We start from the raw sequence: 45105 nt of genomic DNA, 5'->3' as shown, positions 1-45105 counted from the left end.
CCCCGTGCCGCCGCCCGAGACGAGCCCCACCTTCCCCGCGACGGGCGCGTCCCGCCGTACCACCACGCGGTTCTCCACGTCGACCGACAACTCGGGGTGCGCCACGGCCATTCCGCGGAGCGCGTCGGGGACGACCTTCTCGGGGACGTTGATCAGCATCTTCATGGGAACCTCCGAGTGGCTGGGAACAGCCGCCGCTGGTCGGGACGGTGCTGGACGGTATGACGGGTTCGGGTGCCTCGACGGCCCCCGCTCCGGGCCTCTCCTGCCCGGGAGAGGCCGGAGCAGGCGGGGCAGCCCTGCGATGGAGCAGTGTGCCTCAGACGGAACTGCCCTTCAGGGTAGGTACCGGAGCGGTATCCGGCTCCTCTTCGGGGGCATGCGTGCGGCAGGCGACCGCCGCCTCCCGCGCCTCTCACGGGCCACCGGCGAGCGGGCCCCGCGTCCGGGCGGCTGCGGGCCGGGCCGTGTGCGCCAGTACGGCTGTGCACCCGCGCCCTCCCCGCCCGGTGAGGCGGCGCCTGCCTCCCCCGCCGTCCCCGGGCCGGGACGCCGAGCCACAGCGCGCGAGTGCGCACCCCGAGCGCCTCACCTGGCCGATGGCCCATGGGGCAGCCGGCGCTCGGCGACGTCGCGGCAGGTCCGCACGCACAGCCCCTCCAGTGATACGTGCCGCAATTGTTCGGCGGCGACGTGCCCGGGGCCGGGGTGCGGTGGGCACGGCTGCGCTGCCGGCGCGACCAACAGTTCCTCGGCGACCGGGACTTGCGGCCCCGGCTCCCGGTCGGCCCTGGGCGTGGTGCCGCAGGCCGCCGCGGAGGAGCAGCGTTCCAACGGGCCCGATCCGCCGCCGCGTTGGCGGAACCGCCCCCGAACCCTCGCCGCTCCGGAGGCGGTTCCGCGCCTCGCCACGTCGGCCGGCTGCGCGGCCGCTCCCTGCCTGGCCAGACCAGATGCATCAATGATCTAATTGCACATTGATTGCATCAAAGGAGGGTGGCACAGTGGCGACAGCCTCTTTCGTACGGAGCCGCCGGTCGGTGCTGTCGCTCGCCGGAGGAGCGGCGCTGCTCACCGCTTGCGGTGCTTCCGCGGACTCGTCGTCGAAGCCCAGCAAGGGCGGGACGATACGCGCCGTCTTCCCCGGGTTCGGTGCCAAGGAGACCCTGGACCCGCACGTCGGACGGCAGTTCGTCGACATGGCGCGGTTCAAGGCGGTCTTCGACAAGCTCGTCGACTTCGACGCGAAGCTCCGTCCCGTGCCGCGCCTCGCGGAGCGCTGGGAGGCCGACGAGGACCTCACCGTCTGGCGCTTCACCCTGCGGAAGGCGCAGTTCCACGACGGCCGGCCCCTCGAAGCCGAGGACGTGCTCTTCACCCTCTCCCGCATCCTCGACCCGGACAGCTCCGAGCGGCTGGCGAAGAACTCGCTCTCGCTGATCGACCTGAAACGCTCGCGCGCCGCGGGCAGCCGCACCGTCGAACTCCGGCTCACCCGGCCGGAGGCCGACCTCCCCTCGCTGCTCGCGTTCACCGGCACCTACGTCGTCAGCCGGCGCTACCGCGACCCGGCGAAACCGGTGGGGACCGGCCCGTTCCGCTTCGTCTCCTTCACACCGGGACGCTCCTTCGTCGGCCGCCGCTTCGACGACTACTGGGACGGCGCCGCGCACGCAGACGAACTCCGCATCCTCTCCGCCGAACCGGAGGCCCGCGCCAACGCTGTCCGCGCGGGCGAAGCCGAGTACGCGCACGAGGTGAGCGCCACCTTCGCGCGCACCGTCGAGTCGCACCCGGACGTGCGGATCGTCTCGACACCGCGCAGCGGCGTCGAGGGCATCCTCCTCAAGACCGACCGGCCGCCCTTCGACGACCCGGACGCGGCGATGGCCCTGAAGCTGGCCGCCGACCGCGAACGGCTGGTGGAGGTGGTGCTCGGCGGGCGCGGAGCCGTCGGCAACGACATGTACGGCAAGGGCTTCGCCTACTACCCGGAGGACGTGCCGCAGCGCGAACGCGACGTCGCCGAGGCGCGCCGGCTCGCCCGCCGCTCCGGCATCCACGGCAAGAAGCTGGTCTTCTACACCTCCACGGCCGCCGACTCCTTCGTCGACGCCGCCCAACTCTTCGCCCGCCAGGCCGCGGAGGCGGGTCTGCGGATCGAGGTCGAGACGGGCCCGCCGGAGAGCTACTTCACCGACATCATCGACACCGGCGCCATCACCAGCCACCGCAGCGGCGCGATGCCGATACCCACCTACCTCTCCGAGCGACTCCTCTCCAAAGCACCCCAGAACGTCACCCGTTGGCGCCACCCCGACTTCGACGCGGACTTCGCCGAAGCGCGCGCCACCCGCGACGAGGCCCGCCGCTCCCGGCGCTACCAGAAACTCCAACGCACCCTGCGCGACGAGGGCGGCCAACTCCTCTGGGGCCACCCCGACTGGATGAACGCCGTCTCCTCCCGCCTCCACGGCGTACGCAAGGCACCGCCGAACACACGGGACTGGGCGCGCTTCGACACCGTCTGGCTCGACTGAGCGGCCCGCCCCACATGATCCGCTACCTGCTGCGCCGCCTGGGACTCGCGGCGGTCCAACTCGGCGTGCTCGCCGTGCTGGTCTTCGCGCTGACCTCGCTGCTCCCCGGCGACGCCGCCGCCGTCCGCTTCAACGAGCAGGCGGGGCTGGGCCAGATCACCGAGCTGCGCGCCCAACTCGGCCTCGACCGGCCGCTGCTCGAGCGCTTCGCCGACTGGGCGGGCGGACTCCTCACGGGCGACCTCGGCACCTCCCTGATGAGCGGCGATCCCGTCACCGGGGTCATCACGGGATCGCTGGGAGCCACGGCGGTCCTCGCGGGCGCCACCCTCGTCCTCGTCCTGCCGCTCTCCCTCGTTTTGGGGCTCGCCGCGGGTCTGCGCGAGGGCACGCGCCTCGACCGCGCGGTCTCCGCCGTGGTCCTCGTCCTCAACGGCATCCCCGACTTCGTCCTCGCCCTGGCGCTCGTCGCCCTCTTCGGGCTCCAGCTGGGCTGGCTCCCCGCCACCTGGGTCGGCACCGACGGCACCGATCTCCTGCTCCGGCCCGCCCTGCTCGTGCTGCCCGTCACCGTGCTGCTGGCGCGCACCGTGTGCCTGCTGGCGCGTCAGGTGCGCGCCGGGACCGTGGCCGCGCTGCACGCCGGATACGTCGTCCAGGCGCGCAGGCTCGGCGTGCCGCGCAGGACCGTCGTCCTCAGGCACGCGCTGCCCAACGCCGCGCTGCCCGGCGTCCAGGAACTCGCCCGGACCGGCGACCACTTGCTCGGCGGCGTCCTGATCGTGGAGGCCGTCTTCGCCGTCCCCGGCACGGCGACCGTGATGATCGACGCGGTGCGGGGACGCGACGTGCCCGTCATCCAGTCGGTCATCCTGCTGCTCGCCGCCGTCGCGCTCGCCCTCAACCTCGCCGCCGACCTGCTCTGCCACCGCCTCGCCCCGCGCTCGGAGGCGGCACGGTGAGCGCCGCGACGACCGCAGCCGCCAGGCGTCCGCGCCGCACCTTCCCCGCCGCCGGCGGTCTCCTGCTGCTCGGGGTCCCGGTCCTCATCGCCGTGTTCGGGCCGCTCCTCGCACCGGCGCTCACCGGTCCTGAGGGCGCGCCCTACGTCCTCGGCGACGGGCATCCGCTGGGCACGGACGGCATGGGACGCGACGTCCTGGGGCTGCTGCTCCGCGGCGGACGCAGCGCCCTAGGCGTCGCGACCGGCGCCGTGCTGCTCGCGTACGTGCTCGGCGGCCTGCTGGGGCTCGTCGCGGCGACGACGCGGCACCGGTGGCTCGAAGAGGTGCTGCTGCGCCCCGTCGAGGTGCTGCTGCCGCTGCCGTCGCTGCTGGTGATCAGCGTGGTCGCGGTGTGGTGGCGCGGCAGTCCGCTGGCCGTGGCGCTTGCCGTCTCCGTCGTCAACGTGCCTGCCGTGGCCCGTCTCGTGCGGGCGGCGGCGCTCAGCGCGGCAGACAGCCCGGTGGCGGAGGCGATGCGGTTGCAGGGGGAGTCCCGTCTCCGGATCACGGGCGGTTACGTCGGGCGGGCGGTGCTCCCCGCCGCGGCGGCGGACGCCGGGAACCGCGTCACCACGGCCGTCTTCACCGTCGCCGCGGCGAACTTCCTCGGCCTCGGCATGGAGCCGACCGCGCCCGACTGGGCCGTCACCGTCGCCGGCAGCCGGGAGGGGCTGCTGGTGCAGCCGCTGGCCGTGTGCGCGCCCGCGGCGATGCTCGTGATGTTCACCGTCGGTCTGAACCTCTCGGCCGACGCCTGGCTGCGCCGTACGGGTCTGTCCGGACGGGACGCCGCCGGGCCGCCGGCCGATTCCGTGCGGAAGGGGGCGTGATGAGCGGGGAAGTGGTGGTACGCGCGCGGGAGTTGACGGCACGTGCCGGGGACGCCGTGCTCGTGGACGGGGTGGACCTCGATGTTGCGGCCGGCGCGGTGACCGCGCTCGTCGGCCCGTCCGGCAGCGGCAAGACGACCACGGCGCTCGCCCTCCTCGGCGAGTCCGAGCCCGGTGTACGGCTCGCCGGCTCCGTCCTCGTCGCGGGGCACGAGGTCGTCGCCGGCGGAGGCGACGCGCACGTGCTGGGCGGGACCGTCGCCTACATGCCGCAGCACCCCGCCGCCACCCTCAACCCCGCCCGCAGGGTCGGCGCTGTGCTCACCGAACTCGCCCGGCTGCACGCCCCGGAGGACGGCGCCGACCGCTCCGCCGCACGGCGCCAGGCCCGCGCGACGGCGGCCCGCGCCCTGCGCCGCGCCCAACTGCCCGACGACCGCGGCACATTGCGCCGCTTCCCGCACCAGTTCTCCGGCGGTCAGCGTCAACGACTCGCGCTCGCACAGGTGTTGGCCTGCCGACCGCGCGCCGTCGTCCTCGACGAGCCGGGCACCGGGCTCGACCCGGCCACCCGCCTCGCCGTCGCCTCGGAGCTCACCGCGCTCGCCGACGACGGCATCGCCGTGCTGCTGCTCAGCCACGACCACGCCCTCGTCAGGCGACTCGCGCAGCACGTGGTCAGGCTGGAGGAGGGCCGCGTCACGGCGCAGGGCCTTCCCGGCGAAGTCCTGCCGGACCGCCGCTCGTTCGCCGTCGGCCCGACCCTTCCGCAGCCCCGGCCGGTCGACGCACGGCCACCGGAGGCCCGTCCCGCGGTACTGGAGACGCAGGGCCTGACGGCGTGGCTGCGCCCGGGCCGGCGCGACGCCGTCCTGCACGACGTGGCGTTGCGGCTGGACCCGGCCGAGTGCCTCGGTGTGGCGGGGCGCTCCGGCAGCGGAAAGACCACGCTGGCGCGGTGCGTGGCCGGGCTCCACGAGCGCCGGGACGGCCGGCTCCTGCTCGACGGCCGCCCGCTGCCGCTGCTGCGCGACCGCTCGACGGAGCAGCGGCGCCGCGTGCAGTACGTCTGGCAGGAGGTGCGCGGCTCCTTCGACGAGCGCCGCACCGTGCTCGACCAAGTGGCCCGCACCGCCGTCCGGTTGCGCGGCCTCGACCGCGACCGCGCGACCGAGGAGGCCGCGGCGCTCCTCGCTCGCCTGGACGTCGCCGAGGAGACGGCGGCCCGACCGCCGGCCTCCCTCTCCGGCGGCCAGTTGCAGCGCGCTGCGCTGGCGCGCGCCCTGCTCGCGGAACCGGACGTCCTGCTCTGCGACGAGATCACCAGTGCGCTCGACGAGCACGCGACCGGCCTGGTCACGGGTGAACTGGCCCGCGCCCGCGAGGAGCGCGGGACCGCCGTCGTGTGGATCGGGCACGACATCCCGCTGCTGGGCGCCGTGGCCGACCGCGTCGTCGTGCTGGAGGCGGGACGCGTCGCCGAGCACGGCGAGGCGGGCGAGGTGCTCGCCTCGCCGCGCACCGGGGCGACCCGGCAGTTGCTCGGCGCCGACCCCGCGACGCAGCAGGTCCTGACAGCAACCGACACCTGAGGAGAGAGATGACCGACACAGCCGCCGAGGCCGACTGGACCGCCTGGCAGGGCAGTTGGGACCGGCAGCAGGAGTGGTACATGCCCGACCGCGAGGAGCGGTTCCGGGTCATGCTCGACGCCGTCGAGGCGACCGCCGGGCGCGAACCGGTCGTCCTCGACCTCGCCTGCGGCACCGGGACGATCACCGACCGGCTGCTGCGCCGCCTTCCCGGAGCGACCGCCACCGGCGTCGACCTGGACCCGGCGCTCCTCACCATCGCCGAGGGCCACTTCGCGGACGACCGGCGCGTCCGCTTCGTCACCGCCGACCTCACGGAACCGCGGTGGACGGACGCCCTTCCGCACCGCGGTTACGACGCCGTGGTCACCGCCACCGCGCTCCACTGGCTCGACGCCGACCAACTGCGCGTGCTCTACGCCCAGTTGCCCGGGCTGCTGCGGGACGGCGGGGTCTTCCTCAACGCCGACCACATGCGGGACGAGTCCGCGCCCCGGCTCAACGCCGCGCTCGACGCCTTCGACGAGCAGCGCAAGGAGCGCGCGCGGTCCGCCGGCGCGCAGGACTGGGCGGCCTGGTGGAGCGCCGTCGCGGAAGACCCTGCCCTCGCCGACGCCGCGCACCGCCGCTTCGCCCTCTTCGACGACCCGCGCGCCCCCTCCACGGGACGCGCCCACGCCGACCGCCCCACCGCGACGGGCTGGCACCTCGACGCCCTCCGCGACGCCGGGTTCTCCGAGGCACGCCAACTCTGGTGCGGGGCTCGGGACGCCCTCGTCGCCGCGGTGCGCTGAACCGGGGCGGGGCTCGGCACCGACGGTGCTGGCCCCGCCCCTCGCGCGTCCGCGAGGGTGCGTCGCGGCCCGGACCGTGCGCCGACGGGCCCTGGCCGCAGGAGGGTTGCGACTCCGCCCCGCCTCGGTCCGGTCGGCTGCCAGGACGGCCGGGACGAGGGCCCGGCTGCCGCGGCGAGGCGAATGTCGTGGGACACGCCCCAAGTGTCGGGTCGCTCCCGGTAGTTGGCGGGAACGTCGCCGGCGGCCCGCCCCTGGTCTCGTCGTTGGTCGGGACGTTTCCGAACCGCGTGGTGAGGAGGGAGGCGCCCGACGGCGGCCGTCGCGAACCCGGCAGCGGCACGGAGGCGCCGTCCCTTTCCCCCGGTCGGACCCGGTAGGCCAGGTGGACGTCGAGGGGACGTCGTCGAAGGTCGGTGCCTCCACGGCCGAGCCGTAGAAGAATGCTCCGGCCGGCAGTCCTGTCGACACGAGCGCGACCGTCGCGGCGATGCGCGCGTGGGCGCTCCGACGCGCGGTCACGGCCGTGCGCCTCTCCCGTCGAACGGGTGCCTTCCGTCGGCCCGCGGGGGAGCGGTGGCCGGCCGCGGCAGGGTGGGCGACGGCGTCCAGCGCGTCGGACACCGGCGACTCGAGGAACCGCCCTGCGGACGGAACCTGCGGAAGCGCCCAGCGTCCTCGGCGTCCGCCGCTCGCAGGTCTGCGACGGTCGAGGCCGCCGTGTCCCCGAACGCCGCCTCGGTGCCGTCCGGTTCGGAAGGAGGCAGCGGACGCTCGAAGAGGCGGAGCCCGCTGGGAGCGGTAGGAACCAGGAGACGACGCGACCCCGCCCGCCCGCGGACCGTATGACGGCCGGGGAGGCCGAGGCCGCCCGCAGCGACCCGCGGCTGCCGCGCCCGGAGCCGTAGGAACCCGCTCACACCGCAACGGCAGCCGCCCGCGCCCGCGTCGGGCCCCGCGCGAGCCGGTTCAGCTCTCCGCCCGCTGCCCGTCCGCCTCCGCCTCCGGTCCGAGCGTCGGCGTCTGCTCGTACGGGCGGCCCCTGCGGTACAGCACGACGGAGACGAGGAACCCGGCGACGAAGAAGCAGGCGGCCGTGGTGTAGGCGGTCTGGTAGCTGTGCAGATTGGCGCGGACCGCGAGGTTCGGCTCGCCCGCGTGCGCCTTGGCGAAGCGGGAGGCCGAGGTGGTCGCCATCGTGTTGAAGAACGCGGTGCCGATCGACCCGCCGACCTGCTGCATGGTGTTGACGGTCGCCGAGGCCACGCCCTGGTCGCGGGCGGCGACGCCGAGCGTCGCGAGGCTCATCGCCGGCGGCATCACCAGGCCGATCCCGAACCCTAGGACGAGCAGGGGCGCCAGGACGTGCGGCACGTAGCTGCTGTGCGCGTCGAGCATCGTCAGCAGGACCATGCCGCCGGTGGCGAGACCCATGCCGGTCGGCACCGTGGCCTTCGGTCCGACGTAGGGGACGAGGACGTTGGTGGAGAGCTGTGCGGTCGCCATCAGCGTGCCGACCATCGGCAGGAAGGCGAGCCCGGTGCGGACCGGGCTGTACTCCATGACCGTCTGCAGGTAATAGGTGAGGAAGAGGAAGACGCCGAACATGCCGGCCCCGGCGATGAAGACGCTGAGGAAGGAGCCGGTGCGGTTGCGGTCGGCGACGACGCGCGGCGGGAGGAGCGGATGGGGCGCGCCCCGCTCCCAGAGGCCGAAGGCGCAGAGCAGCACGCCGGCCGCGATGAGGAAGGCCCAGCACGTCCAGTTGCTCCAGCCGTGCGTCTCGGCGTTGGAGAACCCGTAGACGACGCAGAAGAGCCCGACGCCGACGAGCGCCGCCCCCGGCAGGTCGAGACGGGGCCGCTCGGCGGGCGCGCGGCTGCGGAGGAAGGCCAGCGCGCCGACGACGGCGAGCACGGCGATGACGTCGTTGACGTACAGCGTCCAGCGCCAGCTCAGGTGCTCGGTGAGGAGGCCGCCGAGGAGCAGCCCGATGGCGCCCCCCGAGCCCGCGATGGCGCCGAAGACCCCGAAGGCCCTGGCGCGTTGGACGGGCTCCGTGAAGGTCGTGGTCAGCAGCGAGAGGGCCGAGGGCGCGAGGACGGCGCCGAACATCCCCTGGAGGGCGCGCGCGCCGATGAGCATCGTGAAGCTGTGCGCGGTACCGCCGATGGCGGAGGCGCACGCGAAGCCGATGAGGCCGACGATGAACGTACGCCGCCGTCCGAAGAGGTCGGCGAGGCGTCCGCCGAGCAGCAGCAGGCTCCCGAAGGCGAGCGAGTAGGCGGTGATCACCCACTGCCGCCCGTCGTTGCCGAAGCCGAGCGAGCGCTGCGCCGAGGGCAGCGCGATGTTCACGATCGTCGCGTCGAGGACGACCATCAGCTGCGCCAGTCCGATCACGGCCAGCGCCCACCACCGGTGCGGAACGTTCCCTTCGGGTGCGGACTGCTGCTGCGGGCGGCCTCCGCCGCGCGGAGCGGCGTGACGAGGCGTCATCCGGACCTCCTCGCGTGCGGCGCCCGCACCGCAGAGCGCGGAACCGGCACGGCGCTACGGGGCTACCTGCGGACCCGGGACGGCGGGACGTCCGCCGGGCGGACGCCCCGTTGTGCCCGGTATGTCCGATGACGGTAGTTCGGCGCACGCCCGCCCGCGACCGCAGCGGGCCGCACGGTGCGGCGTCAGGCCGGACGGCGCAGGAGGAGCTGGTAGTAGTCGAGGTGGTCCCGGCAGTACGCGCGGAACGGTGCGATCAGTTCCGCCGTGTCCTCGACGGCCTCGGCGCCGTAGAGCTCCGCCATCTCCTGCCTGCGGTCCTGGAAGACGGCGTGCATCAGCTCGCCCGCGAGCGCGACGTTGCTCGTCCGGTTCCACACCCGCACCAGCTCGAGACCGGACTCCCGGACGTCGGCGAGGAGCGCGTCGAAGGCGGTCGGTGCCGGGCTGCTCCACAGCCGCCGGTACGCGTCCACCAGCTCGGGCGGCGGGGTGCTGCGGTCGGTGAAGTCCGTGGCGAGCAGCCGGCCGCCGGGGCGCAGCACGCGGGCCGCCTCGCGCAGCGCCGCGGCGCGGTCCGTGAGATGGGGGAAGCAGTCGATCGACCAGGCCGCGTCGAAGGAACCGTCGGGCAGCGCCAGGTCCATGGCGTTGCCGTGCGCGAACCTGACCCGCCCTGCGACGTCCGCGTCCTGCGCCCGCTCCTCGCACCGCGCCAACTGCTCGGTGCTGACCGTGACTCCGGTGACCCGCGCTCCGCTGCGCAGCGCCAACTCCACGGCGGGGCCGCCCGTCCCGCAGCCGATGTCGAGGAGGTGGTCGCGGGGGCCGAGCGACAGGATCTCGATGAGCGAGGCGGTCTGGCGGTCCTGCGCGGCGTCGGAGAGCGCGACCAGATCGGTGACGGGCGCCGGGGCCTCGTCCGGCACGTACATGCCTATGTGCACGGCGCTGCCCCCGAGGAGCATGGAGAGCATCTCCCCGTGCGTGTCGTACATCGCGCCGACCTCTTCCGGGGTCGGTCCTTCCCGCCGTGGTCGCACCGCCATGGGTCCCCCTCCGCGCGCGGACAGCGCTCCTTCGACGCTAACGGGCCGCGGCGCCCGCCGAAAGGCCGCCGTCCGTCCCCGGATCGGGCGGCCGTACCCAGTGGACGCGCGTCGCGCCATACTGTGGGCGGGGAGGGCATTCGGCCGACGACGGGGGCGACAGCTGCATATGGGGGAGAGCGCGCTGATCCAGGGCCGGTACCGGCTGCTCGATCTGATCGGCCGCGGCGGCATGGGCGAGGTGTGGCGGGCGCGGGACGAGTCGCTGGGGCGGCACGTCGCAGTCAAGTGCCTCAAGCCGCTCTCCGCGCCGGGCGAGGGGGCGGACGGCGGCCCGTTCATGCCGGTGCTGAGGGAGCGGTTCCGCCGCGAGGCGCGGGTCGCCGCGGGGCTCCAGCACCGCGGGGTGACGGTCGTCCACGACTTCGGGGAGCACGATGGTCTGCTCTACCTCGTCATGGAGCTGCTCGACGGCGCCGACCTGGGGCGACTCCTCGCCGACTCCGGCGCCGCGCTGCCCGTCGACGAGGTGCTGCGGGTCGCCGAGCAGGTCGCCGACGCGCTCGCCTACACGCACGAGCAGGGCGTCGTGCACCGCGACCTGAAGCCGGCGAACGTCGTCAGGACCTCCGACGGCACCGTGAAGATCTGCGACTTCGGCATCGCGCGGATCGGCCACGAGATCGGCCTGACCGGCAAGCTGACCGGCTCGCGCATGGCGATGGGCACCCCGCACTACATGTCTCCCGAGCAGATCGCGGGGCACCCCGTCGACCGCCGCAGCGACCTGTACTCCTTCGGGTGCGTGCTCTACGAAGTCGCCACGGGCCGGCCCCCGTTCGACTACGAGGACGCCTGGTCGGTGCTGGTCGGCCACCGCGACACGGCCCCCCGCGCGCCCCGCGAGGTGCGACCCGAACTCCCCGAACCGCTGGCGGAGGCGATCCTCGCCCTCCTCGCCAAGGACCCGGCGCACCGCCCCTCCGACGCCGCCCACCTCGCCGCTCCTCTCGCGCGGGCGCGCACCAGGGGCGCGCCCCAGGCGCCGCCCGCCTGGTCGCACGGCATCCGCGCCGGTTCGCCCGCCGGCCGCGGTGCCGACCACCCCGCGACACCGCCGCACGTCGCCGCCCTCACCGGTCGATGGACGGGCCTCACCGGCCCGTTCGAGCCGGCCCCGGCACCGCAGCCACCGCCGGCCGACGATCCGGCGACGCCCGTGCTGCTGCGCAGCCGTCACAGCGCCGCCGTCCGCCTCGGGCGCGAAGGGCGCTGGCCCGAGGCGCTCCAGGCGCACCGCGCCGTCGCGGCCGCGCGGGAGCAGGCGCTCGGCCCGAGCCATCCCGAGACGCTCGGCAGCCGGTACGAGGCCGCGTTCGCCCTCAACCGCCTCGGCCGCCACCCGGAAGCCCTCCGCGAGTACGAACTCGTCGCCGCCGCACGCACGGCGCAGCTCGGTGCCGGGCATCCGGACACCCTCGCCGCACAGCAGGAGGCGGCGTACGTGCTCGGCCGCCTCGGCCGCCACGAGGCCGCGCACCAGATCTACGCCCAGGTGCTCGCCGTACGCCGCGCGACGGCGGGCGAGGACCACCCCGACACCCTGCGCTGCCGCCACAACCTCGCCTTCACCCTCGGCCGCCTCGACCGGAGGGAAGAGGCGTACCGCGAGGCCGCCGCGGTGGCCGAGGCCCGCGCCGAGGTGCTCGGCGCCACGCACCCGGACACCCTCACCAGCCGCTACGAAGTCGGTTACACGCTCGGCAGGTTGGGACGCTGGGAGGAGGCGCTCGGCGTCTACCGCGCGCTCACCGCGGCACGGGCCCGCGTCCTCGGCCCCGAACACCCCGACACCCTCGACGCGCGTTACGAGACCGGCATCAGCCTCGGCCGGCTCGGGCGCGCCGAGGAGGCGCTCGACCTCTTCCGCGCGCTCGCCGAAGCGCGCGGGCGCACGCAGGGCCCGGAGGATTCCGAGACGCTCCGCGCCCGGCACGGCTACGGCGTCAACCTCGGCCGGCTCGGCCGCTGGGACGAGGCCCTCGGCGAGGCGCGCGACGTCGGCGCCGTCCGTGAGCGGGTGCTCGGGCCCGAGCACCCGGACGCGCTCGCGAGCCGCCGCGAAGTGGCCGTCGGACTCGGCTGGTTGGGCCGCTGGCAGGAGGCCCTCGAGGTGTACGAGCAGGTCGCGGCGGCGCGGCAGCGGACCCTCGGCGCCGCACACCCGGAGACGCTCACCAGCCGCAGCGACCTCGCCCACTGCCTCGCGCGGTTGGGCCGCACCGCCGAGGCGGCGGAGGCGCTCCGCCGCCCCACCGGCAGCGCTGCGTACGGTGCCGCCCGCTGACTCCACGGCTTGGCGCGCGGGGAGTACGGTCGCGCCATGACGGACACGTCGAACGCACCGACAACGACGAACTCCGAGACCCGCACCGTCCAGGCGGGACGCGTGCAACTCGCGTACCGCACCTGGGGCGGAGGCGAGGGCGTCCCCGTCGTCCTCCTCCACGCGCTCGGGGAGGACGGAGAGGACTGGCGCGGGCCGCTCCTCTCCCACCTCTCCGCCGAACACCGCCTGTACGCCCCCGACTTGACAGGGCACGGGGCGAGCGACTGGCCGGGCGCGTACGGCCTGGAGCAGCAGCGCGACGACCTCGCGGCCTTCCTCGACGCGCTCGCGCTCGACCGCGTCGCCCTCGTCGGCCACTCCTACGGCGCGATCCTCGCCTACCTGCTCGCACAGGAACAGCCGTCCCGCGTCGCGCGGTTGGTCCTGGAGGAGCCCGCCCCGCTGCGTCCGCTTGCGGTACCGCTGGAGGTGCCGGAGCGGCCCGCCGGCCGGCTCCTCTTCGACTGGGAGGTGAAGGTCCGGTTCACGCAGGAGCGGAACTCGCCCGAGCCGGACTGGTGGGAGCAGCTCGCCGACATCACCTCGCCCGCGCTCCTCGTCGCCGGCGGCCCGGAGAGCCACCTCTCCCAGCGGGACATGGAGCTGATGGCGGAGCGGATGCCCGACGCCAGGATGGTGACGGTCGAGGGCGGCGGCCATCTCGTCCACGAGGAGCGGCCCCGCGAGTTCGCGGCGACCGTGGGGGCGTTCCTCGCCGAATGACCGGATCGGCCGGGCCGGTGCGCGGTCGGCCGGCTGCACGGTCGGCCGGCTGCGCGCCGCGCCGGGCAACAGGCGTACGGCTCAGGGTGGTTCAGGCGCCGAGCGGGCCGGCTGGACCTCGGGCGTGTGCGGCAGCCGGTCGGTGGGCCTGACGGAACCGCCCTCGGGGCCGCACAGGGGATCGGCGAGCGCTGCCCGGCCGTATGCGCGGCTCTTCGCCCGAGTTGATGGTCAGCGGGGCGGCTTCTCCTCCCGGAGGATCGCCACCGCTTCGAGTGATGGGGTACTGCACGCGAAGGACCCGTGCGGCTTCTCCCTCGGAGGGTCGCCACCCCGCCGCGGGACACGGCGAGAGGGGTAGCCTCGCGGCGCACTTCGGAACGGCGGCTCCGCCGCCCCGCACAGTCCGCAGCTCCGAGCGCGCCGCAACCGTCACCGCCGCGACCTCGGTCGCCTCGACGCGCATGGACACGGCACGCGGCGGCGCCCCTGCGCCCCGTGAACAGTGCCGCGCGGCGCCCAGGGCCGCCGGGGCGGTCACCGGCAGGGGAGCGAGAACCGGCTCGCGCCGGCCCCGGGGGCCTGTGCCGACTCGGTCGCGCCCTCCCGGTCACAGTCCCAACCGAGGGAAAGCGAAAGGAAATCGGGTTCGGCGAACCGCGGACCCACCGGCTCCGGTGCTTCCCTCCCGCCTCGCTTCCTCCTCCACCGCACCTCGCCCGACGTCACCGCCGGTGCTCTGGAGAGGGGGAGGACCCGCGGTCGGCTTTCCGCGGTGCCACGTACCATGGCCGTATGTCGTTCCTCCGCCGTCGCAGTGCCGCAACGCCAGCTGGTCCGGATTTCGATGTCCTGGCCATGGACCCGACCGACTGGCCCGGCAACCTCGGCGCCGGCCTGCTCCCCGCCCCCGACGGGAGCTGCCAGGGGGTCTTCCTGCGCTACGACCTCTTCGGCGGGCGCGGCCCCGCCATGGTGATCGGCAACCTCCCCGAGGGCTCGCCCGCCCGCGAGATCGAGGAGGGGGACGTGCCCTTCGAGGTCGCCCATCTGCTGGCGGCGCTGGAGAACGACGAGCCCGTCGAGGTGCTCCGCGTCGAGGAGGACCCTGTCATGCAGGGGGACAACCTCCTCATCGTCCGCCGCGTGGTCTGCTCCGAGGAGCGCATCTCCTGCGTGCAGTTCGACCGGAGCGACGGTGTCCTGGTGACGATCGCCAGTTGGGACCGCCCGATCACCAACGATCTCTACACGCTGCTCAAGCCCCTCCCGGCCGAGCTCTTCCAGCAGCGTTGAGGCACCACCGCGGACGCACGCCCGTCCAACACCTCTTGCTCCGGCCGTACTTGGACCGCTGATACGGGGCGGAGGCCCGGCGACTCCCGGCCGCCGGGCCCGTGCCCGCTACCTCGCCGAGCGGCCGAGGACGACGTCGTCGGCCTTCACGAACGCGACCCGGTGCCCCAACTGGAGCTGGTAGTAGGTGAGATCGCCGCGCACGACCTGGAACTTCTCCGCCTTCGGGTCGAAATCCTTCGCCCAGAGGTACTCACCCCGCACCTCACGCCCCGGCGTCGCGTACTTCTGCCCCGCGGAGAGCTTGTAGGGCAGCGGGGAGAGCTTCTGCGCGGGGACGCCCTCCGGATACGCGGACTCCTCCGGGTACGCGACGCCGTAGACGGGCACCTCTCCCGCGCCCTTCTTCGGCGTGACCGTCCTGCCGCGGGCCGGTACCGCCGTGGGGTGCTTCGCGGGGTTGTGGAACCAGGCCTTGGCGCCGAGGTACCAGATCGCCGTCCACTCGCCCTGCCGCCCGGCGACCGCGAACTGCTGGCCCGTGGTGGCACGGGCGCCCGTGTCGTTGACGTCCTTCGTCGCGGGGGTGCCGTCGGGGCGCAGTCCTGCGTCGTTGACGAGCGGGGCGTCCGCGCTCGGGCGGGTGTGGAGGCGTACGGCGGACGAGCCGTGCTCCGGGCACGCCTTCTTCGAGCCGGCGTGCTCGCTCGTGGCCTCCGAGCCCTCGCAGCCCGTGTACTCCGGGCGATTCCGGGCGTACTCGGGCGCGATGGTCACCAGCCCGGCGTGCCGGCTCCCCTGCGGCTCGAACGGGGCACCGAGCAGCGTGAAGTAGCGCTGCCAGTCCCAGTAGGGGCCCGGGTCGGTGTGCATGCCGGGGATGCCGGAGGTCGTGGTGGCGGGGACGTTGTCGTGGCCGACGATGTGCTGGCGGTCGAGCGGGACGTCGTACCTGTGGGCGAGGTAGCGGACGAGGCGGGCCGAGGAGCGGTACATCGCCTCCGTGTACCAGGCGTCGGGGTCGGTGAGGAAACCCTCGTGCTCGATGCCGACGGATTTGGCGTTCATGTACCAGTTGCCCGCGTGCCAGGCGGTGTCGCGGTTGCGGACGTGCTGCGCGACGTGCCCGTCGGAGGAGCGCAGCGTGTAGTTCCAGGAGACGTACTGCGGGTCCTTGACGAGCTTCAGCGTCCCCTCGTAGGTCGCCTCGGTGTCGTGGACGACGATGTGGTCGATCTTGTGCGAGGAGGGGCGGCGGGAGGTGTCGTGGTTGCCGTAGTCCCGGGTGCCGTCGTCGCCCTCGTACTCCTCGTACGGGGCGGGGTACCACTCGCAGTCGGCGCGCGACGGGCACTCGGCGCCGCCCGCGCGCCCCTCGGCGGCGGACGGGGCGCGGAGCCCCGGGTGCGGGCGCAGCGTGACCTTCGCACCGGTGTCGGTGGTGCGCTCCTCGCCCGCGCGCACCACGTCGAAGACGTCGCGGGCGAAGGCGGTGGCGCTCGGTTTCGCGCCGCCCGACGGGTAGGACGCCACCGCCTCGAACCAGGCGGCCGGGTCCGCGGCGGCGGGTTTGCCGAGGCGCTTCTGCGCCTGGGCGAGCAGCGCGGCGCCGCCCCGGAGGTTCGCCTCGGGCGCGGTACGGAGCTCCGCTGCCGAGAGGCCGGTGAGCTGCGCGGCACGGGGCAACGTCCGCAGCCGGGCGGGGATCTCGGCAGCGGCGGGAGCGGCGCTCCCCGCGGTGCGTGCGCCGCGTGAGGGGTCGCCGCGGGGGTCCTCCGCGTGGCCGTGGCCGGGCGCGGCGGAGGCCGCAAGGGCTTTGCGCGCGTCCGTGAGGTGCATGGGCCCGTAGCCGCCGGAGACGCTCGGCGCTCCGGCGTGCGCGTCCCACCGGGACTGGAGGTACGAGACGCCGAGGAGTACGCCGACGGGGACGTCGTACTCCTCGGCGGCGCGCTCGAACTGCTGCTGAAGCGCACCCGGCCCGCTCTCCTCCGCGCCGGCCGGCGCCCCGGCGGAGAGCAGCGGCACCACCAGCGCCGCCGACGCGACAGACACGACAGCGGCGCTCGCTCTCCGGCGCCTGCGGCCACCGGGCGGAGCGGACGGCCGCGCCGGCGCGTGCGCGGGAAGAGCGGCGGACTCGGACGGCGGGCGATCCGACAACGGCTCCGGCAAGACGGCCTCCTCGGACGGTGCGCCGCGGGCTCGCGGCGCGAGCAGACCACAGGGGTACCGGCTGCCCGACGATCCGTCAATCACCCCGCGACGGACCGGACACCGCACGTCAGCCCCGCCGCGGACGCCCCGTCGTCGGTGTCGGCGCGCGGGCCTGCGAGGCGCCAGAGGACTGGACCGCCGACGCCCGGACGGACGCCCGCCGAGCCTCGGCGGACGCCACCCGTACGAACTACCCCGGTAAGCCGACGAGTTCGTCCTGCCCCTCGCGGGAAGGAGCCCGGCGCGCTCAGCGCGTCCCGACGGCGGCGCGCACCGCGTTCCGTGCGAGGGCGCAGTCGTCGTGGAGCCGACGCAGGAGCAGACGCTGCTGCTCGCCCGCCGACATCCCCGCCGCCCCGGGCTCCGCCGCGGGCGGCTCCGCCGCCGTCGGGCCCCGCATCGTGCGCTGGACGGCGTTCTCGTAGGCGCGGATCTCGCCCGTGAGCACCACCATGAGGTTGATCAGGAAGGAGTCCCGTGCCACCGGGCCCTGGGACTGGGCGAGTTGACTGATCTGCCGCCGCACCTCGGGGGCCTCGCCGAGGACCGCCCAAAGGGTGGCGAGGTCGTAGCCCGGGAGGTACCAGCCGGCGTGCTCCCAGTCCACGAGGGAGGTGCCCGTCGGGGAGAGGAGGGTGTTGGTCGGGAGCGCGTCGCCGTGGCAGAACTGCTGGGGGAGGCTGTGGCCGCCGCCCGCCTGGGCGACCCCGTGCAAAAGCTTCTTGAGGTCTCCGAAGTCGCGGTCGGTGAGGAGGCCGAGGCCGTGGTAGCGGGAGAGGCGCTGGAGGTAGTCGAGGGGCCGTTCGAAGGCCGCCTGCGGCGGCCGCCACCTGTTGAGCCGCGCGAACGTGCCGATCATCGCGTGGAGGTCGGTCCGCGACGGGGGGTCGAAGGGGTGCCGGCGCGCCGCCGGTACGCGTCCGGGCGCCCGCTCGATCACGAGGGTGCAGCTCTCGGGGTCGGCGGCGATCAGCCGTGGTGTGCGGGCCGGCGGGCGGTGGCGCACGAAGGCCCGGTAGACCGCTATTTCGTGCCGAAAACGGTCGGCCCAGGCGGAGTTGTCCTCCAGGAGGCACTTGGCCACCACAGGCGTACGTCCCGCCGTCCCCGCGAGGAGCACCGTCCGCCCCCGGCGCCTGAGCATCTGCACCGGCTGGAAGTCCGGACAGATCCTCCGCACGGCCGCGACGGCGGCGCGCAACTGCGCGCCCTGCGGCCCTGAGAGATCCACCCTGGCGCCGAGCGGCTGCGCCGCCGCGTACGGGCGCCGCGGCCTCCCGCGGCTCTGTGCGGCACCCGGCTGGGACTGCCCCGGTACGCGCGGCGGCTCCGCGAGCGCCTGTCCGGGCGGCGGCGCCTGCGGTCTGCCGTGCGAGTGCGGACCCGAGTAGAGCTGGGGTCCGCGCGACGGGGCTGCGGGGCGCTGCGGGGGTGGCACGCTCACGGGAGACAGTGCTGGGTACATGGGCGAGCAGGTTCCCTTCGTGCGCCGACGATCGACCGACGTGAACTGCGCCCCCGGCCCGGCGGCCCTCCGCCCCCTGGGGAGTGGCGGAGGACCCGCGCCGGCGCGGGTGCACACGGCGCCGAGCGACCGCGGTGGTCCCGTCCCCTCACCTCGGCGGCGTCCCTGTGACCTGCACCCTCGCTGAATCGGGCCGCCGCCGTGGCACGGTACGGGGCCGAACTCCCGCGGTGCCCGGCGCCGTCGGGACGGCGGCGAACCGCCTTCCGTACGACGTGTACCGGCCGCCGGGGCGGCGGTACGGCCCGCCGCGCCCGAGGCCGTTCGCCTCGGACCTGTACGCGGACCTCTCCGGGACCCCCGCGGGCGCGGCGGTCTCCCTTCTCCGTGCGCTCCCGGCCGGTCGCCTGCGGGGCGTACGGTCGGCTCCGTCCGTCGCGGAACCCGGCAACCGGGCTCCCCCGGGGCGCTTCCGGGCGCACTCGGCGTTCCGCAAGCACCCGTGTGAGGTGGACTGGACGGGCTCCGAGCGGACTCGGAGCGGACCGGTCCGTCTCGCGAGGGACCGGGTCGGGGTGGCGCGTTCCTACACGACACCCGCGCACGGGTGGCACACCATCTGGCGAACCCTGGCGAAGCCTGGCGAATGCTCGCAGCCCCCTTCGGGCGGCCGCTACTGTCAACTCAGCCGAGATCCTGGGGGCTTGACGTGACCAAGGGACCGAACACCCGTCTCGCGGACCTCTTCGGCCTCGCCGGCTGGTCCAAGGGCGAACTCGCCCGGCTCGTGAACCGGCAGGCGGCGGCCCAGGGCCATCCGCAGCTGGCGACCGACACCTCGCGCGTGCGGCGCTGGATCGAGACGGGGGAGACCCCGCGCGAACCGGTGCCGAAGGTTCTGGCTTCCCTTTTCACCGAGCGTCTCGGCCGTGTCGTGACCATCGAGGACCTCGGGTTCGGCGGCCTCGGGAAGGCGGGCCGGCAGGAGTCGGCCGAGGACCTGCCCTGGCATCCGAAGCACACCGCGGAGGTCCTCACCGAATTCACGGGAATGGACCTCATGCTCAACCGACGCGGCTTGGTGGGTGCGGGCTCCGCACTCACGGCAGGAGCGGCACTCACCGGTGCCATGTACGACTGGTTGGCCGACCCGGCGCTGCCGGCGGACCACGGGGGCCACGCCCCGCACCAGCTGGACCACGCGGCGCTCGACCGCTACGAGGCGGCGCCCGTCGGCGCCCAGGAGATCGAGGCGCTGGAGCGCTCGGTGGAGGTCTTCCGGGCGTGGGACGCGTCGCGCGGCGGAGGCTTGCAGCGCAAGGCGGTCGTCGGCCAACTCAACGAGGTGGGCGGCATGTTGGCGTACCGCCACCCCGAGCAGCTCCAGCAGCGGCTCTGGGGGGTCGCGGCGAACCTCGCCGTCCTCGCCGGCTGGATGTCCCACGACGTCGGCCTCGAGCCGACGGCGCAGAAGTACTTCGTGATCGCGGCGCACGCGGCCCGAGAGGGCGGGGACCGCCCCCGCGCGGGCGAGGCGCTCTCGCGCGCCGCCCGTCAGATGGTCCACCTCGGCCGTCCCGACGACGCGCTCGACCTGATGAAGCTCGCCAAGGCCGGCGCCGACGGCCGCACCCTTCCCCGCACCAGGGCGATGCTCGACACGATCGAGGCGTGGGCCCAGGCGTCCAAGGGCGAGGGCCAGGCGATGCGCCGTACGTTGGGCGCCGCCGAGGAGCTCTTCGCCTCCGACCGCGACGACATCCCGCAACCGACCTGGATGCAGATGTTCGACAAGGCGGACCTGCACGGCATGGAGGCGCTCGCCTACCGCACCCTCGCCGAGCACGAACCGCGGGCGGCGGAGAAGGCAGAGGAGCACGCCAGGCTCGCGCTCGACCTGCGCCGCGACGAGCGCCAGCGCTCGAAGATCTTCGACTACCTCTCCATGGCCTCCGCGTGCTTCATCGCGGACGACCCCGAACAGGCCGACAACTACGCGCGTTTGGCGCTCCTCACCATCAACGAGAACTCCTCGCACCGCACCTGGGACAGGCTCCGCGAGATGTACCGCCTCACCGGGCGCTTCAGCGGCCACGGCACCGTCGAGGACCTCCGCGAGGAGATCGCCTCCACGCTGCCCCGCGGTCCCAAACCGGCACCGGGCAAGGACAGGGGGGTCAAGGGGGCGAGGCGGCTCCGGGCCGTCTGACCACCGGAGCCGGCGCACCTGCCGCGTCCTGCGGGCACGTCCGCGGCGAGCGCTCAGGCGCTCACTCGCGCGACCAGCACGCAGGCGTCGTCCTCGCGTTCGTCGTCCTCGAACTCCTCGGCGACGACACGTACGCACTCCTGCGCCGTGCGCGCCTCGGCGAACCGCGGCGCCAGCGCGAGGAGGCGTTCGGCGCCCGTGCCGCAGGCGTCGGGGCCGAGGCTCTCGCTGCGCGGCGCGAGCCCGTCGGTGTGGAGGATCAGGACGTCGCCCGGGGCGAGTTGCTCCGCGCGCTGCTCGTACGTCGCACCCGTGGCGACGCCGAGGAGGACGCCCTCGGGACGCTGGAGGGCCCGCCCCGTGCCGCCGCGGAAGAGCAGGGGCGCGGGGTGGCCGGCCTGCGCCCAGGCGAGGGTGCGCGTGGCCGGTTCGTAGCGGCAGCAGACGGCGCTGCCGAGCGCGGGCTGGGCGGCGGAGTCGAGTAACTGGTTGAGGTGGCCCATGAGCGCGCCGGGGCGCACCTTGGCGACGGCCATCCCGCGCACGGCGCCGAGGAGCAGCGCCATGCCGGACGTCGCCGCCACCCCGTGGCCCGTGAGATCGCCCGCGGTGAGCAGCGTGGCGCCGTCGGGGAGTTCCATGGCGTCGTACCAGTCGCCGCCGATGAGGGCGCGGGTGGCGGAGGGGAGGTAGCGGGCGGCGAGGTCGAGCGCGCCGTCCTGCTCCTCGTCGTCCTGCGGGAAGCGCACCGAGCCGCGCCACGGCGGGAGGACGGTCTCCTGGAGTTCGACGGCGAGGCGCCGCTCGGTCTGCGCGCGCTGGTGCTCCTGGCGGAGCTGCTCGCGGTGTTCCTCGGCCGCCCGCTCGGTGCGGCGGAGTCTGGTGACGTCCTTGACGACGGCCCACATCGAGGCCGTCGTGCCCTCCTCGGTGAGCACGGGCTCACCGAGGAGGTGGACGGTGCGCGTCGAGCCGTCGGGGCGTGCGATGCGGAACTCGTGGTCGACGGGCCTGCCGTCGACGAGGCAGGCGGTGAAGGCGGCGGCGAGCGCGGGCTGGTCGTCCTGGCGTACCCAGGAGGGGAGTTCGTCGAGGGAGAGGGGACCGTCGGCCTCCGTGCGGCCGAAGATGCGGTAGAGCGCGGCGGACCAGTGCACCTCGTCGGTGAGCAGCTTCCACTCGGCGCTGCCTACGCGTCCCACCAGGTGGTCGCCCTGGTCGTACGGCGCGGCTCCGGGGGGCGCGGTGTCCTCCGAGTACGCGGCGCGCGGAAGGGCCTCGGGCGTGGGGGACGCCGCCCGTGCCTCGTCGGCGAGGCCCTCGCGGAGCTGGTCGAGGTTGCCGCCCAGGTCCGCCAGCTGCTGGGCGGCGAGTTCGCAGAGCGCCCGCTGCCAGCGCGCGTCCACGCCCGAACCGCCCCGTCCGTCGACGGGTTCGGACTGCCGCCGCACGGCGTCGAGTTCGCCGCGCAGCTGCTGCGTCTGCGTGATGAGGGCGTCCAGACGACCGGGCTCGGACGGTTCGGAGCCCGGGGTGTCCGCATGGAGGTGGGGCGGCATATCGTCTCCCATACGGTGAAGGCAGTGACGACTCTCGCACAGCCGACGACCGGCTGTAAGGGATTTGGCAACACCCGGTTCATCGGTGCACGCGGCATATGACGCGGCCCGGCCCCCGTGGGTTCCGCCCCCGTGCGGCGGACGAACGCGGGTGCGGCCGGCGTGCGCGTTCGCGGTGCGCCCGCTCTCCGGTATCGGCCCTTCCGCCTTCTGCGGGTACCCTCCTGGGAACTCCGCCGACGGTGTCCGCCGCCCGGGGAGGAGTAGAACGATGCTGGTCGGCAAGGATGCCGCTCAGAAATCCCGTTGCCAGTCGAAGACCCCGCACCGGATGCTGACTCTTATGTTCGTCGATCCCGTCGATTCAGACATAGCGCCCAGCGGCACCCTGCTCGGCCTCCTCCAGCGAGGCCGCGGCGACGGGACGCTGCACGCGCTGGCGGCGCCCCGCGCCGAGGCACTCGCCGCGCTGCGCCACTGCATCGAGCACGACCCGCGCCCCGACTGGCAGTTGGAGAACCGCTCCCTCTACTACGCCAGACTCCACACCGACCTCGACGCGGGGGTCGACGACCTCGCCCGCCACCTCTTCCATTCCGACGACGCCCCCGCAGGGCACCCGGAGGGAGCAGGCGGCGAGGCCGTGCAGCACCGCACGGGGCTCGCCCTCTCCGTCCTCGGCCACCTCGCCTCCTACGGCGACGAGGCGGCCCTCGCCCTCCTGCGCCGGTACGCCACGACGGGCGCCAACTGGCAGTGGGCGCTCGACGAGCTCGCCGTCCGCGACACCGACTCCGGCCTGCGCCTCCTCGGCCCCGCCGTCCTCGCCCGCTTCCCGCTCGGCCCGGAGGGCGAGGCCCGACTCGCCGCCGCCGCGCGGGAGTCGTTCGAGCCGCGCCCCTGGCGCCTGTGGGCGGAGGACCCGCACCACCCGGCGCAGGCCGACCGGCTGCGCGCCGTCCACGAGCAGGGGGACTTCGCGCGCTGGCAGCGGCAGGTGGGCACGTCGGGGCCGCGCCCCGGCTGGAGCGTCGCCGAGGTCCTCGACTGGGCGCAGCAGGGCTGGGAGCAGCACCCGCCGCTCCAGCGGGAGGCCGCGGCGGCGCGCTGCCTGACGGCCGTCGCGCGCCCGGGCGACCGCGCACAGCTCCTCGCAGCGGCCGTCGGCGAGCGCGAGGCCGCACGGGGTGCCGCGCTCCGGCACCTCGCGGAACGCTCCGACCCGACGGCGTTCGACCTCGTCGAGTACGCGGTGCTCGGCGGACCGCCGGCAGTCGCCGAGCAGGCGCTCGCCGCCTTCGCGCGGATGCGCGGCGAGGCGGCGGTCGAGCAGGCGCGGCGCTGGCTCGCCGCAGGGCGGCTCCCCGAAGCGCTGCGCGCCGTGGCCGCCGAGATGCTCGCCCGCCGCGGCGGGTCCCAGGACTCCGACGCGGTGCTCGCGGCGCTCCGCGCCGAGGTCCGGCGCACCGGGGTCAACGGGGGAGTGCTGGGTTCGCTCGTCGAGGGTGCGGGGCGGCTCGCGATCGCCTGCGCGGCGCCCGTCCTGCGCCATCTCTACCGCGAGACGGCCTCTTCCGAACTCCGCGGCCGTGCGGCGCGGTCCCTCGCGGCGACGGACCCGTCCTTCCCCGAGGGGTTCGCCGTCGAGTGCCTGTGGGACTGCGAGGAGTCGACCCGCGAGCTCGGCGCACAGCACGCCGCCACGAGGGACGCGCGTGTCGTGGAGCGGCTCCGCAACCTCGCCGCCGATCCGGCGGAGGAGGCCGGGGTGCAGGACGCGGTGCGCGGCAGGCTCGACGTCGACGCGGCCGGCTGCTGAACGCCTTCCGAGTCGCGGGAGGCGGAACGTCAACTCTGCGCGGGTAGCAGGTATTTGCCCCCGGCGTCCCCTTCGCCCGTTCTGTCGTCCCGGCGGAGCCGCGCCACCGTGCCGTTTCGATCGGTGTCGGTGGCAGCGCCTAATCTGTCCGTTGTGAGTGAGCGCCCTTTCCCGACCCTGCCGAACCCGGCCCCCGGCCCCGCAGCCGACGAGGGCCTCGCTCGCCGGCTGCGCGCGCTCGCCTGCACCGCCCCGCTGCACGACCTCGACGTCCGCAAGGCGAATCTCGCAGGCGAGTTCGGCGGATACGCCATGGCCGAGCTGGCGCTCTCCGCGATCGATCTCGTCACCCTCCAGATGGACTTCGACACCGGCGCCGACCACGAACAGGTCGTCGCCCGCCTGTTGGCGCGCGTCGCCGCCCAGGCGCCTGGCCGCGCCCAGGAGGAGCACGAGCGCGTCGCCCGGTGGGTGGTGGAGAACCTCGTCAACGTGGGCAGCGTCGACCGCGGCTTCCGCGCCGTCTACGGCACCTTCGACCCGGACGGCTCCTACGTCCGCAGGGACTACGACTTCAAGCTCATCGAGGAGGTGCCGGGCCCCGGCGGCGGCGTCTATCTCCGCACCACGGACGAGGCGGTCAACGTCCTCGTCGGCGCCCTCGACACCGACGTGACGAGCGCCCAGATCGCGGCCGAGGTCAAGCTGGAGGTCCTCGTCAACCGCGGCCGCCTCGCCGACGCCCAACTCGCCGCCGAGCAGGCCCGCTACCGCACCGTCCAGTACGCCGAGGCCCTCCGCCGCACGCTCGACGCGACGCGCCGCAACGTCCGCGCCGTCGACTGGCTCCACACAGTCCCCGACATGATCACCGAAGCGCTCGACCACGTCGCCGACCGCTACCGCCACGAGAACGCCATCCTCACCAACATCCGCAGGGCCCGGGACGAGGCGGCGGCCGATCGCGGCCCCACGCACAAGCGGCAGGCGGCCGAACTCGTCGACATCGTCAAAGACTGCATCCGCCGCCACACCCAGCTCCAGTCCCGGCTGCTGGAGGCCGGGCCGCTCTTCCGCGCCGAGCAGGACCGCCAGGCGTTCGCCCCGCCGCCGGCCCGCGCCGGCACCGACGTCTACGGCCAACTCCTCGCGCCCGTCCTCCCGTTGCCCCTCGAGCAGGCGCACCGCGTCACGGACGCCTTCTTCGCGCGCGGCGCCGGACTGCGCACCCCGGAGTGCGTCCGCCTCGGAGACCTCGTCGACCTCCTGCTGACGCCGCCGGCCCCGCGGGAACACCTCGGCGCCGAGATGCCCGAGCCCGACCTCGTCGCCACCCCCGACGACAGCCGCTTCTCCGAAGAACAGCTGGAGGCCGCGCAGGACCTCCTCGACCTGCCGGCGGACGCCCCCCGACGGCTCTCCGGGCTCCTCGCGCAGGCCCGCAGCCGCGACCCCGAACTCCCGTACCTCGTCGCCCTCCTGGCCGTGCACGCCGCGTCCCCACCGGTGGGAACGGCGCACCGCCAGGGCGAGCGGCGGGTCCTCTTCGCCGTCGACGACGGCACCGAGCTGGAGGACGCCGAGTTCGGCGGCGCCGACCTCATCATCGGCAGCGCTCTCCTCGACGCGGCCGCCGAGCCCGCCGCTTCCCCCTGACCGCGGCAGACCACCGCCGACCCGGGCCGCACCCAGGCCACCACCGATCCGAGGACACACCCGTGCACGACGAGACCGAGCCCGACGACCGCCCGGCCCCCGCAGAGGAGCTCGGCGCCGCCCCAGTGACCCCGGCCGACGCGGCCGACGCGGCCCGGCTCGTCTCGTTCGGGCTCCACCCCAAGCTCATCCCGGCCCGGGACGCCGAGTACACCGAACTCCTCCGCCGCCACCGCGACGAGCCCGCCTTCGCCCGGCTGGCCGACGCCGTCGCGACCGGCCTCGGCCTCGTCGTCCTGGAGGTCTCGACCCGTGCCGGCATGGCGCTCGCCGCCGACGAGGAGTCCGTCTTCGCCGTCCGCATGGGCGACTACGCGCGGCGCGCCAACTCCGACTCCGCGGACCGCTTCCTCCACGGCCTCGCCCACCTCGCGGTCGCCGCGATGGCGTTCCCCCGCCCCGAGGACCTCGCCGACGACGGCTACATCGGCCGCATCACCGTCAACGGCGTCGACAGCTTCGTCCGCCAGGCATGCCGCAAGCTGGAGGAGCAGGCCGAACAGGAGGGCGAGAACACCGATCCGGCCACGGACGCACCAGGGTTGGAGGCGGCCTGGCGGGTCTACGCACGGCGTTCGGCGACGGGCGCCACCAAGGACTCCCGCCGCCTCGCCGGCTCCACCACCGGCATCATCGCCAAGGCCGTCGGCTTCCTCGTCGACTCCGGCTTCCTCCAGCGGACCGGCGACGACGCGGGCGGCACCTACCGCACGACGGCCCGCTACCAGCTCCAGGTCCGCGACATGGCGGGCAGCGCCGCCATGGCCGAACTGCTGGAACTCGGCGTCGTCCCCGTCTCCGACGGCACTCCGAGCCTGCTGCCGCCCCGGGAGGGCGAGGACCTCGACCTCGTCGCCGAGGCCGGCCTCCCGTTCCACCGCTGACGCCCCCACCCGACCCCGCCCGCGACGAGAGCACCCGCCATGTACGAGCTGTCCAGAATCCGCCTCTACTCCATCGGTCCCGCCGGCGCCCGCTACGCCGACACCGTGCTGGACCTTCGCGGAGTCGGCGAGCCCGTACCCGAACCTGCCCCCGCCCAGGCCGACTTCTTCGAGGAGGAGCCGCTCGGGCCGCCGCGGCGGCCCGCCCCCGCAGGCGTGCTCTTCCTGGAGAACGGCGGCGGCAAGTCCGTCCTGCTGAAGCTGATCTTCTCGGTGATGCTCCCCGGCCACCGCAACACGCTCGGCGGCGCCAGCTCGGGCGTGCTGCGCAAGTTCCTCCTCGCCGACGACTGCGGCCACGTCGCGCTGGAGTGGCAGCACACCCGCACCGGCGAGACGATCGTCGTCGGCAAGGTGAGCGAGTGGCGGGGGCACCAGGTCTCGCACGACCCGCGGAAGTTCGCCGAGGGCTGGTACTCCTTCCGGCCCGGCCCCGGGATGTCGTTGGAGTCGCTGCCCGTCGCCGAGGCGGCGCCGCTCGCCCCCGTCGCCGAGGGCAGCTCGGGCGCGCGGGGCCGCCGTCGCACGATGAAGGGGTTCAGGGACGTCCTCACCGAGACGGGCAAGGCGTACCCCAACCTCGACGTCGTCTGGGAGGAGATCCACGAGCGCTGGACCGAGCACCTCACCGGCCTCGGGCTCGACCCCGAACTCTTCCGCTACCAGCGGGAGATGAACGCCGACGAGGGCGAGGCCGCCGGGCTTTTCGCCGTCAAGAAGGACTCCGACTTCACCGACCTGCTGCTCCGCGCCGTCACCGACACCCGCGACACCGACGGCCTCGCCGACCTCGTCCACGGCTTCGCGCACAAACTGGGCCGCCGGGCCGAGCTCACGGCCGAACGCGACTTCACCGCCGGCTCCCTGGAGCTGCTCAACCGCATCGCCGAGGCCGCCGAGACCCGCGCGCACACCCGCGAGATCCACGCGGCGGCCGAGCAGCGCACCCGCGCCCTCGGCCGGCGCCTCGCCGCCCGCGGCGCGGAGGAACGCGAGCGGGCCGCAGCCCTCGCCACCGACGTCGCCACCGCCGAGGAGGCCGTCTCGGCGGCGACCGAGGCCCGCCGCGAAGCCGTCCTCACGGCCGCCGAACTCGCGTACCGCCACGCCTCGTTGGCGCTCGCGGCGGGGGAGCGGACGGCGGCGGCCCAGCGGCGCGAACTCAACGAGGCCCGCACCCTCCACTCCGCCTGGCAGGCAGCCGAGACCGTCCTCGCGCACCGCGCCGCCGCCGACCGCGCCGCCCGCGTCGCCGCGGCGATCCAGGAAGCGGAGCGGGATGCGGCGCCGGCGCTCGCGGCCCGCTCCAAGGCCGCGTCGGAGCTGGTCCGCGCGCTCCACTCCGCGGCGGAAGGCAGCGAGGAGCACGCAGCCGAGGAGGAACAGCGCTCCCGCACCCTCCAGTCGGAGAGCGACGAGGCGCACCGCGCGGCCACCGCGGCGGCGACGGCCGCCGAGCGCGCCCGCAGCGAGGGCGGCCACCTGCGCCAGCGGCTGGAGGAGGTCGAGCGCGAACTCGCCGACGCCGTACGGAGCGGCTGGGTCAGCGAGGACGCAGGCGCCGACCCGGCAGCCGCCGCCCTCGCCGCGGGCGACGCGGCGCAGCGCACCGCCGCCGCGCTCGACACCGCCCGGCAGTCGGCAGCCGCCGCAGGCGAGCGGGCGGGCGAGGCGGCCTCCGCGCACGCCCGCGACGAACTCGCCGCCGCCCGCGCCGCCGACGCCGCGGAGGCAGACCGCAGGGCGCGGGACGCCGAGTACGCGGCGGCCGAGGCGCTCGGCGCCGAGGAACGCCTCGGCGAGCTCCTCGGCACGGAGCGCGGAACGCCGCTCGGTGCCGAGGAGTTGGACGGCAGCGCGGAGCACCTCACCGAGCTGCTCGACGAGGGCGTCGCCGCCGCCGAACGCCGCCTCTTCGAGCTGCGCACGGCCGCGGCGGAGGACTCGCGGATGCTCGGTGCCCTCGGCGAGGGCGGCCTGCTGCCCCCGGGCCCCGACGTCCTCGCCACCGTCGAGTTCCTCGGCGAGCACGGCGTCCCCGCGCTGCCCGGCTGGCGCTACCTCGCGCAGTCGGTCGACCCGGCCGAGCACGACCGGGTCCTCGCCGCCCACCCCGAGTTGGTCGACGGCGTCGTCCTCACAGAACCCGCAAGTCACGCGCGGGCGCGCGAGGTTCTCGACCGGGCGGCGCTGCTCCCGCGCTCCGCCGTCGCCGTCGGCACCTCGACTGCGCTCCTCGCACCGGGCCCCGCCGAAGCGGCCGACGTCTTCCTCGTCCCGCCCAACCCCGCGATGCACGACGAGCACGCAGCGGACGACGAACGCGGCCGGCTCCGCGAGCGCGCCTCGGCCCGCGACGACGAGATCCGCACCCTCGCCGCCCGCCTCACCGCCGACCGCGCCCTGGCGGCGCGGCTCACCTCCTGGCGCACCGGCTGCCCCGCGGGCCGCCTCGGCGAACTCGCCCGCGCTGCCGAGAAGTCGCAGTCGGCCGCGGCGGAGGCGCAGCACCGGCTGGTACTGGCGCGCACGGCCCGCGAGGAGGCCGACGCGGCCGCCACCGAGGCGGCCGAGGTGCGCGACCGCAGGCAGGAGGAGGCCCAACGGGCGCGTCGCGCCGCCGACGCGCTCGGCGGCCTCGTCTCCCGGCTGCGCGAACGCCCGTCCTGGCAGGAGCGGTTGCGCGAACTCGCCGAGGAGGCGGCCTCGGGCGAGGAGCGCGCCGCCGCCTGCGTCGACCGCGCCCGCGAGGCCGACGAGCAGCGCCGCGCGGCCCAGCGCTCCTCAGACGACGCCCGGCGCACGGCCCGAGCCCTGCGCAGCGAGCGGGCCGAGATCGCCGGGGCGCCCGACGACACCGGGACGGAGGCGGAGCCGCCTGCCGCGTCGCTCCCCTCGCTCCGCGAGGCGTACCGCTCCGCTTCGCAGCTCTACGAGAAGGTCGGTGTCGGCGCCGACCTGCGCGCCGAGCAGGCCCGCGCCGAGGGCGACGAGTCCGCGGCGCGCACCTCCCTCGATCGCCTCACCAACAAGGTCCGCACCAAGGCCGAGCGGCTGCTCGAAGGCACCGAGGCCGCGGACGCCCCCTCGCGCCAGGCGGCCGCCGCCCGCGCGGAGGAGCTCGTCCAGACCCTGGAGGCCAGGGCCTCCAGGGCGAGCGAGGAGCTCGGCAGGCTGCGGGGCGAGGCGGAGCGGCTTGCCCCGGAGGGCGGCGAACAGCACACGGAGCTCGGCGAGGAGCGCGTCCCGCAGGACGCGGCGGAGGCGCAGTCCCTGCTGCGCACGGCCAACACGGAACTCGCGGCGCGCGGCACCGGGTTGGAGGAGGCGCGCGCCGCGCTCCAGGACCTCGTCCGTACCCGGGTCGCGGCCGAGGAGGCGGCCTCGGGCTTCGACGAGGCGGCCGGCACCCTCCGCGATCTTCTCCGCGACCCCCAGGCGAGCCACCACCCCGACGGGGACCAGCGGCCCGAGCCCTACGGCGGTTCGCTCGCCGAGGCGCGGCACGCGGCCGCCGAGCTCCGCCGCTCGCTGCGCGGTTGCGCCGCCGACCTCTCCACTGCCGAGCAGGCGGTCCGCGAGGCGAGCGACATCCTGGTGCGGCACGCCAACTCGAGCCGCTTCGAGCAGGTCCACACCCCGGCACGGCAGCAGATCCGCGAACTCCCGGCGGCCTCGCTGCCGGAGCACGCGGCGTCCTGGGCGGAGGCGTTCGCGCCGCGGCTGCGGGTGCTCAGCGACGAGCTGGAGCAACTGGAGCGCAACCGCGACAGCATCGTCGACCGGCTCCGCGGCCTGGTCGAGTCGGCGCTGACGACGCTCCGTTCGGCCCAGCGGCTCTCCCGCCTCCCCGACGGGCTGGGGGAGTGGTCCGGTCAGGAGTTCCTCCGTATCCGCTTCGACGACCTCGACCAGGCGACGCTCACGGAGCGCCTGGGAGAGGTGATCGACGAGGCCACCCGCCAGTCCCTGCGCCGCAGTTCGGACCTGCGGAGGGACGGCATGTCGCTGCTGCTGCGCGCGGTGCACGCCGCGCTCCAGCCGCGCGGGGTCTCCGTGGAGATCCTCAAGCCGGACGCGGTGCTGCGTGCGGAGCGGGTCCCCGTCGGACAGATGGGAGACGTCTTCTCCGGCGGCCAGCTCCTCACCGCGGCGATCGCGCTGTACTGCACGATGGCGGCGCTCCGCAGCAACGACCGCGGCCACGACAGCCGCAGGCACGCCGGCCCGCTCTTCCTCGACAACCCCATCGGCCGCGCCAACGCCACGTACCTGCTGGAGCTGCAACGCGCCGTCGCCGACGCGCTCGGCGTCCAACTCCTCTACACCACGGGCCTCTTCGACACCACGGCCCTCGCCGAGTTCCCCCTCGTGGTGCGCATGCGCAACGACGCGGACCTGCGCGCGGGGCTGAAGTACATCAGCGTCGAGGAGCATCTGCGCCCCGGGCTCCCGCGGCAGGACCCCGGCGGCGAGGTGGTGCACGGCGAGATCACGGCGACGCGCATGTACGTCAAGCCCGAGGAGGAGCCCGCCGGTTGAGGCGTCGCCGGGGCACGGCACGGGCCGCGCCCCGGCGACGTCAGGTACGCAGCGGCGTCCGCTGGTCGGGCTCGCGCCCCGGCAGGTGGATCGGCTCCACGATCTCCTCGCGGTGCCGCCTGCGCCCACGCGCGGACGCCTCGGATGCGGCCCCGAACCGCTGCTCGGGCGGCCGCCCCTGCGCCCACCCCCGGTCGCGCGCGACGCTGCTCGGCTCCGACACGACGCCGTTGCGCTGCACCCACACCTGGCGCGTCACCCAGACGTCGAGTACGCCCCACGTGGCGACGACGGTGCCGCCCACCGAGGCGAGCACCATCGGGAAGGCGAGCCACACTTCGGCGAGCGAGCAGAGCACCGCGACCATCACGAGGACGAGCGTCAGCGCCACGATGACGACGGCCCGTACGCCGGCGGTACGGACCGGGTCGGGCAGCCGCGGCTTGTTGTACATCCGGGATCACCAACTCCCCTTTGTTCCCCCCGGCTTGTCCTCCACGTTTCCATGAGCACGTCCTGTGCCACAATCGCCGCGCTCCGGCAGGGTGCGCGGGGGTGACGTCCGCGACCGCGCAGTGAATGCTCTGTTCCAACCCTCATACATCTCTTCGAGTTGCCCGCGTTGCAGTAGTAGGCTCACGGCGCTTGCTGTCGGTAGAGTCCCCTCGCGCTGGGGCTGACGTAGGGGAGGCCATGCGCTTTCGCGGGAAGTCGATCCGCCGGAAGATCGTGGTGCTGTTGCTGGTACCGCTGGTTTCCCTCGTCGCCATCTGGGGGTTCGCTTCCTACCTCACCGCTCAGGACGCACGCCAGCTCCTGCGGGTTGCCGACGTCGCGGAGAAGGTCGGCTACCCAGCAGCCGACACCGCAGAGGCCGTCCAGCGCGAACGCCGCCAGGTGCTCGTCTACTTGGCCGACCCCAGACGCTCCGAATCCCTCACCCGGCTCCACAGGGAGCAGCACCGGACCGACCGCCAGGTCGCCTCGTTCCGCACCCACGCCACGAGCGGCGACCTCCGCTCCGACCTCGGCTCCGAGTCCAAGGCCCGGCTCGACGAACTCCTCGGGGCGCTCGCCGGGTTGGAGAAGCTCCGCAGCAGCGTGGAGGAGAACACCATCACCCGGGGCGGTGCGTTCCAGGCTTACAACGAGATCGTCGATCCCGGCTATTCCTTCCTCGCGACGCTCAACGCCCTCAACGACCCGGCACTCGAGAAGCAGGGCCGCGCCCTCGTCGGCCTCACCCAGGCCCGCGAATACCTCTCCCGCGAGGACGCGCTGATGGCCGCCGCCCTCACCGCCGGGAAGATGACCCGCGGCGACCAGCGTGCCTTCTCCGACCGCGTCGCCGAGCGGGACGCCACCTACCGGACCAACCTCCAACCGCTCCCCGCCGACCAGCGCCAGACCTTCGAGAACTACTGGAACGGCACCGACGGCCGCACCCTCCGCAGCTACGAGGACGCCATCATCGCCGCGGGACCCCGCGCCGCAGCCGGCTCCGTCACCCCCCAGCGCTGGGAGTCGGCGGCCGGCACCGTCCTCGACGACCTCGCGCGGATGGGCAAGGAGGCGGACGAACGGTACGAGGACCGGGTGGCCCCCGAGGCGACGAAGGTCCTGCTGCGGGCGGGCGGCGCCGTGTTGCTCGGCCTCGTCGCGCTGCTGGCGTCGCTGATCGTCTCCTTCCGCGTGGGCCGCACTCTCGTGCGCGACCTCGGCGCCCTGCGCAAGGAGGCGAACGAGTCGGCCGGCGTGCGCCTGCCGAGCGTGATGCGCAGGCTCGGCGCCGGCGAGCAGGTCGACGTGGAGACGGAGGCGCCGCGCCTCCAGTACCCGCCTGACGAGATGGGCCAGGTGGGCCAGGCGCTCAACACTCTCCAGCGCGCGGCCGTCGAGGCCGCGGTGAAACAGTCCGACATGCGCCGCGGCGTCTCCGAGGTCTTCGTCAACCTGGCCCGCCGCAACCAGGTGCTCCTCCACCGCCAGTTGACGCTCCTCGACACGATGGAGCGCCGCACCGAGGACACCGACGAGCTCGCGGACCTCTTCAAGCTCGACCACCTCACCACCCGCATGCGACGGCACGCCGAGGGCCTCGTGATCCTCTCGGGTGCCGCGCCCTCCCGGCAGTGGCGGAAGCCGATCCAGCTCATGGACGTCGTCCGCGCGGCCGTCGCCGAGGTCGAGGACTACGAGCGCATCGAGGTGCGGCGGCTGCCGAAGCTCGCCGTCGACGGGAGCGCGGTGGCCGACCTGACCCACCTCATCGCGGAGATGCTGGAGAACGCCACCGTCTTCTCCCCACCGCACACGGCGGTGCAGGTCCTCGGCGAACGCGTCGCCAACGGCTTCACGCTCGAAGTCCACGACCGCGGGCTCGGAATGACGCAGGAGGCGCTCCTCGACGCGAACCTCCGGCTCGCCGAGACACCGGAGTTCGAGCTCTCGGACACCGACAGGCTCGGCCTCTTCGTCGTCTCGCGCCTCGCCCAGCGCCAGGGCGTCCGCGTCTCCCTCCAGCACTCGCCGTACGGGGGGACGACCGCCGTCATCCTCATCCCCGGCGCCATCCTCACCGAGACCCCCGGCCATCAGGACGAGCACCGCGCCTCGCTGGAGCGCGAGGACGCACCGCGCGGAGGCCCCGCCGCCGGCCTGCTGGAGGCGGGGACGGCGCGCGAGGTCCTCGACGGACCCGTCGAACTGGAGGCGCGTTTGGACGAGTTGGACGACCCGGACAGCGGCGGCCGACTCTTCCGCCACCGCGGTGACCCGACTCCGCGCCACGAGGCGGTCCCCGCGGGCGAGCAGCACCAGCAGGCCCACGACGAGTCCCCGCGCGACGGCGGGGGCGAACCGTCCCGCCCGGTCCGGACGGGCCCGTCCGCGTCCCCGCCCGCCGCAGGCGCGGCGCAGGACGAGACCGGCGACGGAAAGGCTCCGCTCCCGCGCCGCCGCAAGAGCACGCCCGTCCTCGTCGCCGACCACGGACGCCCCGTGGACGAGGCCCGCCGCACCGGGGCGCCGCGGACGGACGAGGAGGCCGACGAGGCGCGCGAGCCCGAGGGGAGCGCGCAGGCACGTCCGGCCGAGCCGGAGCCGGCAGCGCCCCGGGAAGAACACGTCCCCCGACCGCGCGGGGGGACGGCCACCGGGCCCGGCGGCCTACCGCGTAGGGTCCGACAGGCGAACCTCGCGCCGCAGTTGAAGCGGGTGCCGACGCCCGAGCCGGACGACGGCCCGGCGCAGTCCGTCGACGACCGCGACGCCGAGGAGGTGCGCAGCCGCATGGCCGCGCTCCAGCGCGGCTGGCAGCGCGGCCGTGCGCAGGCCCCCGAGCCGTCATCGGACGGCGCCGGGGAAGGAACACCAGGAACGAAGGGGGACGGTCGATGACTGCATCGAGAGCCGACACGCACACCGCCGCGGGCAGCGGCGAACTCAACTGGCTGCTCGACGAGTTGGTCGGACGCGTCGGCAGCATCCGCAAGGCGCTCGTGCTCTCGGGCGACGGTCTGCCCCGAGGCACGTCGGAGGGGCTCACCCGGGAGGACGCGGAACACCTCTCCGCCGTCGCCTCGGGCTTCCACAGCCTCGCCAAGGGCGTGGGCCGCCACTTCGAGGCGGGCGGTGTCCGGCAGACCGTCGTCGAGTTGGAGGAAGCGTTCCTCTTCGTCACGGCGGCGGGCGACGGCAGTTGCCTCGCCGTCCTCTCCGACGTCGACTCCGACGTCGGCCAGATCGCCTACGAGATGACCCTCCTGGTGAAGCGCGTCGGCGTGCACCTGGGCACGGCGGCGCGCGCCGGCACGGGCGACGGCTCGTCGGACGCGGGCTGAGGCGGGCAGGCGATCGAGACGACCGACTCACGACAGGACGAGCCATGACGGACCGGTGGTTCGACGACGCTGCTGGACCGGTGGTGCGGCCGTACGCGATGACGCGCGGCCGCACCCGCAGCAGCACCGAGGAGGCGAAGCTCGACCTCATCGCGCTGGTGATCGCCGACCGCCCGGGCGGCGGGACGGGCCCGCGGGACCCCGGCGACGCCGAGGCGCCGGAGGAGGCGCCCACCGGCGCCGAGGGCACGGAGGACTCCGACGTCCACGCCGACCGCACCCTCGCCCCCGAGCACGTCGAGATCGTCACACGCTGCCGCAGGGAGCCGCTGAGCGTCGCCGAGCTCTCCGCGGCGCTCGACCTGCCGCTCGGGGTCGTCCGGGTACTCATCGGAGACCTCGTCGATCGCAGCCTGGTGCGGGTGAGCCGGCCCGTGCCGCCGGCCGAGCTGCCCGACGAGAGCATCCTGCGCGAGGTGATCAGCGGCCTGAAGGCGCTGTGACGCCTGCGCGTGACGGCCCGTCCACTCCCGTGCGGCCGACCGGAGTTGACGTGCGGCACGCGGATGCGGTTCCCTCGGGCAGCCGGTGGCGTCGGCCCGCGGGAGGCGGCAGTGCCGTGCACGGCGCTCCCCGCACCGCCGGCCGGCTCCGGTTCTCGTGGGGTACGACGAAGTCACGGCCGGCGAAGGGGAGTTGGGCCCGCATGGTGTTCGGACGCTCGGAGCGCGCGAAGGCGAGGAAGAGGCGCGGGGCCTCGGAACCGCTGACGCTGAAGATCCTCGTCGCCGGCGGCTTCGGCGTCGGCAAGACCACGCTCGTCGGCGCGGTGAGCGAGATCCGGCCGCTCCGGACCGAGGAGGCGCTCACCGAGGCGGGCCGTCCCGTCGACGACCTCGCGGGCGTGGAGGCGAAGTCGACGACCACCGTCGCGATGGATTTCGGACGGATCACCATCTCGGACGAACTCGTCCTCTACCTCTTCGGCACCCCGGGCCAGGACCGCTTCTGGTTCCTCTGGGACGAGTTGGCGCAGGGCGCGCTCGGCGCCGTCGTCCTCGCCGACACCCGCAGGCTCGCCGACTCCTTCGCCGCCATCGACTACTTCGAGCGCCGTCACATCCCCTTCACGGTCGCCGTCAACTGCTTCGACGACGCGGAGGAGTTCCCCGCCGAGACCGTGCGCGAGGCGCTCGACCTCGACGAGGACGTGCCGCTGACCCTCTGCGACGCCCGCGAGCGCGCCTCGGCGCGGGACGTCCTCGTCGGCGTCGTCGAGCATGCCCTCGCCCACTCGGCGGCCCGCCGCGAGCCCGCGGCCACCTGACGGGCGCGCCTCCCGGCTGCCGTGCGCCGTATGGGCGCGCCCTGCATACCCGTCGCGTGCCGTGGCAGGGGACCCCGCGCCACCGTGGCGCGCTAGCCGGCGCGGTGCGGTGGGTGGAGAGCTCCCCGCTCCACGGGGAAGTCGAAGTACGTCTCGGGGAACGTCTCGTCCTCCAGCGTGAAGTGCCACCACTCCTCGGGCAGGTTGGCGAAGCCGGCCGACTCCATCGTCTCCTTGAGGAGCATCCGGTTGGCGTGCTGCTCGCCGACGACCTCGGGGTTGTCGGTGTGCGAGAGGGTGTCGAAGCAGTCGAACCCGGTGCCCATGTCGATCGAGTTGTCGGGGAACCGCTCGGACTTCTCGGCGAAGCACGGCGCCAGCTCCTCGCCCGGCTCGTACGGGCGCGTGGGCGCCGCCGGCAGCCGGACGAGCGTGAGGTCGACGGTGCTGCCCCTGCTGTGCCCCGACTTCTCGGCGATGTACCCGTCCTCGAAGAGGCGGTCCTTCTCGACCCGCGGGTAGAACTCGTCCTTCATCCGCTCGTCCTCGAGGTCCTCGGCCCACCGCACGAAGTGGTCGACGGCGCGCTGCGGCCGGTAGCAGTCGTAGACCTTGAGCGTGTAGCCCTTGCGGAGGAACTGGCGCTGGGCCGTGCGCATCGCCTTCGCGGTCTCCCGCGTCACCACGCACATCGGCTCCCGGTAGCCGGCGACGGGGTCCCCGACGAAGTTGTGCCGCGTCGGGTACCGGATCTCCTGGAGGATCGACGGTGCCACGTCGGCGAGTGCGACGAACTCCCGCGGCGCACGCGGGTCTTCGCTCGCGGCGGGCTCGGCCGCGGCCGGACCGGCCTGTACACCTCCGGCGAGGGCGGCGGCGAGCAGCGCCGCGAGGAGGAGTCGGATCGACGGACGGGTGCGGCTGGGCCGCTTCACTTGTGGCATGCCCATTCACTACCGCACCCGCGGCCCCGGAGGAAGCCCGCAGCACATCGGACCCCGAATCGGCACCCACCCGGCCCCGCACCCACCGGTCGCGTCAACTCCTCGCGGGTGTCGGGGTTTCGCCGAGCGGCACGAGCGGCGGGCCTGCACGGCGTCCCCTCCGGGCGAGCAGGTCGGAAGGGTTCGCGGTGCGCCTCCACGGCGTCACCCGCCGGCGAACCGAGCGACCCGACCACGGCGCACGTTCCCGGGCGCCGGGGCAGCGCTCCTTACCGGCCCCTCGCGCAGTCCGCCGCTCCTTGCAGCCGAGATGGGGTCCGTTGCCTGCGCGTCGTGCTTCCATGCCGGCTGTCCCGGGGCGAACGGCCGTTGCTTCGGAGGGACTTGCGACGCGCGCACTGCCCGGGCTCACGCAGCCCTCCGCTCTCCGCAGGCGGCATCGCGGAGGCTGTCGTCTGCGCGTCGTGCTTCCATGCCGACTGTCCCGGGCCGAACGGCCGTTGTTCCGCGGCGACTTGCGCCACTGCCCGACCCCGCGCAACTTCCCGCTCTCCGCGGGCGGCGCGGAGCTGCCGCCCACCAACGGCCATCGACATCGGACGACTTGCGGCACGCACCGCTCGCCCCCACAGCTCGCTGCTCCCCACCGGCGGCACCACGAGCCCCGCCGCCCTCACACACCGCCTCCACGGCGGCCGCCCCGAACCCCAACAGCCCTTTGCCCGCCGCGACTTACGCCCACGACCACCGCGCCCGCTGACTATCCCTCACCCCGGACGCACACCCGGTATCCCACGGGCCCGCCCTCCTCGCGCACGACGCGCACCCGCCCGTCCGCCCGGTCCACGACGAACCGCTCGGCCTCCGGACGCGCGTCCTCGTTCCCGCCCGCGAGGACGAGCCCGCTGCCCCGGCGCCCGGGACCGGGCGGCCACACCTCCAGTACCGTGCACCCCTCGCCGTCCGCCACCGGTACGGCGGCCCCGGCGCGCGCCAGCACCGGCGTACGCCCCAGCGGCGCGTCGACCAGCACCGTCCCCGGCCCCTCGTGCGCCCGTCCGCTCGACGTCTCGTACCAACGCCCCCGCGGCAGCACCACCGCACGCCGGCGCACGCCCGGTCGGAGGACGGGAGCGACGAGCAGCGCATCGCCGAGGAGGAAGGCGTCGTCGCACCCGCGCAGCTCGCGGTCGCCCGGATGCTGCCACCAGACCGGGCGCACGCAGGGCGCTCCGCTCCGCTCGGCGAGGTGCGCGAGGGTGAGCAAGTACGGCTGGAGACGGCGCCGTTCCGCGAGGACGGACCGCGCCGCGGACCCGTCGGGGCGCCACCGTGCCGAGACGGCGGAGGTGCGGAAGAGCGGCAGATGGCTGCCGAGCTCCAGCCCCCGCAGCAGCAACTCCCCGTCGTCCTCGGCCTCGGGACCGCCGAGCAACGGCCCGCTGAACGGCACGCCGCACAGCCCCAGCGCGACGACGGCCGCCAGCGCCTCCCGCAACCCGTCCCACCCGCGGGAACCGGCGGCGACCAGCGCACCCCCGTACCGCTGCATCCCCGCCCATCCCGACTCGCAGGCGAGAAAGGGCCGTTGCCCCGGACGAAGCGCCCGCAGCGCCTCGGCACCCGCACGTGCCATCTCCAGCGGGTAGACGTTGTGCGCCTCCCCGTGGTCCCCGCCGCGGCCCTCCAACGAGTGACGGGCCGAGCGGGGCAGCGCGGGGACGGCGAACGGAGCGGGGGAGGCGGGCTGGTCGCGACGGTGCAGATAGCCGTCGGGACCGTCGGGCCGATACGCCGACGCCCACCACCCGCGCGCCCGCGGCAGCGTGAAGTCTGGGTACGCCACCTCCCCGCGCGCCCCCGCGCCGCGCACCTCCAACCCGCGGGCATCCCGTACGAACACGCCGGCGCGCACGCCCTCGTCGTACACGCCGGCGCCCTGCCGGACCCGCACGGCCGGCTCCCTCCTCGCCGTCGTCCGCACCCCCAGCGCACGCAACGCCGCCACGAGCCCACCGGCTTCCCCCGCCGCGCCCTCCACGCTCCCCAACTCGACGACAGCGGACGGCAGTCCGGCCGCCTCCCACGCCCGGACCGCCTCCAGCACCTCGGCATCGCGCGCGCCGTCCGGCGGAGCACGATGGTGGCCCAGCGCCCACGCCGGGGGCGCGGCAGGCGCCCCGGTGAGCAGCGTCCACCCCCGCAGCACTCGCGCGGGCGCCCCCGCGACCACCCAATACCTCACGGGCCCGCCCGACATCCGCACCTCGCACCGCCCCGGCCGGTCGAGCCCCGAGCCGAGCCCCTCGACGCCGTGCCGGACGCTGAGTTCACCGGCGAACTGGTTGTCATGGAAGACGAGATGCGTCCCCGCGTCGGCCACGGCGAACTGCACCGGCATCGTCAACGCACCGCCGGGGCCGCGTACTTCGTTCCAGAGCCGGTGCACACCGTCCGCGAGCCCCGGACCGCCCCGTGCCCCCAGCCCGAAGAGCCGTGCGTCCGGTGCGAGTTCGGCCCGCTGGACCCAGCGCTCCGCGCCCGGACCCTCCGACTCCCACCAGCGGGGCGGCAGCTCGCGCCGCAGCAGGGCCCCGCCGGGCGTACGCACCTCGACCGCCCCGAGTCGGGAGACCGTCACCAGGGCCCGCTCCGAGACGACGCGCCAGCCGCCGTCCTTGTCAGGTTCGAGGAACGCCCGCACGTCCGGTGGCGGAGGAGCGCCGGCCAACGCGTACGAGGGCTCGGCCGCCGCCCCGTCCCAGCCGATGAACACAGCGCCGCCCACCACGACTTCGACCCGCAGCGACGCGCGCGCGAACCGCACCAGCCCACCGCCCGGCGCCGGTTCGGCTCCCTCCGCCTCGCCGGGCACCCGCGCCCGCTCGACGCCACGGCGTCCGAGCCGCCTCCGGGCCGCGGCGTCCGAGCGCCGCCCCCGCAGCGCCGAACGAAGTGCACGCATGCCGCGCACGCTACCCAGAGCCCTCACCGACGACCAGGCGGCCCCGCAACCGTTCATGCCTTCTCCCTGCCCCCGCGTCGGCGCCGTGCACCGACGTCTCCCACCGGTCGGCAGCGCACCCCCCGGCGCATCGCACACGCCGGTGCCGTGCGCCAGAGCACACCGCCGACTCTGGCGTGGGTAGTTGATCACGTGGCATTGTCCTCGGGAGCAGCGCGCCGGCCCTCAGCCGAGTCCCAGACCGACGAGCAGCGCCGACCGCACAGCCGTGCAGAACCTCCGGGAGCCGCCATGACGACCGACAACCGAACCGAGCCGACCGCACTCTGGCGCCCCACGCCCGAGCGGAACGAAGCCGCGAGGCTCACCCGCTTCCACGCCTGGGCCGCGCGCCACCACGGCGCTCCCGCCCCCGCGGCAGACCCGGAAGCCGCCTACGCCGACCTGCACCGCTGGTCCGTCGAGCAACTGCCCGCGTTCTGGAGCGCGGTGACCGAGTGGTTCGACGTCCGCTTCAGCACCCCCTACGAGACGGTCCTGGCAGACGACGCCATGCCGGGCGCCCGCTGGTTCCCCGGCGCCACCCTCAACTACGCAGAACAGGCCCTGCGCGCCTCCGAGGACCCCGAACGCGCCGCCGAGCCCGCCGTCATCGGCGTCGACGAGCGCCTCGAACCCGAGACGGTGACCTGGGGCACCCTCCGCGCCCGCGTCGGCTCGCTCGCCGCGGAGCTCCGCCGCCTCGGCGTCGGCCCGGGCGACCGCGTCTGCGGCTACCTCCCCAACGTCCCCGAGGCGATCACCGCCCTCCTCGCGACCGCCGCCGTCGGCGCCGTGTGGACCTCCTGCGCCCCCGACTTCGGTGCCCGCAGCGTCCTCGACCGTTTCCGCCAGGTCGAGCCCGTCGTCCTGATCACCGTCGACGGCTACCGCTACGGCGGCAAGGAGCACGACAGGCGCGAGACCGTCGCCGAACTGCGCGAGGAGCTCCCCACCCTGCGCGCCGTCGTCCACGTCCCCCTCCTCGGCACGCCCGCTCCCGAAGGCGCCCTGGAGTGGGACGACCTCGTCTCGGCGAAGGCCGAACCCGTCTTCGAGCAGGTCCCGTTCGACCACCCGCTGTGGGTCCTCTACTCGTCGGGGACGACGGGCCTGCCGAAGGCCATCGTGCAGTCGCAGGGCGGCATCCTCGTCGAACACCTCAAGCAGCTCGGGCTCCAGAGCGACGTGGGTGAGGGGGACCGCTTCTTCTGGTACACCTCGACCGGCTGGATGATGTGGAACTTCCTCGTCGGCTCCCTCCTCGTCGGCGCCACGGCCGTCACCTACGACGGCAGCCCCGGTCACCCCGACGGCGCGGCCCAGTGGCGCGTCGCCGAACTCACAGGCGCCACCTTCTTCGGAACCTCGGCCGCCTACATCACCGCGAGCGCCAAGGCCGAACTCCACCCGGGCCGCGACTTCGACCTCTCCCGCGTCGGCTGCGTCGCCACCACCGGCTCACCGCTCCCACCCGACGGCTTCCGCTGGATTCACGACGAGGTCTCGCCCGCGATGTGGATCGCCTCCGTCAGCGGCGGCACCGACGTCTGCAGTTGCTTCGCCGGGGCGGCCCCCACGCTCCCGGTCTACGTCGGCGAGCTCCAAGCCCCTTCGCTCGGCGTCGCGTTGGAGTCCTGGAGCCCGGCGGGCGAGCCGCTCGTCGACGAGGTCGGCGAACTCGTCGTCACCCGCCCCATGCCGTCGATGCCGGTGCGCTTCTGGAACGACGCGGACGGTAGCCGCTACCGCGACAGCTACTTCGAGATGTTCCCCGGCATCTGGCGCCACGGCGACTGGACCACCCTCACCGGGCGCAACACCGTGATCATCCACGGCCGTTCGGACTCCACCCTCAACCGACAGGGCGTCCGCATGGGCTCGGCCGACATCTACGAGGCCGTCGAACGCCTCCCCGAGATCCGCGAGTCCCTCGTCCTCGGCATCGAACTCCCCGACGGCGGCTACTGGATGCCCCTCTTCGTGCACCTCGCGGACGGCGCGACACTCGACGACGGCCTGCGCGACCGCATCAAGCGCACACTGAGGGCCGAACTCTCCCCACGCCACGTCCCCGACGAGGTGATCGAGGTCCCCGCCGTCCCGCACACCCTGACGGGCAAGCGCCTGGAGGTCCCCGTCAAGCGCATGCTGCAGGGCACCCCGCTGGAGAAGGCGGTCAACCCCGGCTCCGTCGACGACGTCGAACTCCTCCGCGTCTACGAGCAATTGGGCCGCAGCCGCACGGCCTGACGGACACGGCGCCGGGCCTCCGGGCCCGGCGCCGTCCTCACTCGCCGGAGAGCACCGCCTGCGCGGCACGCCTGGCTTCCGCCGCGCTCTCGGCGCGGCGCGCGGCGGCCGCGGCACGTTCGCACTGTGCCCGCGTGTGCTTCGCCAGCGTCGCCCGCACCATCGGGATGGCGGACGGCCCCATCGAGAGGCTCGTCACGCCCAGACCGACGAGAACGCACGCCATCGCCGGGTCCGCGGCAGCCTCCCCGCACACCCCGCAGCTACGCTCCTCCTCGCCCGCGGCCTCCGCCGCGTACGCCACCAGGTCCAGCAGGGCGGGCTGCCACGGGTCCTGCAACCGGGAGACGGCTCCCACCTGCCGGTCGGCAGCGAAGGTGTACTGCGCAAGATCGTTGGTCCCCAGCGAGAGGAACTCCACCTCGCGCAGGAGCGACCGCGCACGCAGCGCGGCGGCCGGAACCTCCACCATCGCGCCGAACTTCGCGTGCAGCCCCGCCGCACGGCATGCTTCAGCGAAGGCACGCGCGTCGACCCGGTCCGCGACCATCGGCGCCATGACCTCCAGATGCACGGGAAGCCCGTCGGCCGCCTCGGCCAGCGCGGCCAACTGCCCCTGGAGCACCTCGGGATGGTCGAGCAGGGCGCGCAATCCCCGGACACCCAGGGCAGGGTTGGGCTCGTCGGAGGGGCTGAGGAACTCCAGCGGCTTGTCCGCACCCGCGTCCAGCACGCGCACGACGACCCGGCCGTCCGGGAACGCCTCCAGCACCGACCGGTACGCCTCGACCTGCCGTTCCCTGGAAGGCGCCGCACGCCCGTCCTCCAGGAAGAGGAACTCCGTACGGTAGAGCCCGACCCCCTCGGCCCCGGCGTCCAGCGCGGCCGCCACCTCGGACGGTCCGCCGAGGTTCGCCAGCAGCGGCACCCGATGGCCGTCCGAGGTGCTCCCGGGCCCCTTGGCTGCCTCCATCGCGGCCCTGCGCTCCTCGGCAGCGGCCTCCAACTGCGCCCGCTCCTCGGCGGTGGGCGCCACCACGACCTCCCCCGAACTCCCGTCGACCGCCACCACGGTCGACTCAGCCAGCTCGGTCGCCCCCGCGAGCGCCACGACGGCAGGCACCCCCAGCGACCGCGCGAGGATGGCACTGTGACTCGTCGGCCCGCCCTCCTCGGTCACGAACCCCAGCACCAGTGTGGTGTCGAGCAGCGCCGTGTCCGCGGGGGCCAGATCCCGCGCCACGAGCACGAACGGCGTGGCACTGTCCGGAATCCCCGGCATCGGCACCCCGGAGAGCCGTGCCACGATCCGGTTCCGTACGTCGTCGAGGTCGGCGACCCGTCCCGCCAGGTACTCCCCGGCCTGCGCAAGCAGACCCCGGTACGCGGTGAGCGCGTCGTAGACGCTCCGCTCGGCCGTGCTCCCCACGGCGATACGCCGCTCCACGTCGCTGAGCAGCTCGGGATCCTGCGCCATCATCGCCTGCGCCTCGAGCACGGCCTGCGCCTCACCGCCCGCGAGGTTCCCCCGCGCCAGCAGGTCGGCGGCGACGGCCTCCAACGCCCGCCGCGCGCGCTGCTGCTCCTTCTCCGCGTCGTCGAGCGCGATCTGCTCCGCCGGCGGCTCCAGCACCGCGGTGACCATGTGCCGGACCTCGCCGACCGCCACCCCGTGGCTCACGCCGACACCCTGCAGCGTCGTCTCCATCCATCCGCCTCCGGATCAGCGCGAACACGTCCGAGGTGCCCGCGGCACCGTTCAGTTCCATTCGAAGAGCGTCTCGGCGGGCCCCGACTCCGCGATCACGCTCAGCGCTCCGGGCGCCGCCTCCAGAGCGATCACCGGCGAGACCGGCGACTTCCCCGCGGCCTCGACGGCCACCGGGTCCCACCGCACCACGCCGTCCCCGCGCCGCACCTCGTCCCCCTTGCCGACGAGCAGCTCGAACCCTTCACCGTTCAACTGCACCGTGTCGATCCCCAGGTGCGTCAACACCCCGTGCCCGTCCGCGTCGACGACGACGAAGGCGTGCGGATGCAGCGACACCACGATCCCGTCGACGGGAGCCACCGCGGTGGCCGGCTCCCGCACCGGATCGACGGCCGTTCCCGGCCCCACCATCTCCCCGGCGAACACGGGGTCGGGCACCGCGCCGAGACCGATCGCCTCTCCCCTGACCGGGGACGTCACAGTGGTCATGGAAGCCTCCCGAAGGTCGGGTACGAAACCGCGCCGCACCGGCGTCGCTGCCGGTCCGGCGCACCGCCAGCAGCGTATGCGATCGCCCCTGCGCGCCCGGCACTTCCACGCCTGCGGATGCCCGGCCGGGGCCCGCGGAAACCGATTTGCCTCGCTCAGGAGCCCGCCTGTACGGTTGCGAAACCGCTCGGCGAGAGCCCGGCGGCCCCCGGACAGCCAACGGCTTCGAGAAAGCCGCTCCTTTCGCGTGCGAAAGGGAAGCGATTTCTTCTCTGAGAGAGGCACCTGGTAACGTTCGGGGCACCGAGAGGGAAGCGCCCGGAGGGCCCTGGGAGGGGTTCGATGGAA

General features: G+C 74.5%; 28 protein-coding genes and 1 pseudogene. 18 read left to right on the top strand and 11 right to left on the bottom strand.

All coding sequences use genetic code 11. The annotated features are described in order from the left end of the window. Positions 1–165 (bottom strand): annotated as a pseudogene (locus UWG_RS32840) (dihydroxyacetone kinase subunit DhaK); the annotation flags it as partial. Positions 166–1040: 875 nt separating this feature from the next. Between UWG_RS32840 and UWG_RS0121340 the strand changes: the two are divergent. From UWG_RS0121340 to UWG_RS0121320, 5 genes are read left to right on the top strand one after another with little or no spacing between them, the layout of a single operon-like run. Beyond that, positions 1041–2540 (top strand): ABC transporter substrate-binding protein, encoded by a 1500-nt coding sequence (locus UWG_RS0121340; RefSeq protein WP_016909239.1) that lies wholly within the window; start codon positions 1041–1043, stop codon positions 2538–2540. A gap of 14 nt (positions 2541–2554) precedes the next feature. Then, complete coding sequence (locus UWG_RS0121335) at positions 2555–3502, top strand: ABC transporter permease (RefSeq protein WP_016909238.1); 948 nt, start codon at positions 2555–2557, stop codon at positions 3500–3502. Further along, positions 3499–4374: an ABC transporter permease gene (locus tag UWG_RS0121330; RefSeq protein WP_016909237.1), complete on the top strand. Its 876-nt coding sequence runs from the start codon at positions 3499–3501 to the stop codon at positions 4372–4374. The genes UWG_RS0121335 and UWG_RS0121330 overlap by 4 nt, the downstream gene beginning before the upstream one ends. Beyond that, the gene (locus UWG_RS0121325) at positions 4374–5966 is read left to right on the top strand and encodes an ABC transporter ATP-binding protein (RefSeq protein ID WP_016909236.1); all 1593 of its coding nucleotides are present in this window, start codon (positions 4374–4376) and stop codon (positions 5964–5966) included. Before UWG_RS0121330 ends, UWG_RS0121325 begins: the two co-directional genes overlap by 1 nt. Before the next feature lie 8 nt (positions 5967–5974). Further along, positions 5975–6760: a class I SAM-dependent methyltransferase gene (locus UWG_RS0121320; protein WP_016909235.1), complete on the top strand. Its 786-nt coding sequence runs from the start codon at positions 5975–5977 to the stop codon at positions 6758–6760. A gap of 969 nt (positions 6761–7729) precedes the next feature. On the opposite strand, the gene UWG_RS0121315 is transcribed toward UWG_RS0121320, so the two are convergent. Both UWG_RS0121315 and UWG_RS0121310 read right to left on the bottom strand, forming a co-directional pair. Beyond that, entirely contained in the window at positions 7730–9259 is a 1530-nt protein-coding gene (locus UWG_RS0121315) for an MFS transporter (RefSeq protein ID WP_016909234.1), read from the bottom strand. 185 nt (positions 9260–9444) lie between these two features. Next, positions 9445–10308, bottom strand: coding sequence for an SAM-dependent methyltransferase (locus UWG_RS0121310; protein ID WP_016909233.1), 864 nt, complete (start codon positions 10306–10308; stop codon positions 9445–9447). A 169-nt stretch (positions 10309–10477) separates the two neighbouring features. Here UWG_RS0121310 and UWG_RS0121305 point away from each other — a divergent pair, with 169 nt between their 5' ends. From UWG_RS0121305 to UWG_RS0121295, 3 genes are all read left to right on the top strand, one after another. After that, the gene (locus UWG_RS0121305) at positions 10478–12655 is read left to right on the top strand and encodes a serine/threonine-protein kinase (protein ID WP_016909232.1); all 2178 of its coding nucleotides are present in this window, start codon (positions 10478–10480) and stop codon (positions 12653–12655) included. A gap of 36 nt (positions 12656–12691) precedes the next feature. After that, positions 12692–13420: an alpha/beta fold hydrolase gene (locus UWG_RS0121300; protein WP_016909231.1), complete on the top strand. Its 729-nt coding sequence runs from the start codon at positions 12692–12694 to the stop codon at positions 13418–13420. A gap of 795 nt (positions 13421–14215) precedes the next feature. After that, the gene (locus tag UWG_RS0121295) at positions 14216–14716 is read left to right on the top strand and encodes a hypothetical protein (RefSeq protein WP_026328349.1); all 501 of its coding nucleotides are present in this window, start codon (positions 14216–14218) and stop codon (positions 14714–14716) included. Between the two features lie 108 nt (positions 14717–14824). On the opposite strand, the gene UWG_RS0121290 is transcribed toward UWG_RS0121295, so the two are convergent. After that, positions 14825–16771, bottom strand: a complete 1947-nt coding sequence (locus UWG_RS0121290; protein WP_016909229.1) for an N-acetylmuramoyl-L-alanine amidase — start codon at positions 16769–16771, stop codon at positions 14825–14827. A 409-nt stretch (positions 16772–17180) separates the two neighbouring features. Beyond that, positions 17181–18398, bottom strand: coding sequence for an aminoglycoside phosphotransferase family protein (locus UWG_RS0121285; protein WP_029391648.1), 1218 nt, complete (start codon positions 18396–18398; stop codon positions 17181–17183). 709 nt (positions 18399–19107) lie between these two features. Here UWG_RS0121285 and UWG_RS0121280 point away from each other — a divergent pair. Continuing rightward, positions 19108–20607, top strand: coding sequence for a DNA-binding protein NsdB (locus UWG_RS0121280; RefSeq protein ID WP_016909227.1), 1500 nt, complete (start codon positions 19108–19110; stop codon positions 20605–20607). 53 nt (positions 20608–20660) lie between these two features. Here the strand turns inward: UWG_RS0121280 and UWG_RS0121275 are convergent, their stop codons facing one another. After that, positions 20661–22166, bottom strand: coding sequence for a PP2C family protein-serine/threonine phosphatase (locus UWG_RS0121275; protein WP_016909226.1), 1506 nt, complete (start codon positions 22164–22166; stop codon positions 20661–20663). A 343-nt stretch (positions 22167–22509) separates the two neighbouring features. On the opposite strand from UWG_RS0121275, the gene UWG_RS0121270 reads away from it, so the two are divergent. The 4 genes from UWG_RS0121270 to UWG_RS0121255 all read left to right on the top strand — a co-directional run bounded on the left by UWG_RS0121270 (position 22510) and on the right by UWG_RS0121255 (position 31187). After that, entirely contained in the window at positions 22510–23985 is a 1476-nt protein-coding gene (locus UWG_RS0121270; protein ID WP_016909225.1) for a hypothetical protein, read from the top strand. 153 nt (positions 23986–24138) lie between these two features. Further along, positions 24139–25641: a hypothetical protein gene (locus UWG_RS0121265; RefSeq protein ID WP_016909224.1), complete on the top strand. Its 1503-nt coding sequence runs from the start codon at positions 24139–24141 to the stop codon at positions 25639–25641. Positions 25642–25703: 62 nt separating this feature from the next. Further along, positions 25704–26585 carry a hypothetical protein gene (locus UWG_RS0121260; protein WP_016909223.1) on the top strand — a complete coding sequence of 294 codons (882 nt, stop codon included), beginning with the start codon at positions 25704–25706 and terminating at the stop codon, positions 26583–26585. 39 nt (positions 26586–26624) lie between these two features. After that, on the top strand, positions 26625–31187 hold the full coding sequence (locus UWG_RS0121255; RefSeq protein WP_016909222.1) for a coiled-coil domain-containing protein: 4563 nt from the start codon (positions 26625–26627) through the stop codon (positions 31185–31187). Between the two features lie 40 nt (positions 31188–31227). On the opposite strand, the gene UWG_RS0121250 is transcribed toward UWG_RS0121255, so the two are convergent. Next, on the bottom strand, positions 31228–31641 hold the full coding sequence (locus UWG_RS0121250) for a hypothetical protein (RefSeq protein WP_016909221.1): 414 nt from the start codon (positions 31639–31641) through the stop codon (positions 31228–31230). A gap of 239 nt (positions 31642–31880) precedes the next feature. Here UWG_RS0121250 and UWG_RS0121245 point away from each other — a divergent pair, with 239 nt between their 5' ends. The 4 genes from UWG_RS0121245 (at position 31881) to UWG_RS0121230 (ending at position 36356) form a co-directional block, all read left to right on the top strand. Continuing rightward, positions 31881–34586: a sensor histidine kinase gene (locus UWG_RS0121245; RefSeq protein WP_016909220.1), complete on the top strand. Its 2706-nt coding sequence runs from the start codon at positions 31881–31883 to the stop codon at positions 34584–34586. Further along, positions 34583–35029 (top strand): roadblock/LC7 domain-containing protein, encoded by a 447-nt coding sequence (locus tag UWG_RS0121240; protein WP_016909219.1) that lies wholly within the window; start codon positions 34583–34585, stop codon positions 35027–35029. Before UWG_RS0121245 ends, UWG_RS0121240 begins: the two co-directional genes overlap by 4 nt. A gap of 44 nt (positions 35030–35073) precedes the next feature. Further along, positions 35074–35532, top strand: coding sequence for a DUF742 domain-containing protein (locus tag UWG_RS0121235; RefSeq protein WP_016909218.1), 459 nt, complete (start codon positions 35074–35076; stop codon positions 35530–35532). Between the two features lie 203 nt (positions 35533–35735). After that, on the top strand, positions 35736–36356 hold the full coding sequence (locus UWG_RS0121230; RefSeq protein WP_016909217.1) for a GTP-binding protein: 621 nt from the start codon (positions 35736–35738) through the stop codon (positions 36354–36356). Positions 36357–36448: 92 nt separating this feature from the next. Here the strand turns inward: UWG_RS0121230 and UWG_RS0121225 are convergent, their stop codons facing one another. Both UWG_RS0121225 and UWG_RS0121220 read right to left on the bottom strand, forming a co-directional pair. Next, positions 36449–37300: a M15 family metallopeptidase gene (locus tag UWG_RS0121225; protein WP_050988631.1), complete on the bottom strand. Its 852-nt coding sequence runs from the start codon at positions 37298–37300 to the stop codon at positions 36449–36451. A gap of 760 nt (positions 37301–38060) precedes the next feature. Then, on the bottom strand, positions 38061–40175 hold the full coding sequence (locus UWG_RS0121220; protein ID WP_016909215.1) for a TIM-barrel domain-containing protein: 2115 nt from the start codon (positions 40173–40175) through the stop codon (positions 38061–38063). A 381-nt stretch (positions 40176–40556) separates the two neighbouring features. On the opposite strand from UWG_RS0121220, the gene UWG_RS0121215 reads away from it, so the two are divergent. Then, entirely contained in the window at positions 40557–42557 is a 2001-nt protein-coding gene (locus tag UWG_RS0121215; protein ID WP_016909214.1) for an acetoacetate--CoA ligase, read from the top strand. 37 nt (positions 42558–42594) lie between these two features. On the opposite strand, the gene ptsP is transcribed toward UWG_RS0121215, so the two are convergent. After that, positions 42595–44265, bottom strand: coding sequence for a phosphoenolpyruvate--protein phosphotransferase (gene ptsP / locus UWG_RS0121210; RefSeq protein ID WP_016909213.1), 1671 nt, complete (start codon positions 44263–44265; stop codon positions 42595–42597). Positions 44266–44316: 51 nt separating this feature from the next. After that, positions 44317–44757, bottom strand: coding sequence for a PTS sugar transporter subunit IIA (locus UWG_RS0121205; protein ID WP_016909212.1), 441 nt, complete (start codon positions 44755–44757; stop codon positions 44317–44319). Positions 44758–45105: the final 348 nt, after the last annotated feature.

Source organism: Streptomyces xiaopingdaonensis (assembly GCF_000262345.1).
GTDB classification, from domain to species: domain Bacteria; phylum Actinomycetota; class Actinomycetes; order Streptomycetales; family Streptomycetaceae; genus Streptomyces; species Streptomyces xiaopingdaonensis.
Note: the sequence above shows the minus strand (reverse complement) of the source record. Positions and strands in the feature narration are given on the sequence as shown.

What these genes read in the sequence shown, in the direction of transcription:
- UWG_RS0121310 (WP_016909233.1), bottom strand. Translation starts at nt 10,308, where the DNA reads ATGGCGGTGCGACCACGGCGGGAAGGACCGACCCCGGAAGAGGTCGGC.
- UWG_RS0121205 (WP_016909212.1), bottom strand. Translation starts at nt 44,757, where the DNA reads ATGACCACTGTGACGTCCCCGGTCAGGGGAGAGGCGATCGGTCTCGGC.
- UWG_RS0121270 (WP_016909225.1), top strand. Translation starts at nt 22,510, where the DNA reads ATGTTCGTCGATCCCGTCGATTCAGACATAGCGCCCAGCGGCACCCTG.
- UWG_RS0121325 (WP_016909236.1), top strand. Translation starts at nt 4,374, where the DNA reads ATGAGCGGGGAAGTGGTGGTACGCGCGCGGGAGTTGACGGCACGTGCC.
- UWG_RS0121305 (WP_016909232.1), top strand. Translation starts at nt 10,478, where the DNA reads ATGGGGGAGAGCGCGCTGATCCAGGGCCGGTACCGGCTGCTCGATCTG.
- UWG_RS0121225 (WP_050988631.1), bottom strand. Translation starts at nt 37,300, where the DNA reads ATGCCACAAGTGAAGCGGCCCAGCCGCACCCGTCCGTCGATCCGACTC.
- UWG_RS0121275 (WP_016909226.1), bottom strand. Translation starts at nt 22,166, where the DNA reads ATGCCGCCCCACCTCCATGCGGACACCCCGGGCTCCGAACCGTCCGAG.
- ptsP (WP_016909213.1), bottom strand. Translation starts at nt 44,265, where the DNA reads ATGGAGACGACGCTGCAGGGTGTCGGCGTGAGCCACGGGGTGGCGGTC.
- UWG_RS0121245 (WP_016909220.1), top strand. Translation starts at nt 31,881, where the DNA reads ATGCGCTTTCGCGGGAAGTCGATCCGCCGGAAGATCGTGGTGCTGTTG.
- UWG_RS0121335 (WP_016909238.1), top strand. Translation starts at nt 2,555, where the DNA reads ATGATCCGCTACCTGCTGCGCCGCCTGGGACTCGCGGCGGTCCAACTC.
- UWG_RS0121320 (WP_016909235.1), top strand. Translation starts at nt 5,975, where the DNA reads ATGACCGACACAGCCGCCGAGGCCGACTGGACCGCCTGGCAGGGCAGT.
- UWG_RS0121255 (WP_016909222.1), top strand. Translation starts at nt 26,625, where the DNA reads ATGTACGAGCTGTCCAGAATCCGCCTCTACTCCATCGGTCCCGCCGGC.
- UWG_RS0121230 (WP_016909217.1), top strand. Translation starts at nt 35,736, where the DNA reads ATGGTGTTCGGACGCTCGGAGCGCGCGAAGGCGAGGAAGAGGCGCGGG.
- UWG_RS0121285 (WP_029391648.1), bottom strand. Translation starts at nt 18,398, where the DNA reads ATGTACCCAGCACTGTCTCCCGTGAGCGTGCCACCCCCGCAGCGCCCC.
- UWG_RS0121240 (WP_016909219.1), top strand. Translation starts at nt 34,583, where the DNA reads ATGACTGCATCGAGAGCCGACACGCACACCGCCGCGGGCAGCGGCGAA.
- UWG_RS0121300 (WP_016909231.1), top strand. Translation starts at nt 12,692, where the DNA reads ATGACGGACACGTCGAACGCACCGACAACGACGAACTCCGAGACCCGC.
- UWG_RS0121235 (WP_016909218.1), top strand. Translation starts at nt 35,074, where the DNA reads ATGACGGACCGGTGGTTCGACGACGCTGCTGGACCGGTGGTGCGGCCG.
- UWG_RS0121215 (WP_016909214.1), top strand. Translation starts at nt 40,557, where the DNA reads ATGACGACCGACAACCGAACCGAGCCGACCGCACTCTGGCGCCCCACG.
- UWG_RS0121315 (WP_016909234.1), bottom strand. Translation starts at nt 9,259, where the DNA reads ATGACGCCTCGTCACGCCGCTCCGCGCGGCGGAGGCCGCCCGCAGCAG.
- UWG_RS0121295 (WP_026328349.1), top strand. Translation starts at nt 14,216, where the DNA reads ATGTCGTTCCTCCGCCGTCGCAGTGCCGCAACGCCAGCTGGTCCGGAT.
- UWG_RS0121250 (WP_016909221.1), bottom strand. Translation starts at nt 31,641, where the DNA reads ATGTACAACAAGCCGCGGCTGCCCGACCCGGTCCGTACCGCCGGCGTA.